Origin of the sequence: Pseudomonas cichorii, from assembly GCF_015471405.1 — a bacterium.
In the GTDB taxonomy this organism is placed as follows: domain Bacteria; phylum Pseudomonadota; class Gammaproteobacteria; order Pseudomonadales; family Pseudomonadaceae; genus Aquipseudomonas; species Aquipseudomonas serbiensis.
In genome coordinates, this window is record NZ_BLVZ01000017.1 from 1 (window position 1) to 57,671 (window position 57,671).

A 57,671-nucleotide genomic window follows, 5' to 3' on the forward strand; every position below is an offset into this window, starting at 1 on the left:
GGTCCCAACCCTTTGTCTGCGGGCTTGCCACATCAAATGTGGTGGATTGCTTATGGCAATCCCGGTCGCTTGCCCTTATGGTTTGGCCTCAGGTTTTACTCGTTCGAGTCAAGGAAGCATACATGTCCGTCACAACCTCTCTGAGCGCCGGCTTCATGGTGGTTCATGGCAACCGCCCGGATGAACTGCGCAGTCTGGTTGTCTCCTGGATGCGACGCTATCCCCTGGCACCTCTGGAGAACGAGATTGCCCTGGTGCAAAGCAACGGCATCGCCCAGTGGCTCAAGCTGGCCCTGGCCGAAGACGCCCAGGATGAAGATCAAGGTGGCTGCGGTATCGCGGCCGCTATAGATGTTCAACTCCCCGGCAGTTTCATGTGGCAGTTGTATCGCTCTGTATTGGGCCGCAACGAAATTCCGGAAATCTCGCTGCTCGATAAGGCACCGCTGACATGGCGTCTGATGCGCCTCCTGCCACAGTTGATCAACCAGCCCCATTTCGAGCCGTTGCAGCGTTTCCTTACCGCCGATACTGATCTGCGCAAGCGCTATCAACTATCTGAACGGCTGGCTGACCTGTTCGACCAATATCAGGTGTATCGGGCTGACTGGCTGGAAGACTGGGCAGCAGGTCGTCATCAGTTGCGCAATGTCCGAGGGGGAGCCAAGCCGCTGAGTGCCGCCAACTGCTGGCAGGCCGAGTTATGGCGTGCCTTGCTTGAGGATGTCGGGGCCGAAGGCATGGCGCAGAGCCGGGCAGGTGTTCACCAGCGTTTTCTGGAACGCATCGGCAACCTCGATGAATCACCGCAAGGCCTGCCTGCACGGGTTATCGTTTTCGGAATCTCGTCCCTGCCCGCACAGGCGTTGGAAGCCTTGGCCGGGTTATCGAAATTCAGCCAGGTGCTGCTCTGTGTGCATAACCCTTGCCGCCATCACTGGGCCGATATCGTCGCCGACAAGGACCTGCTCCGCCATCAATACAAACGTCAGGCGCGCAAGAGCGGCATGCCCGTGGCTCTTGATCCGCAGACCCTGCACCAGCATGCCCATCCTTTGCTCGCCGCATGGGGCAAGCAAGGGCGTGACTACATCAATCTGCTCGACACCCATGACGAACCCAATAGCTACCGCTCTTCTTTCAAGGATGAGCGTATCGATCTGTTCAGTGAGAGCGAGCCAACAACCATCCTCAATCAATTGCAGGATGACATCCTCGAACTGCGCCCTCTCGATGAGACTCGCGAACACTGGCCGGCAATCGACGCCTTGAAGGATCGCTCCATTCGCTTCCACGTCACGCATAGCGCTCAGCGGGAAGTGGAAGTGCTGCACGATCAGCTACTGGCGCGTTTCAGCCGGGACCCGGCCTTGCGGCCGCGAGACGTGATCGTCATGGTTCCGGACATCGACAGCTATGCCCCGCATATCCGGGCGGTATTCGGGCAGATAGACTCCCATGACCAGCGCTTCATCCCTTTCACCCTGGCCGATCAGGGGCAACGTGGTCGCGAGCCCTTGCTGATTGCGGTCGAGCATCTGTTGAAGCTCCCCGACAGCCGTTTCCCGGTCAGTGAAATCCTCGATCTGCTCGACGTTCCGGCCTTGCGGGCACGCTTCAAGATTCAGGAGCACGACTTGCCGACCCTGCATCGCTGGATCGAAGGTGCAGGAGTGCGCTGGGGCTTGAATGCACGCCAGCGTGCCGGGTTGGGTTTGCCCGACGAGCTTGAACAGAACAGTTGGTACTTCGGGCTGCGTCGAATGCTGCTGGGCTATGCCGTCGGGGCAGGTGAAGCTTATGAAGGCATCGAACCTTATGACGAGATTGGCGGCCTGGATGCGGCACTGATCGGCCCTCTGGTCGCCTTGATCGATGCATTGCAGGTTACCCATGCCGAATTGTCCCTGCCTGCGACACCCCAGGAGTGGGGAGCACGTTTGCAGACGCTCTTGCAGGTGTTCTTCCAGGCCGATAGCGAGCATGACGATTACTTGCTGGGCCAGCTTGAGACTCTGCGCGAAACCTGGCTGAAAACCTGTGAGACGGTCGATTTGCTCGATGAGCTGCCGCTGACCGTCGTGCGCGAAGCCTGGTTGGCCGGTCTGGACCAAGGCCGCCTGTCCCAGCGCTTTCTGGCAGGCTCGGTCAACTTCTGCACCCTGATGCCCATGCGGGCGATTCCTTTCAAGATTGTCTGTCTGTTGGGCATGAACGATGGCGATTACCCCCGTGCTCAGCCGCCACTGGATTTCGATCTGATGGGCAGCGATTACCGCCCCGGCGACCGTTCCCGGCGTGAAGATGATCGCTACCTGCTGCTTGAAGCCGTGCTCTCGGCCCGCGATCAGCTCTATATCAGTTGGGTCGGCCGCAGTATTCGCGACAACAGCGACCGCCCGGCTTCGGTGTTGATCGGTCAGTTGCGTGATCATCTGGCCAGCGGCTGGAAACTCGCCACCGCCGAGGAGCCTGACAGCAAGCAAGACCCGGGCGAACGCCTGCTCGATGCCTTGACCCTGCATCACCCGCTACAGCCTTTCAGTGCCAGCTATTTCCATGCAGGCACCGGCTATTTCAGTTTTGCTCAGGAATGGCGGCTGTTGCATGAAGACAAACCGGCACCGATCAGCGCTGCTGCGTTGCCGCCTCACGAGCAGGATGAACCTCTGACGATCGCGCAATTGCAGGACTTCCTGAGAAACCCGGTAAAGCACTTCTTCAGTCAGCGTCTGAAGATCTACTTCGAGACTGCCGAAGCGCCGGTGCCCGACGAAGAACCTTTTGTGCTCAACGCCCTTGAGCGTTACAGCCTGAGTGAAAGCCTGCTGGCCGCCGCCATGGCCAACCTGGGCGATATCGAAGCGGCGCTGCAGGCTCAGGCACTCAAGCTGCAAAGTAGCGGCCTGCTGCCTATGGCCGGATTCGGCACCCGTCTGCAAGCTGAACTGATCGAGCCGTTGCCCGATGTACTGATGCGCTATCAGGCATTGTTGACCCTGTGGCCTGAGGCGCTGAGCAGCGCATTGCCGGTGAGTTTCACCCATAACGGCGTGAGTATCGAAAGCTGGCTCGGTGCTCTGCATGGCAATGCGCAAGACCAGTTGCTGAGCGTAACAGTCATTTCCAACAGCATTGGCTCGAAAAGAACCCGTAAATGGCACCGGCTGATTCGTCCCTGGGTCACGCATCTGGTCGCCAGCGCATGCGGCTTGCCGCTCAATACGGCGTTGGTGGCCACCGATGAAACACTGCTGCTGGCCCCGCTGGAAAAGGACGCAGCCAGTGCAACGCTGAACGATCTGCTGACAGCCTGGGTCTGCGGCATGCAGCAACCTCTGCCGGTCGCGGTCAAGACCGCTTTCGCCTGGCTGGGGCAGCCTCTGGACAAGGCCGAAGCCGCTGCACGCAAAGCCTATGAAGGCGATGGGGTGACGAGTAACGGCGAACTCGGCGAAAGCACTGCGCTGGCCCGACAGTTCCCGGACTTCAATGCACTGATGGAAAGCGAGGAGTTTGTCGGCTGGTGCGAAGCGCTCTATAAACCCATTTACGAAGCACCCTGGCAGTCTCTGTCCGGCGGGGAGGCCAGCGCATGAGTACCTTGCAAGAACACGCTGTTCCCCTGGCCCTGCGTTTTCCACTGCGCGGCAGTCAGTTGATCGAAGCCAGTGCCGGTACCGGCAAGACTTTCACCATCTCGGCGCTGTACCTGCGTCTTGTGCTTGGCCACGGAGATGAAACCTCAGGTTTTGGCCGCGAGCTATTGCCACCGCAGATCCTGGTGGTGACCTTTACCGATGCCGCGACCAAGGAACTGCGCGACCGGATTCGTACCCGTCTGGCCGAAGCGGCCCGTTTCTTTCGTGACGAAATCGCCGCGCCCGACGACCTGATCGCCGACTTGCGTGCCCAGTTCAGTACAGAACAATGGCCAGGCTGCGCCAACCGTCTCGATATCGCGGCGCAGTGGATGGACGAGGCGGCGGTTTCGACCATTCACAGCTGGTGTCAGCGCATGTTGCGCGAGCACGCTTTCGACAGTGGCAGCCTGTTCACTCAGAGCCTGGAAACCGATCACAGCGATCTGCTGGGTGAAGTGCTGCGTGATTACTGGCGACGCTTCTGTTACCCCATGACTGGCGATGCTCTGGACTGGGTGCGGGATAAATGGGGTGGCCCGGCTGCCTTGCTGCCGCGCATCCGGGGTTTGTTCGGTCGTGAACGCAGCCAGGTGACCCAAGAGCCTGCCGAGCTGATCCAGGCTTCCCTGCAACAGCGCCGCGAAGCACTGCAAACGCTGAAAGCGCCGTGGACCGAGTGGGCCAACGAGCTGCATGCGATTTGTCAGGACGGCGTCAAACGCAAAGTCGTCGATGGCCGCAAAATGCAGGAGCGTTACTTTGCGCCCTGGTTTGAAAAGCTCAAGGCGTGGGCCGCAGACGAAACCCAGGAAACGCTGGAACTGGGCACCGGTTTCACCCGCCTGACCCCGGATGGCATGGCTGAAGCCTGGAAGAGCGACCCGCCGTCGCACCCGGCCCTGGAGGCCATGCTCGAACTGAAAGCGGCCCTCGATACTCTTCCCACACCCGATGCCATGGTGCTGCAACATGCCGCGCAATGGGTCAGTGCCCGCTTTGAAGAAGAGAAGCGTCGCCGCGCCGAAATGGGTTTCGACGACATGCTGCTCAGGCTCGATGCTGCCCTGCAAGGTGCAGGGGGTGAGCGTCTGGCGAGCCTGATTCGTGAACAGTTCCCCGTCGCGCTCATCGATGAGTTCCAGGACACCGACCCGGTGCAGTACCGGATCTTCGAGAGCATTTATCGCCTTGAAGATAACGATGAACAAACCGGCCTGTTCCTGATCGGTGACCCCAAACAGGCGATCTACGCCTTCCGTGGCGCGGATATCTACACCTACCTGCGCGCCCGTACTGCTACGGCGGGGCGCTGGCACACACTGGACACCAACTACCGCTCCAGCCATGCGATGGTCGAATCTGCCAACCACATCTTCGACCAGGCCGAGCAGCGTGCCGAAGGGCGGGGCGCGTTTCTGTTTCGCGATGGCGACAATAACCCGGTCCCATTTACCAAGGCGCTTGCCCAGGGCCGCAAGGAAACATTGCATGTCGATGGCGCGCCGCTTGCGGCATTGACGGTCTGGCATCTGCAAAGCGATCAGCCGGTGTCTGGCACTGTTTATCGTCAGCAACTGGCTGCCAGTTGCGCCAGTGAAATCGTGCGTCTGCTCAAGGGCGGGCAACAAGGCCATACCGGTTTTGCAACTCCCGACAAGGAACTGCGCGGGTTGCTGCCCGCCGACATCGCGATTCTGGTGCGTGATGGCAAGGAAGCTCAGGCCGTGCGCAATGAGCTGTCTGCCCGAGGCGTGCGTAGCGTCTACCTCTCCGATAAGGATTCGGTGTTCGCCGCACAGGAAGCCCATGATTTGTTGGCCTGGCTCAAGGCCTGTGCCGAACCCGACGCCGAACGCATCCTGCGCGCCGCTCTGGCCTGCATCACGCTCAACCTGCCGCTGGCTGAACTGGAACGCTTGAACCAGGACGAACTGGCATGGGAACAGCGCGTCATGCAGTTCCGCGGCTATCGCAACCTGTGGCGTCATCAGGGCGTGCTGCCGATGCTGCGTCGTCTGCTGCACGACTTTGCCTTGCCCCAGACACTGATCGCCCGCAACGATGGCGAGCGGGTACTGACCAACCTGCTGCACCTGTCCGAGCTGCTGCAACAGGCCGCCGCCGAGCTGGATGGCGAGCAAGCCCTGATCCGGCATCTGAGCGAGCAACTGGCGCTGTCCGGTCAGGCTGCCGAAGAGCAGATTCTGCGACTGGAAAGCGATGAGCAACTGGTCAAGGTCGTGACGATCCACAAGTCCAAGGGCTTGCAGTATCCGCTGGTGTTTCTGCCGTTCATTTGCTCAACCAAACCGGTGGATGGCAGCCGCTTGCCCTTGCAGTTTCACGATGCCGAGGGCAATGCCCAGATCAGCCTGCAACCCACAGACGAACTGATCGAACTGTCTGACAACGAGCGTCTGGCCGAAGACCTGCGCTTGCTTTATGTCGCCCTGACCCGTTCCGAACACGCTTGCTGGCTGGGTGTCGCAGACCTCAAGCGCGGCAACCTCAACAGCTCCATGCTGCATCGCTCGGCGCTGGGTTACTTGCTGGGCGGCGGTGTGGCGTTGGGCGAGTCGGCCGACCTGCAACTGTGGTTGCGGGACCTGAGCAAAGGCTGTGAAAGCATCGCCTTGCAACCTGTTCCCGAACCCGACGCCGATATCTTCAGCCCGCCACGCAACGAAGCCAGCCTCGTCAAGGCACTGGTGCCCAAACGCCGTGCAACCGAGAACTGGTGGATTGCGTCATACAGTGCGCTGCGCATTGGTGACACCGTGACCACGAGCGGCGATGCGTCGCCTGACAGTCCGCAGGCGCAGAAGCTGTTCGACGACGAACGCCTCGACCCACAGGCTCCTCGTGAGGTACTGGCCGCTGGCGACGATATCCACCGTTTCCCTCGTGGCCCCAACCCCGGCACCTTTCTGCATGGTCTGCTGGAGTGGGCGGGTAACGAAGGTTTTGCTGCGGCGGCCCATGATTCAGAGCTGTTGAGCGATGCGATTGCCCGTCGCTGCAACCGACGTGGCTGGGAAGGCTGGATCAACACCCTGACGGGATGGCTGACACACCTGCTCAACATGCCTTTGCCTCTAGGCAAAGACGTGACGCCGGTCGCTCTGGGGGAATTGGACCAACCCAACCAGTACCGGGTTGAAATGGAATTCTGGTTTGCCAGCAGTCAGGTCAATGTGGCGCAGATGGATGACCTCGTGCGTCGTTACACCCATGGTAATGCGCCGCGCCTGGTCGCTCAGACCACCTCGCTCAATGGCATGTTCAAAGGCTTTATCGACCTGACGTTCGAGCATGAAGGGCGCTATTACGTGGCCGATTACAAATCCAACTGGCTGGGGGGTGACGAGACGTTCTACACCGAGCAGTCCATGGAAGCGGCCATTCTCGAAAACCGCTACGACCTGCAATATGTTCTCTACCTGCTGGCCTTGCATCGCCAACTCAAGGCGCGGCTGGCTGACTACGATTACGACCTGCACATGGGCGGCGCGGTGTACCTGTTCCTGCGTGGCAGCCGCTCATCCACCCAGGGCGTGTACTTCACCCGACCGCCGCGTGAACTGATCGAGAGCCTGGACCTGCTGTTCCAGGGCAAACTCCTCCCAACCGCCCAGCCAGGAGCGTTCGCATGAGCCGTTCGTTTGTCGAACTGTTACCTACGCCACTGGATGAAAATAGCCTGGCCAGCCTGAGCCCGCTGACCCGTGTCGACGATCTGCTGCTATTGCTTGAGCGCTGGGTGGAGCGAGGCTGGTTGCGTGCTCTGGACCGAGCCTTTGTGGCCTTTCTCGGTGAGCTTGATCCGCAAGCCGATTCACGGGTGTTGCTGGCGGCGGCCTTGAGCAGTCATCAACTGGGTCACGGGCATGTGTGCCTGGATCTGTATGAAACCCTCAAGGAACCTGACTTCGCCCTGTCGCTGCCACCGGAAGGCGATATCCAAATCGTGCCCGTGCTGTTGCCGTCGCAACTGTTGGTCGGCCTGGATGGTGCGACATGGTGTCGAGCGCTGGCCGACAGTCCCTTGGTCGCATTGGCCGAAGACGCGAGCCCGGAGGCTCGGCAAAAACCGCTGGTGTTGTCTGATCGACGTCTGTATCTGCGTCGTTACTGGACCTATGAGCGCCGCATCGCAGCGGCATTGCGTCAACGACTGGCCGAACCGGAAAGCGCGCCACAGGATCTGGCCCAGCGTCTGGACGTTCTGTTCGGCCCGGCCAGCACTGCACCGGACGCGGTGATCGACTGGCAGAAACTGGCCTGCGCTCTGGCCACTCGTCGTGGTTTCAGCATCATCACCGGCGGGCCGGGCACCGGCAAGACCACGACCGTCGTGCGGTTATTGGCTTTGCTGCAAGCGCCTGCTGTGCAAAGCGGTCAGCCACTGCGTATTCGTCTGGCTGCGCCCACCGGCAAGGCGGCGGCCCGTTTGACCGAGTCCATCAGCCAGCAGGTGCAAAGCCTGGACGTCAGCGCTGACGTGCGGCAAAAGATCCCCAGCGAAGTCACAACGGTGCATCGTCTGCTGGGCAGTCGTCCGGGGACGCGGCACTTCCGGCATCACGCAGGTAATCCACTGCCGCTGGATGTTCTGGTGGTCGATGAAGCTTCGATGATCGACCTGGAAATGATGGCCAACCTCCTGGACGCACTGCCACCCGATGCCCGCATGGTGCTGCTGGGCGACAAGGATCAATTGGCGTCTGTCGAGGCGGGCGCGGTGCTTGGGGATCTGTGTCGTGACGCTGAAAACGGTTTCTACAGCCCGCAGACCCAAGCCTGGCTGGAGTCGATCAGCGGCGAAGACTTGAGCAAGAGTGCGTTGCAACAAGGCGACGCCCGGCAGCATCCTCTCGCGCAGCAAGTGGTGATGTTGCGTCACTCGCGGCGCTTCGGACAGGGCAGCGGTATTGGCCAGTTATCGCGACTGGTCAACCAGCAACAGGACCACGAGGCCCGTGCGCTGCTGGCTGCTCGCAGTCACAAGGATTTGTTCAGCCTGGCCCTCAAGGGCGAGCAGGATCAGCGGCTTGAGCGCCTGCTGCTCGATGGCCATGGTGACGGGCCGCAGGGGTATCGCCATTATCTGGGCGTGCTGGCCGAGCAACGTCCTGCCGATGGCTCGGCGCTGGAGGACGAATGCTGGACGCGCTGGGCGCGTGCGGTCTTGCAGGCCTTCGATGCGTTCCAGTTGCTGTGTGCCGTACGCAAGGGGCCGTGGGGCGTCGAGGGTTTGAACCAGCGCATCACCCAAGCCCTGTCCAGCGCAGGCCTGATCGAAAAGGACCAGCAATGGTACGAAGGCCGCCCGGTTCTGATGACCCACAACGACTATGGTCTGGGCCTCATGAACGGCGACATTGGCATTACCTTGTACCTGCCTGAACGCGACGGCTCAGGGAAGAAAGTCTTGCGCGTCGCCTTCCCGCGCAACGACGGCAGCGACGGTGTGCGCTTCGTGCTGCCCAGTCGGCTGAACGATGTAGAAACCGTCTATGCCATGACCGTCCACAAATCCCAGGGCTCGGAGTTCGCACACACCGCCTTGATCCTGCCCGAAGCCTTGAATCCGGTGCTGACCAAAGAGCTCATCTACACCGGCATCACCCGCGCCAAACACTGGTTCAGCCTGATCGAACCGCGCCAGGGCGTGTTTGAAGAGGCGCTGCGTCGCAAGGTCAAGCGCTTGAGCGGGTTGATGCTGGGGCTTTAGCGATTTGTGTAGCGGGATTGCCCGCTACTGGCCAGCGGGCAGGCCGTCATGTGCATCAGCACCATTAATGCCCAAAAGGCACAAAATGTTGCAGCGCTGCTTTCTCTTCAGGGCAAGGAAATGTTCTGAAATGCATAATTGTGGGAAAGGTCGAGCGCTCATACCATCACTTCAAGGTCGACACACCGCCATTCAAGGCCGGGCAGTAGACCCATCCTTTTATCTGTCGGAGATCCTTGAATGACAACAGCGCATATGACTTCGGAGTCCGCACCGGTCCGGTCGATGTCCAAAGGCAAGTTATACAAGCTGGTCATTGCGTCCTCCATTGGCAACGCTCTGGAATGGTTCGACCTGATCGTCTACGGCTTCTTTGCCATGACCATTTCCAAACTGTTTTTCCCCAGTGCCGATGAAACCGTTTCCTTGCTGATGGCGCTGGGGACTTTTGCGGTGTCCTATCTGATTCGCCCGCTCGGTGCGGCGGTGTTGGGCTCTTATGCAGACCGTGTGGGGCGCAAGTCTGCAATGCTGGCTTCGATCTGGCTGATGATGCTTGGCACCTTGCTGATCGCCATCATGCCGACCTACGCAAGCATCGGTATCTGGGCACCCATCGGTATTTTCCTGGCCCGGCTGATTCAGGGTTTCTCTGCGGGTGGCGAGTTCGGTAGCGCCACGGCCCTGCTTGTGGAGCATGCCCCCAAGCGCAAAGGCCTGATGTCCAGTTTCATGTTTGCCAGCCAGGGGCTTAGCGCATTGCTGGCTTCGGGGTTTGGCCTGCTGCTGACCTCGACGCTGACGATCGAGCAACTGGAGTCGTGGGGCTGGCGGATTCCGTTCCTGTTCGGTCTGTTGATCGGTCCTATCGGCTTGTACATCCGTCGTCATATCGACGAGGCGGGCGAGTTCAAGGAAAGCGAGCGCAGCCATGCGCCTGTCGGCGAACTGTTCAAGGCTCACAAGTACCGCATGCTGCTGGCAGTGGGTGCGCTGGTGCTGTCTACCTCGGTCAGCTACGTCATCATCTACATGCCGACCTACGCAGTGAAACAGCTGGGCCTGACTGCTTCCATCGGTTTCGCCGGGACCTTGCTCAGTGGTGTGGTGCTGACGTTGCTCACGCCTTTCATCGGTCATCTGTCAGACATTTTCGGGCGTACCCGGATCATGCTGGGTGCCTCGGTCATCTTCATTCTCAGCATCTACCCGGCGTTTTCCTGGCTGGCGGCTCAGCCGACCCTGATGGCTCTGCTGGCGGTGCTGTTCTGGATGAGTGTGCTCAAGGCGATCTACTTCGGTGGCCTGCCTGCACTCATGGCTGAGTTGTTCCCGACCCAGGTTCGCGCCACCGGCATGGCCTTGAGTTACAACATCGGTACAACGATTTTCGGCAGCTTCACGCCATTCATCGTGGCCTGGCTGATTGGCGCTAGTGGCAACAAGCTTGCACCGAGCTTCTACCTGCTGATGACAGGCATGCTCAGCCTCGTGACCCTGTTGGCTATCCGTCGACAGATGAAAAAGCCCTGACCGGGCGAGCGGTCGATGCTTCAAGGCTCGACCGCCTCTTTATTTCCTCTTCCTAGAAACATGCTCGACATGTTCGTACGGCGCACTTGCTCCGACGATCTGGCGCTTGACGCTGCCAGATCCCTTGACTGCCCAGACAGGTCCTGACGACCGCCAACCAAGACGTTTCTGGAGTGGGTTATGTTCGATTTGCGATTCAAGTGCGCAGTGGCGGCAGCCGTAGGTGTGTGCGCAACAGGCACGGCCCAGGCTGATTTCTTCGACGACAGCCACCTGACACTGGGCTTGCGCAACTTTTATGTGGATCGTGATTTCAAGCAGGAGAATGCTCCCAAGTCCCGCACCGGCAGTTGGTCGCAGGGTTTCGATCTGCAATTCAAATCCGGCTACACCGAGGGGCCGCTGCAATTCGGTCTGGACCTGGGCAGCGACTTTGCCTATCGCCTTGACGGTGAGAGGGTGCGGGCGCCCGATGGTGCGTTGCCTGTGCAAACCGATGGCAGCCCGGTACATGACTACAGTCGAGCCAACGCAACCGCCAGGGTTCGTTACTCGAAAACCGAGTTGCGCATCGGCAATCAGCGCCCGAACCTGCCGATTGCTTCGTATGATCCGACACGCCAGTTGGTGACCAGCTACGAAGGCGCGATACTGGAGTCCCGTGAGGTCAAGGACCTGACCCTCACAGCCGGACGCTTCTGGAGCATTACCGGTCGTGAGTCCTCAAACCGCGAAGACCTTTATCTATGGGGTGATTCACCGACCCAGTCCAGCGACGGGCTGAACTTCGCGGGTGTGAGTTATGCCTTTACGCCGAGCCTGTCGGGTACCTATTTCTACGCCCTGCTCGAAGATATCTATCGTCAGCACTACCTCGGTGTCGCGCACAAGATGCCTTTGGGCGCGGGCTTCGCGTTGAAGACCGATGTCCGTTATTACAACACCGAAGAAGAAGGCCAGGCGCTTTCCGGGAGGGTCGATAACCGGACTTATGGCCTGATGTTCAGCCTGCTCAAGGGCAATCACACGTTCGGCGCAGGTTATCAACGCATGCTCGGGCAGGACACGTTCCCGACCTTCAACAGCTATGCGCCCGCGCCTTACCTGATCAACTGGTCGGCGCTGGGTTTCGTCAAACCGGGCGAGCGTTCCTGGCAAGTGCGCTACGACTATGACTTTGCGGGAGTGGGTGTTCCAGGCTTGAAATGGATGGCCCGCTGGATGGAGGGCAATGACATCAACCTCGGTCAGCAAAGCCACGAAACAGAGCGAACTTCCATCCTCAGTTACGTGCAGCAGGACGGTCCGCTCAAAGGGTTCGGCGCCACCTGGATGAACATCGGCGTGAACGTGCGTGACACTTCACAGTACGAAGAGAACCGTTTGATCCTGACTTACACCGTCAGCCTCTGGTAGCCGCTGGCTTGCTCACAGTCAGCAACTGCTCTTCCAGAAAACTGAGGAAGTAACGCTGCAGCACCGGCAGCTTGCGGCCGGCCATGATCTGGACCTGCAGGCTGCGCTGACGCAACTGTGGGTCGCTCATGGGGATCAGTACCAGATTGTCACGGCCTGTCGCGCCACTGACCGTTGCCGTGCCGCACAGCGCAATGACATCTCGCGAGTAACGGACAATCGTATAGATCGCCCCCAGCGACTGGCTGGTATAAGTCGGAACCACATTGATCCCATGCAGATTGCAGGCGATGTCGAACAGATAGCGAATGGTCGAACCGGGCTGGGACAGGGCCAGCGGATACTCGCGCAGGTCCTGCACGGTCAATGATTCGCGCGTGGCCAGTGGATGGCTGGCGGGCATCAGGGCGCTGATCGGCGATTCACAGCTCAGGGCGATTTCGACGCCCATGGTGGGGGTCAGGCTGAAGGTCAGGGCGATATCCACTGCACCGTCCTTGACCAGTTGCGAGGCACGCGCCGAGTCCACGACCTGCATGTCAAAGCTTGCACCCGGATGAAAGTTGCGAAACTCCGCCGTCACTCTGGGCAGAAACTCCCACGCCATACCTTCCGGACATGCCAGCGCGATCTTGTGTTGCTGCAAGGTGTTCACGCCGCGCATTTCAGCGATCACGTTCTTGACTTCCAGCACATTGCGGGTGGCATAAGCGAGCAGCAGTTCGCCGGGCTCCGTCAACTGCATGCCTCTGGGTTTACGCTCGAACAGTTGCAGCCCCAGCGTATCTTCCAGATTGCTGATCTGCCGACTGACCGCCGAGACCGCAACATGCAGTTCTTCAGCGGCTGCGGAAAGCGAACCGGTCTTGGCCACGCTATGGAAGTAGCGCAAGGGCAGATCGTGCATGCGGGGCTCCGTTTCTGCCTCAGTAATGTGCAGGTCTGGTTTGTCCTGAAAGCAATGATGCTTTGAGAACTTGATAATTGTTGCAAGTCAGGTGGCAACGTTACCCTGCATTTCATCGTCGGTCGAGCGCCCTTTTTCGACTCCCGACGCCGAATGCCTGGTCAAAGGAACCTCAATGCCTAGCCCCGATTTGAATACCCGAGCACACGCCATCGCCCTTGCCGCCCAGAACCTGAGCAGCGGTGTCTTTCTTGAAGATCTGAACCGCCGGGTCGCCCGGCGCACCGAAAGCCAGAACCCTGAATGTGCTGCGCAATTGCGCGATTACCTGCTTGGCGAGGTGCAACCGCTGCTGACCGAACTGGGGTTCGCATGCCGTCTTGTCGAGAATCCTCAACCCGGCAAGCCGCCGCTGCTGTTCGCCCGACGTATCGAAGACCCGGCCTTGCTCACGCTGCTGACCTACGGGCATGGCGACGTCACCAGCGGCCAGGACGAACTTTGGCAGGAAGGCACCGCGCCCTGGCAAATCAGCGTCAAGGACGGGCGCATCTATGGCCGTGGCACTGCCGATAACAAAGGTCAGCACAGCATCAACCTGGCGGCGCTGGAAGCGGTCCTGAAAGCGCGCAATGGACGCTTGGGTTTCAATCTGAAAATCATTTTCGAGATGAGCGAAGAGGTGGGCTCTCCCGGTCTTGAACAGGCATGCCGTGAAAACGCCGAAGAATTGAGCGCCGACCTGTTTCTGGCTTCCGATGGGCCGCGGGTACGCCATGACCTGCCGACACTGTTTCTCGGCTCTCGGGGTGTCTGCCAGTTCCGGCTGAGCCTGGACACCGGCAATGGCAGCCGACACTCTGGCAATTGGGGCGGCATCATCACCAACCCGGCGATTGTGCTGGGGCATGCGCTGGCCAGTCTGGTGTCCGCCAAAGGGCAGTTGCAGGTCGACTTTCTGCGACCTGCGCCGATGCCCGAGCATGTCTCTGCGTTGATTCGCGACTTGCCGGTGGGCGGGGAAAGTTTCGACCCGACGCTTAACCCTGAGTGGGGCGAACCGGGACTGACAACCGGCGAGAAACTGTTCGGCTGCAATGCGCTGGAAGTGGTCGGTCTGTCATCGGGCAACACGGTCAAGGTGATCGGCGCGATTCCGGGGCGGGCTGAAGCGGTCTGCCAATTACGTTTTGTCGAAGGGACCGACTGGCAATCGCTGGCGGGCAACCTGCGTCAGCATCTGGATAGCCTTGGCTTTCAGGATGTTCAGGTGCAGATCGACGGCGGCTATGCCGCGACCCGCCTGGACCCGCGTCACCCGTGGGTGGGCTTTGTGCAGCAATCGGTCAGCAAGAGCCTGGGTGAGCCGGTGAGCATTTTGCCGAACCTCGGGGGGACCATTCCCAACCATTGCTTTGCCGATGTATTGGGGCTGCCGACGGTCTGGCTGCCGCATTCCTATCCTTCCTGCAAACAGCACGCGCCCGATGAGCACTTGCTCGAAAGCATCGTCGAACAAGGCCTCAAGGCTGCTGCCGGATTGTTCTGGGACCTTGGCGAAAACCCGGATTTGTTGCGCCAGTAACGGATCGAAACCGTCTGCAATGTGAGCGCGTTAATCCCCTGGCAGGCCTCTTCTATACTCGATGTATTTCGAGCTGACGACCTGCCAAGGAGAACAACAATGAAAATCGCATTTATCGGCCTGGGCAACATGGGAGCACCCATGGCGCGCAACCTGATTCAGGCCGGTCATCAGTTGCATGTGTGTGACCTGAACAAGACCGTACTGGCCGAGCTTGCCGCCCTGGGCGCAAGTATTCGTGAAACCCCGAAACATGCCGCTCAGGGCAGCGAGCTGGTCATCACCATGCTGCCCGCCGCAGTCCACGTGCGCAGCGTTTATCTGGGGGAAGATGGCGTGCTGGCGGGTATTGCTGCCGGTGTGCCGGCCGTTGATTGCAGCACCATCGATCCACAGACCATACGTGAAATCTCCAGCATTGCAGGCAAGCAAGGCGTGGTGGTGGGCGATGCGCCGGTTTCCGGTGGAACCGCTGGCGCTCAGGCCGGGACGCTGACGTTCATGGTCGGCGGGACTGCCGCACACTTTGCCGTGCTCAAGCCGGTGCTGTCACAGATGGGCCGCAACATCGTGCATTGCGGGGATGTCGGTACCGGACAGATCGCCAAGATCTGCAACAACATGCTGTTGGCCATTTCCATGATCGGCATTTCCGAAGCCATGGCACTGGGCAATTCGCTGGGGATCGATACTCAGGTGCTTGCCGGGATCATCAACAGTTCGACCGGGCGTTGCTGGAGTTCGGAGTTCTATAACCCCTGGCCCGGGATCGTGGAAACCGCACCGGCTTCGCGAGGGTACACCGGCGGTTTTGGCGCAGAGCTGATGCTCAAGGACCTGGGCCTGGCAACCGAAGCCGCCAAGGCAGCGCATCAGCCGGTGATCCTTGGTGCCCTTGCCCAGCAGCTTTATCAGGCGATGAGTCTGCGGGGTGATGGCAACAAGGATTTTTCAGCGATAGTCGAGGGGTATCTGAGGAAGGAGTAAAGCGCAGCCCGCAGGGCTCAAGCCACCATCGAATCCAGTGAGCGGTCGACCATGGCCTTGGCCATTTGCGCCAGATGCATGATCGAGATTGTCAGGTCATGGTTATGACTTTCACTGGCTTCATTGGCGGTGGCAATGATGCAACGCAGCAGATCGGAAGCGAGGTTGAGTACATCCTGCTGGCTGAGGGCTTCGTTGACGATGAACGGTTTTATGTCGGGCATGGGCAACTCGAAGGTGAATGAAGCAGGTCGCAAGAGCCTAGAGAGGCCGATTCCGTGGCGCAATAGGGCGTGACCTTCTCGGAAACTTCACTCAGCAGAGGAAGAGCCATCCCGCCAGCGAGACAGGGAATCTCTGGCAAGCAGAGAGTGGTTCTCCTCATTTGTCACATCTTGTCCAACCTTTGTGAATGTAGATGCATACGATTCTCTTTTACTTCTTTGAATCGTAAGGACGTTCCATGCATTCTCCTCTCCGTCTACGGCCTTCAGCTGTAATGATCAAACTTGCGCTGGCGTGTCTGGCTTCGGGTCAGGTGCATGCACAAGAGCAGGCCACAACCGAAGAGTCGGCCAATGTGCTGTCGATTGCAGACGTGGTGGTAACGGCTGCCGGTTATGAGCAGAACCTGGAGGATGCACCCGCCTCGATGACCGTCATTTCCGGTGACGATCTGCGCAAGAAATCCTTTCGTGATCTGACCGATGCGGTGCGTGATGTCGAAGGTGTCACGGTCAACGGTGGGGCCAACGAGACGGATATTTCCATTCGTGGCATGCCTGCCGATTACACGCTGATCCTGGTGGACGGCAAGCGCCAGAGCGCTCGCGAATCCCGGGTCAACGGCAACAGCGGCTACGAACAGAGTTTCATTCCGCCTGCCGAAGCCATCGAGCGAATCGAAGTGGTACGCGGCCCGATGTCTTCGCTGTACGGCTCCGATGCCATCGGTGGCGTCATCAATATCATCACCCGCAAGGTGACGCCGGAGTGGGGCGGTTCGATCACCTACGATTACTCGGCCCGTCAGCACAGCGATCAGGGCAATGCTCGCCAGACCCAGTTCTACCTCAGCGGCCCGATCAAGGAAGACCTGCTGGGCTTGCAGGTCTGGGGACGTTATCTGGATCGTCAGGCTGACGACGATATCGAACAAACCAACGGCTTCAGCAAGGCAGACCACCGTGACCTCACGGCGCGTCTGGCGATTACCCCGAACGCCGACCACGAGATCCAGCTGGAAGCCGGTGCAACCCGCCTGAAAAACGGCGATGGCCTGAGTGCGAATTGGGCGACCCGCGAGCAGGAAAACAACCGCGATCACTGGTCTATTTCCCACCAGGGCCGCTGGGGCTGGGCGACTTCCGATGTGTCGCTGGCCTACGAGAAATCCAGCCGTGAAGGTCTGGCCGACTCGACCCAGACCGATGTGCTGGGCCGCAAGCCTGAGGTCGAGAACACCGTATTCGACGCCAAGCTGGTGATGCCGACCGAGCACAACATCACCACGGTTGGTATGCAGTGGAACGACACCACCGTCACCGACTGGAACCAGGGCCTGGGTGATCGCAGGAACTACGAGTTCTCCGTTGTGCAGAGGGCGCTGTTCGCCGAAAACGAATGGTCGATGACCGATACGTTCTCTTTGACCACTGGCCTGCGCATGGACGACCACGAACAGTACGGCGTGCATTTCAGCCCGCGGGTCTATGGTGTGTGGCGTGCGACGGATGACTGGACATTCAAGGGCGGTGTCGCCCGTGGCTTCAAGGCACCTGAAGTGCGTGCCGTGGTTCCGGGATACTCCTACCTGCGACGCAACCGTTTCGTGATGTTCGGCAACCCGGACCTCAAGCCGGAAACCAGCACCAACTACGAACTGTCGGCGCTGTGGTCCAACCGCAATAACCTGTCGGCTGGTGCGACCGTTTTCTACAACGACTTCCAGGACAAACTGTCGACTGTGACCACCACAGAGGTCTGGAACGGTTTCACCGTAATGGACCGGGTCAACGTCGATAAAGCGGTCATCCAGGGCGTCGAGCTGAATGGTCGCTGGGATGTGACATCGGCCGTCGCGATCAAGGGTAACTTCACCTACACCGACTCAGAGCAGAAGAGCGGCGCCAACGCTGGCGCGCCACTGGCCCTGACGCCGGAGCGCAAGGCCAACCTGCGTGCCGAATGGCAATTGAACGACCGCACTCAACTGTGGGCGGCGACCAATTACTACGGCAAGGAATACGGCAACACCATCACCGACGAAGCGTCACCGGCTTACACCACGGCTGACTTTGGCGGGTCTTATGAACTGACCAAAAATGTCTCGCTCAATGGCGCGCTGTATAACGTGACCGACCGACGTCTGGATGACGAAACCTATGGCACCGTCAACTATGGCCGTACGTTGTGGGCGAGTACGACAGTGCGGTTCTGATTGAGCTTTTCGCGAATGAATTCGCTCCCACGGCGAGCGGGGTAGGAGCGAATTTATTCGCGAACAGAGGGCAACCTTACAACCGCACACAACCCCGCAGGCGGGCGGTTTTCCAGGGTGAGTTCGCCGCCATGGGCCTGGATGCAGGAGCGTGCGATGGCCAGGCCAAGGCCCAGCCCGCCCTGGGTGTTATCCGCGCCGCTCTGGCTCAATTGCACGAAGGGCTCGAACACCTGGGTCAGCCAGTCCTGTTCGATCCCCGGCCCGTGGTCGAGGATTTCCAGGCGGATTTCCGACTCGTCGACAGCAAGGCTCACAGTGGCATCCCCCGCATGGCGCAAGGCATTGTCGATCAGGTTGGTCAGTGCTCGTTTGAGCGCCAGTGGACGACAGTGGCAATAAACCTCTTGCCCGCGCTCCCAGCCTATCGGCTGTCCCATGCTCTGATAACGGCGGGTGAGGTCGTCGAGCAGGGCGGTCAGCGATATTCTGACCGTCGCTTCCTGCACCGCATCACCGCGTACGAAGTTCAACGTTTCGCGCACCATGGCGCGTAGTTCATCGAGGCTTTCGAGCATGTCGTCGCGCTCGGGGCTGTCTTCCATCAACTCCATTTGCAGGCGCAGTTCGGTGATGGGTGTATTGAGGTCATGACTGATGGCGGCCAGCATTCGCGTCCTGCCTTCGACATGCCGGGCGATGCGTTCCTGCATCACATTGAAAGCTCTTGTCAGGTCGCGAGCCTCTTGCGGGCCTGAAAGCGGCAAGGGTGATATCCATTCTCCGCGACTGACCCGCTCGGTCGCCTGCGCCAGTGTCTTGACCGGCTGCACCACGCGCCGCATGAAAAAGATCACGATCAACAACACTGGAATGGTGGTGACCGGCAAGGTATAGGCCAGCATGCGGCCCCATTCGTAACCCCCTGCCGGATGCTGGATGGCGTTCAACTGCTTGCCTTCAGGCAGCCCGATGCTGGTACGCAACCTCAGCGGTGCCCAACCGGCCGCCACGAAAACATGCTCGCGTGCCGGGCCTCCGCTGATGCGCTCCAGTTGCATGCCGATGAGAGCATCGGCGGGCAGGGTCAGGCGTTTCTTCAGGTCGCTGACCATGCGATGTTCTTCCGGGCGCATATCACTGGCATCGGCGATGGCGCTGCTGGCGACCCAGAAGTGCGAGTCAGGTGTCTGCATTGAAGCCAGCAGATGTGATGCATCTTCGGCGGATAAACCCTGTGCCGCATGATAGGCGGTGATCAGCCGTTCAATGGCCAGTGTGCGTGACAACGGGTGAATCAGGGCGCCGGTGCGTTGCAGATAAAGCATGGCGATGGCATTGGAAGCCAGCAGTGCGAGCAGCAGCAAGACGCCCAGTTGATGGGCCATGCGCCTGGGCCATAACCGTCGCAGCAGCTTCATGCGTCGGGCAAGGTGACAGTGGCGACCAGCATGTAGCCGTCGCCCCAGATGGTGCGTAGCAAGTCCGGTTCCAGCGGGTTGTCATCGAGTTTGCGGCGCAGGCGGCTGATCTGTCGGTCGATGGCGCGGTCGAACACTTCAGTGCCGGGGCGTGCTGTCAGATCGATCAGGCGCTGGCGGCTCAGAATGGTATTGGGGTTGGCGAGCAGTACCTGCAGCAGCCGGCTTTCTACCGTGCTGAGCCTGACAGCCGAGCCATCGAGACGTATCAGCGTGCTGTTGCTGGCGGTGAAACTCAGGCCGGCGAACTCATAACGTTGCTTCAGATCCGATGTGTCGGCGGGTGGCAGCGCGCTGCTCGCTCTGCTCTGGCCTGTGCCGCGCCGACGTAACAGGCTGTTGATCCGCGCGACGAGTTCGCGAGGCTCGAACGGTTTGGTCACGTAATCGTCAGCACCGATATCCAGGCCGTGAACCCGGTCGGCGGAGGTGTCGCGAGCGGTCAGCAGAATCACCGGAATGTTCTCGCGTCGATGCAGTTTGCTGCACAGCTCGAAGCCATCGCCATCGGGCAGCATGACATCCAGCACGATGACATCGAATGCCTGATGCTTGAGCAACTGCCACATGCCAGCGGCATCTTCTGCCGTACGCACCTCGAACTGATGGCGGCGCAAATAGACGGCCAGCGGGTCGCGGATCTTGCGATGGTCGTCGACGACCAGAATGCGCGGGGCTGCGACAGTGGACGTCATCGTATTTCCCGGGAAGAAAACTGGCGCATGAAGATATGGATGATTCTCATTTTAAAACGCGATCTTATCCCATAAACGCAGTGATCGCTGATTCGCACGTTGGACCGGTTGTTGGCAGGGGCGGCAGGAACCGCTACTTTGGACGGCGTTTGGCCCGCGCAAGAGTGCCGGGTACGGCCTTGAGGCGTTTTGCATGACGCTTGCCAAACGTCCCCCGACTCAGAAAAAGAAGGAACGACATGAAGTTTGAACCCCTCTCCAGGTCGCTGATCGCGACAGCACTCATTCTGGCTTACGCCCCTGTTCACGCCGCCTCTCAGGCACCGGTCGCCGCCGAAAACGGCATGGTGGTCAGCGCCCAGCATCTGGCGACCCACGTGGGTGTCGATGTTCTCAAGGACGGGGGAAATGCGATCGATGCCGCCGTGGCGGTCGGTTATGCACTGGCAGTGGTTTACCCCGCAGCAGGCAACCTGGGCGGCGGTGGTTTCATGACGATTCAACTGGCCGACGGGCGCAAGACGTTCCTGGATTTCCGCGAAAAGGCTCCGCTGGCGGCCACTGCCGACATGTATCTGGACAAGCAGGGCAATGTCATTCCTGATCTCAGCTCCAAAGGTCACTTGTCTGTGGCCGTGCCGGGAACAGTCGCGGGCATGGAGCTGGCGTTGAGCAAATACGGGACCCGCAAGCGTGAGGACGTGATTGCTCCGGCCATCAAGCTCGCCGAGGACGGCTTTGTCCTGAAGCAGGGCGATGTCGATCTGCTGTCGACGGCCACTGATGTGTTCAGGGCGGATATGGCCGACTCGGGGTCGATCTTCCTGGACAAGGGCGAGCCGCTGAAAGTCGGTCAGAAACTGGTGCAGAAGGATCTGGCCAAGACCCTGCAGGAAATCTCCAACAAGGGTAACGACGGATTCTACAAAGGTCGGGTCGCCAAGGCGTTGGTGGATTCCAGCCAGGCCGGCAAGGGCATCATTACCCAGGCTGACCTCGATCACTACAAGCCCCGCGAGCTTGCGCCCATCGAGTGTGACTACCGTGGCTATCACGTGGTTTCGGCACCACCACCCAGCTCGGGCGGCGTGGTCATCTGCCAGATGCTGAATATCCTTGAAGGCTACCCGATGAAAGAGCTGGGCTATCGCTCGGCCCAGGGCACGCACTATCAGATAGAAGCCATGCGTCATGCCTATGTCGACCGCAACAGCTATCTGGGCGACCCGGATTTCGTCAAGAATCCCATCGAGCACCTGCTGGACAAGAACTACGCGACCAAACTGCGTGAGGCCATCGATCCGCAAAAGGCCGGTGACTCCAACAAGATCAAACCGGGTGTCGCGCCCCATGAAGGCAATAACACCACTCATTACTCCATCATCGATAAATGGGGCAATGCGGTTTCGGTGACCTACACCCTCAACAACTGGTTCGGTGCCGGGGTCATGGCCAGCAAGACCGGCGTCATTCTCAATGACGAGATGGACGACTTCACCACCAAGGTGGGCGTGCCCAACATGTTCGGTCTGGTGCAGGGCGAAGCCAACGCCATCGCACCGGGCAAGACGCCGCTTTCATCCATGAGCCCGACCATCGTCACCAAGGATGGCAAGGTTGTCATGGTGGTCGGCACGCCGGGCGGCAGCCGGATCATTACCGCAACCTGGCTGACCATGCTCAACGTGATCGACTACGGCATGAACATTCAGGAAGCCGTCGATGCACCACGCTTCCATCAGCAATGGCAGCCGGAAACCACCAACCTTGAGGCGTTCGCCGTCAGCCCGGATACGCTCAAGATCCTCGAAAGCTGGGGGCACAAGTTTGCAGGGCCTCAGCCGCTCAACCACGTTGCTGCAATCCTGGTCGGCGCACCTTCGCTGGAAGGCAAACCGGTGGGCAATAACCGTTTCTACGGGGCCAACGACCCTCGCCGCAACACCGGGTTATCGTTGGGGTACTGAGTAAAAATGCCCAGGGTCCAGAAACGTCAACAATGCCTTGGCATAGCCTGGCAGTGAGTCGAAGTCCGTTGCGCACAGCAGCAGTTTTCGATCAGCCCAGGCATCGCTCAACGGCAACGCCTTGAATGTTTCTGGACCTTGCCAGCGATTCACGGCGGCCTGCGGCACGATCCCCAGCCCGGCGCCATGGGCGACCATGCGGATGACGCCGTCGAAGCCTTCGGCACGAACCCGGATGCGCAAGCGCTTGCCGGCGTGCAGCGCCTGTTCTTCGAGATAGATACCCAAGGCGCTGCTGGCCGACAGGGCGACGAATTCGTTATCCAGAGTTTGTGTGAAACGCACCGTGGAGAGGGTGGCGAGTGGATGATCCACCGGCATGATGAGTGTCAGAGGATCATCGCGAAATGGTCGGGTCTGCAGGTCGCTGGCGTCCATCGCATCGGAAATGATGCCGATATCGGCCGTACCATGGCGCACGGCATGCAGGATGCGCAGGCTGGGTTGCTCCTCCAGGTCGAGATCGATATTGGGGTGAGTGACCAGGAAACTGGCCAGCAATTCCGGCAGGTGTTCGCTGAGCGTCGAGGTGTTGCACAGTAGCCGGACCTGCCCTTTGAAACCCTTGGCGTAGTCCGCCAGATCGAACTGCATGCGTTCGACCTGTTGCAGGATCAACCGCGCATGCTGCCCAAGGGCTTTGCCTGCCGGAGTCGGGGTGACACCACGTCTGCCGCGTTCGAGCAAAGGCGTATCGAGTGAAGCTTCCAGCGCCCTGATCCGCGCACTGGCCGATGCCAGTGACAAATGGCTGTGTGCCGCGCCAGCAGTGATGTTGCCGGCTTCAAGGACATTCAGGAACAGCCGCAAGTCAATGAAATCGAAGTGCATGGTGAGCCTCGCGCTTGCGATCGATAGGTTCAGCCTCTGTCTTTGCTTGAGGCAGGCTTGGTGCAAGACAGATATTCAAAACGATTCGGCTGGCTCAGGATAGGGCCATGAATACATTCCTGGATTTTTATCAAACTGCCGGTTGGGGCCTTACCGCTCTGGTGATCGGTACCTTTCTCCTGGCCGGAACGGTCAAGGGTGTGATCGGGCTCGGCTTGCCGACAGTGGCCATGGGGCTTTTGGGGCTGGCTATGTTGCCGGCACAGGCTGCGGCTCTGCTGATCATTCCTTCTACCTTCACCAACATCTGGCAACTGGCGACAGGTGGCCACTTGAAGCCGTTGCTCAGGCGCTTGTGGCCAATGCTCAGCCTGATCGTCATCGGCACATTTCTGGGTTCGTTCTGGCTGGGCATGAGCGGCGGACATTCGATGACTCGCGCACTGGGCGGGGCGTTGCTGCTCTATGCGCTGAGCGGGCTGTTTCTGCCGACGTTCAAGGTGTCAGCCAGGACCGAGCGCTGGCTTGGGCCAGTATGCGGTTTCATCACCGGGATCATCACTTCGGCCACCGGCGTGTTCGTGATTCCAGCTGTGCCTTACCTGCAAGCGTTGTCGCTGGAGCGTAATGAACTGGTGCAGGCGCTAGGGTTGTCGTTCACCGTTTCGACACTGGCGCTGGCGGCAGGCTTGCTGTGGAACGGGGCACTGGGTGGCGGTGAAATGGGGGCGTCACTGCTGGCGCTGATCCCAGCCTTGCTGGGGATGTTGTTGGGCCAATGGCTTCGCCAGCGAATCAGCGCCCTGGTTTTCAAGCGAGTGTTCTTTATCGGGATGGGAGCGCTTGGGCTGCATTTGCTGATAGCAGGCTGACCCTTTTTAAATCAATAATTGATGATTGATTCGTGCCTTTCAGGCAAAAGTATTTTGCCTGACGGGTCATTACTCACTTGCACGTGTTTCTTTATCCTGCGGCCCATTGTTTTTGACTTTCAATCCGGCTTCGGCGGGTCGGGTTTTCAAGCATTTATCCATGAGGCTGACATGAAAAAGATCCTGTTCCTGAACGGCGGCAAACAATTCGCGCATTCTGAAGGCCGCTATAACGCAACCTTGCATGAAGCCGGTGTGGCTTTCATGGACCGTGCCGGTTTCGACGTGAAGGAAACCTTTATCGACGGCGGCTACGACCTGGCCGAAGAAGTGCAGAAGTTTCTCTGGGCCGACGTCGTGGTCTGGCAAATGCCTGGCTGGTGGATGGGCGCGCCATGGACTGTGAAAAAGTACATCGATGAAGTCTTCACCGAGGGGCATGGCAGCCTGTACGCCAACGACGGTCGTACCCGTTCCGACGCTTCGCAGAAATACGGCAGTGGCGGCTTGCTGCAAGGCAAGCAGTACATGATCTCCGCGACCTGGAATGCGCCGCAGCAGGCCTTCGACGACCCGACCGATTTCTTTGAAGCCAGGGGCGTGGACGCGGTGTACTTCCCGTTTCACAAGGCCAACCAGTTTCTGGGCATGACCGGCCTGCCGACTTTCCTGGCGGTGGATGTGATGAAGCGCCCGGATATCGACAGCGATGTGAAGCGCTATGAGGCGCATCTGGCTCAAGTGTTTGGGGTTTGATTTATTTCGCGGATGAATCCGCTCCCACGGCAGCGAACGAACGGCGCTAATATCCAGTCTGTTTTGAGCTGGAGGCAACAATGAAAGCCAGGTCCGATGAATTGCAGGTCTTTGTTTCGGTGATCGAAAGCGGGTCGATTTCTGCCGCCGCCGAGCACATGGGGCAAACACCTTCCGGTGTCAGCCGGACCCTGGCGCGCCTTGAGGCCAAGCTGGAAACCACACTGATCAACCGCACCACGCGGCGCATGGATCTGACGGAGGAGGGCAAGTTCTTTCTGGCGCGAGCCCGACAGATTCTTGAGCAGATGGAGGATCTGGAAGAGCATCTGTCCCTGTCCCGACAAAGACCGTCCGGACGTTTGCGCGTCAATGCCGCTTCGCCGTTCATGCTGCACTCGGTCGTGCCTTACGTGGCCGAGTTTCGCCAGCTGTACCCGGACATCCAGCTTGAACTCAACAGCAATGATCTGGTTATCGATCTGCTTGAGCAGAACACCGATATCGCCATCCGCATCGGGACTCTGGCCGATTCAACCCTGCATGCCCGCTCTCTGGGATGTACCCCGCTCAATATCCTGGCCAGCCCGGATTATTTGAAGCGACATGGTGTACCGACCTCGGTCGAGGAACTGGCGAACCATACGTTGCTGGGGTTCTCCCACAGCGAAACCCTGAATAACTGGCCGCTGCGTCATGCGGGTGGAGATCGCTGGCCGATTCAGCCGGCATTGTCAGCATCCAGTGGCGACACATTGCGTCACCTTGCACTGGCGGGAGAGGGGATCGTGTGCCTGTCGCACTTCATGACCCACGAAGATATTCGTGAGGGGCGTCTTCAGGTTGTGCTGGCCGATGCCCACAGCGGGTATCGACAGCCCATCCATGCGGTGTACTACCGCAACTCGAAGCTGGCGCTGAGAATTCAGTGCTTTCTGGATTTCATGCAGGAAAAGCTGGCGCAGTATGCCTGCAAGTAATTTTTGGGCTCGTGCATTCGCGACTGAAGTCGCTACGCACTAATGCCGATCAGTTAAGGTGCAAGCAAAACTTGTGGGAGGCAGCTTGCTGGCGAAAAGGCGTGAAAACCGGCAGATATTCTGCGTCTGTACGCTGAAGTCGCCAGCAAGCTGCCTCCCACAAAGTGATTTATGGCCTTAACTGATCTGCATTACTCCTACGCACTGTGACTGAGGCAGGCGAATTCAGATCAATGGTGTTCGCGGGTTGCGCGGAATTTCACGTCCGGCCAGCGCTCTTCCATCAGGACCAGGTTGACGCGGGTCGGGGCCAGGTAGGTCAGGTGACCGCCGCCGTCCAGAGCCAGGTTTTCCACAGCCTTGTTTTCAAACTCTTCGAGTTTCTTCTTGTCACCGCTGTCGATCCAGCGGGCTGACCAGACGGTGATCGGCTCGTAGGCGCATTCGACCTTGTACTCTTCCTTCAGACGGCTGGCGACCACATCGAACTGCAGCACGCCGACGGCGCCCAGGATGATGTCGTTGCTGCGCAGCGGGAAGAACACCTGCGTTGCGCCTTCTTCGGCCAGCTGTTGCAGGCCCTGGCGCAGTTGCTTGGATTTGAGCGGATCCTTCAGGCGTACGCGGCGGAACAGTTCCGGCGCGAAGTGCGGGATACCGGTGAAGCCCAGGCTTTCGCCTTCGGTGAAGGTGTCACCGATCTGGATCGTGCCGTGGTTGTGCAGGCCGATGATGTCACCGGCATACGCCTCTTCCAGTTGCTCGCGCTCGGAAGAGAAGAATGTCAGTGCGTCGCCGATCCGTACATCCTTGCCCAGACGTACATGGCGCATTTTCATGCCCTTGTCGTAGCGGCCCGAACAGATGCGCATGAAGGCGATACGGTCGCGGTGTTTAGGGTCCATGTTCGCCTGGATCTTGAACACGAAACCGCTGAACTTCTCTTCGACCGGCTCTACGCTGCGCTCGTTGGCAACCCGCGCCAGAGGTTTGGGAGCCCAGTCCACCACGGCATCGAGCACGTGATCGACACCGAAGTTACCCAATGCAGTCCCGAAGAACACCGGGGTCAGTTGCCCGTTGATGAACTCTTCCTGATTGAACTCGTGGCAGGCACCCTGCACCAGTTCCAGTTGCTCGACGAAACGGTCGTACTCGTCGCCCAGGTGAGCACGGGCTTCGTCCGAGTCCAGTTTCTGGATGATCTTGGTTTCAGTGCGCTCATGACCGTGACCGGCGGTGTAGACGATGATGTAGTCGTCGGCCAGGTGGTAGACACCCTTGAAGTCGCGGTAGCAGCCAATCGGCCAGGTGATCGGTGCGGCCTTGATCTTCAGGACCGCTTCGATCTCGTCCAGCAACTCGATAGGGTCGCGGATGTCGCGGTCGAGTTTGTTGATGAAGCTGACGATGGGTGTGTCGCGCAGGCGGCAGACGTCCATCAGGGCGATGGTGCGAGGCTCTACACCTTTACCGCCGTCCAGCACCATCAGCGCCGAGTCGACTGCCGTCAGGGTGCGATAGGTGTCTTCGGAGAAGTCTTCGTGACCCGGGGTATCGAGCAGGTTGATCATGTGATCGCGATACGGGAACTGCATGACCGAAGTGGTGATGGAGATGCCGCGCTGTTTCTCCATTTCCATCCAGTCGGATGTGGCATGACGATCTGATTTACGGGATTTGACCGTACCGGCGACGGAAATGGCCTTGCCCATCAGGAGCAGTTTTTCCGTGATGGTGGTTTTACCGGCGTCCGGGTGGGAAATAATGGCGAAAGTGCGGCGTTTCGCGACTTCGGCGGCCTGTTGGGTCATGGGAAATCGCCTGAAAGAGAGTCAAAAAAAGGGCGCAGATTATAGCTCAACTCAAGCCAATAACCGAACCGTTCAGTCGATTCAGGGTGGCCAAATAGCATCTCCCGTGGGAACCTTTCAGACCGTGGAGACGTCCACTCTCTTGTAACAGGCTATGTAAGGCCGGCATCAAGAGCTGATAAATCAGCAAGTTAGCTTGACGAAGTTGCGCTCATGGCCTGTGTATTCGCCGAGGAAAAATCCTCGCTGGCGATCCACCTGCTGCTCTTCGCGAACGTTATTGCAGGCGCTCATTACCGGGCGTCACAGGCAGCGCGTTCGCCGACTGAAATAAGGAGTCCGCCCGTGGCTAATCGCTATGGCAAGGGGCTATTGGGAGGTACGGTTGGCATCGTACTCCTGGCCCTGCTGGTCCACTGGATCGGCATCGATACGTTTATGAAGTACAAGGATGATCTGCTGTTTTACCTGCAGGCCCATCTGGTTCTGGTTCTGGTTTCAATGTTGGCGGCTGTCGTGGTCGGTATCCCTGCCGGCATTGCGCTCAGCCGACCGAACATGGTCGGCCGAGCCGAACGCTTCATGCAGATCTTCAACATTGGCAACACCGTTCCACCCCTCGCGGTTCTGGCCATCGCTCTCGGGATTCTCGGGATCGGCAGTGGTCCAGCCATCTTCGCCTTGTTCCTCGCCTCGTTGCTGCCCATCGTGCGCAACACCTACGAAGGCCTGAAAAACGTTCAGGGTTCACTCAAGGAAGCCGCTACCGGCATCGGCATGACACCGCGTCAGGTGTTGCTGCGTGTCGAGCTGCCCAATGCCGTGCCGATCATTGTCGGCGGTGTTCGCGTGGCGCTGGCGATCAATGTGGGAACCGCGCCGCTGGCGTTCCTGATTGGTGCCAACAGCCTTGGCAGCCTGATTTTCCCCGGTATTGCCCTGAACAATCAGCCGCAATTGCTGCTGGGTGCTGCGTGTACGGCGTTGCTCGCTCTGGTACTTGATGGCCTGGTCTCTCTGTTGAGTCGCATCTGGCTGGAGCGCGGCCTGAGCCGCTGAGAGAAAGGAACTTCCATGAAAAAGCTAGCTTTGTTACTGGGCCTCGGGCTGCTGTTCAGCAGTTTTGCCCAGGCAGCAGAAAAACCCTTGCTGCGCATCGGCGCACGGGTATTTACCGAGCAGACCATGCTCGCCGAACTGACCGCGCAATACCTGCGCACCAAGAACTACAACGTGCAGATTACCGGTGGCCTGGGCAGCAACCTGGCCCGCAGCGCACAGGAAAGCGGTCAACTCGATCTGTTATGGGAGTACACCGGTGTGTCGCTGGTGGCCTACAACCATATCGACGAAAAGCTCGACAGCGAGCAGACCTACGCACGGGTCAAGGAAGTGGATGCAAAGAAAGGCCTGGTCTGGCTTTCACCGTCCCGCTTCAACAACACCTATGCCTTGGCACTGCCGCAGAAAATTGCCGATCAGTATCCACAGGTCAACACCATGAGCGACCTGACCAAGGTGCTCAAGGACGAAGCCAGAGAGGGTCATGTCGTAGCGCTGGACACCGAGTTTGCCAATCGTTCCGATGGGCTGATCGGCATGGTCAAGCATTACGACATGAATCTCGGTCGCGAGAATACCCGGCAGATGGACGCCGGACTGGTCTACACCGCCTTGCGTAACGGGCAGGTGTTCGCCGGGCTGGTGTACACCACTGACGGACGCCTGAACGCCTTCAAGCTCAAGGTGCTGGAAGACGACAAGCATTACTTCCCGGATTACACCGCCGCGCCGGTGATTCGTCAGGAGTACCTGGATGCCCATCCTGAAATCGCCACGCTGCTCAAGCCGCTGGCTGACCTTCTGGATAACCAGACCATGATCGAGCTCAACGCCCGCGTCGATGTCGGTCATGAAAGCCCCGCCAAAGTCGCCGCAGATTTCCTGCGCCAGCATCCACTCAAATAAGGAAGGAGACGATATGAGTTTCTTTAGCGCCTTCTCCCATCTGGACTGGGCTCAGGTCATGCAGTTGACCTGGCAGCACATCACCCTGGTCGGTATCGCCGTGAGCCTGGCGATTGTGGTGGGTGTTCCCCTCGGTGTGTTGATGACACGCTTTCCGACGCTGGCCGGGCCGCTGCAAGCCAGTGCCACGGTGCTGCTGACGGTGCCGTCCATTGCCCTGTTCGGTCTGCTGCTGCCGTTCTATTCCAAATTCGGCCAGGGCCTTGGCCCGTTGCCAGCGATCACGGCGGTGTTTCTCTATTCACTGTTGCCGATCATGCGCAACACCTACCTGGCCCTGACGGGTGTGGATGCGGGTATCCGCGAAGCTGCCAAAGGTATCGGCATGACCTTCGGCCAGCGCCTGCGCATGGTTGAACTGCCGATTGCCGTGCCTGTGATCCTCGCCGGTGTGCGCACCGCCGTGGTGATGAATATCGGTGTCATGACCATCGCCGCCACGATCGGTGCCGGTGGCCTGGGCGTACTCATTCTCGCGTCAATCAGCCGCAGCGACATGTCGATGCTGATCGTCGGCGCAGTGCTGGTCAGCATTCTGGCCATCTTCGCCGACCTGCTCCTGCAATGGCTGCAACGCACCCTGACTCCAAAAGGATTGCTCAAATGATCGAACTTCAGAATCTGACCAAAACCTTCACCTCCAACGGCAAAGACGTCAAAGCCGTGGACTCGGTAAGCCTGACCGTCAATGAAGGTGAGATCTGCGTCTTTCTCGGGCCTTCGGGTTGCGGCAAGAGCACCACGCTGAAAATGATCAACCGCCTGATCGTGCCGACCTCCGGCAAGGTGCTGATCAACGGTGAAGACACCACCGACCTGGACGAAGTGACCCTGCGCCGCAACATCGGTTACGTGATCCAGCAGATCGGCCTGTTCCCGAACATGACCATCGAAGAAAACATCGTGGTCGTGCCCAAGCTGCTCGGCTGGGACAAGCAACGCTGCCACGACCGTGCCCGCGAACTGATGAGCATGATCAAGCTTGAGCCCAAGCAGTATCTGCATCGCTATCCCCGTGAGCTGTCCGGTGGTCAGCAACAGCGCATCGGCGTGATTCGTGCCCTGGCGGCCGAAGCGCCGCTGCTGCTGATGGACGAGCCGTTCGGCGCTGTCGACCCGATCAACCGCGAGATGATCCAGAACGAGTTCTTCGAGATGCAGCGTGCGTTGAACAAGACCGTGATCATGGTCAGCCACGACATCGACGAAGCCCTCAAGCTGGGTGACAAGATTGCGATCTTCCGGGCGGGCAAGCTGTTGCAGATCGACCACCCGGACACTTTGCTGGCGCACCCGGCGGACGAGTTCGTCAGCAACTTCGTCGGCCAGGACAGCACACTCAAGCGCCTGCTGCTGGTCAAGGCCGAAGACGCCGCCGACAACGCACCGTCGGTGAGCCCGGAAACTCCGGTGGCCGATGCGCTGGAAGTGATGGACGAAAACGACCGTCGCTACATTGTCGTCACCGATGCCGAGAACAAGGCACTGGGGTACGTGCGTCGTCGCGACTTGCATCGCCAGCAGGGCACCTGCGCCCAGTTCCTGAGCGAGTTCAACGCCACGGCCGCCTACGACGAACACTTGCGCATCCTGCTGTCGCGCATGTACGAGTTCAATCGCGCCTGGTTGCCGGTTCTGGATGCCGAGCGTGTGTTCCTTGGTGAGGTGACGCAAGAGTCGATTGCGGCTTATCTGAGTTCCGGGCGTTCACGGGGCATGAAGACCAGTATTGTTTCGCCGGCTGAGGTTGCGGCTGAAGCGCTGAGCTAATGCGGGGTAGGGGCGAATTCATTCGCGAAGGACGGTGTTCGCGACTGAAGTCGCTCCTACGGCGACTTACGAGAAAATGGCCTTGCAGGCTGTCACCCAAATCGCCCTGAAAATGAACATCAGCCTGTCATCAGGGTCGGTTATAACGGCGGTCAACTCGGTTATCTGCCGAACGTGTGTCAAAACGCGACATTTTTTGTTGATCTCAAGCCTCTCAGGTCCTAAAGTTCGCGCCGAACGTCCATGCTGGAAACGATCCATCCGGCTCAAGTACTGACGACGAGACAGCAAGGCCAAGGGGCATGATCCCCATGGCCTTTTTGCTTTCGGCGACATGCCTTGGGAAGTAGGCGAACCAAAGTGGGGATACGGAGGGCGTTCATTTACACCCATTTATATTCATCTGTTTGCCAAGTGGAGTTCCCAAGCATGCCGATCAAGGTCGAAGACTATTTCTCTGACGCTTCTTTCAAGAAGATCAAGTCGTTCGCTGACAAGCAAGAAACCCCGTTTGTCGTCATCGACACCCAGGTGATCAGCCAGGCCTACGATGACCTGCGCGCCGGTTTTGAGTTCGCCCAGGTGTACTACGCGGTGAAGGCCAACCCTGCGGTCGAGATCATTGACCTGCTCAAGGAAAAGGGTTCGAGTTTCGACATCGCTTCGATCTATGAGCTGGACAAGGTGCTGAGCCGTGGCGTAGGCGCTGATCGCATCAGCTATGGCAACACCATCAAGAAGTCCAAGGACATTCGTTACTTCTACGACAAGGGCGTGCGTCTGTACGCGACCGACTCGGAAGCGGACCTGCGCAACATCGCCAAGGCCGCGCCGGGCTCGAAAGTCTACGTGCGTATCCTGACCGAAGGCTCGACTACGGCCGACTGGCCTCTGTCGCGCAAGTTCGGCTGCCAGACCGACATGGCCATGGACCTGCTGATCCTGGCTCGTGACCTGGGTCTGGTGCCTTACGGCATCTCCTTCCACGTGGGTTCGCAGCAGCGCGACATCAGCGTCTGGGACGCAGCCATCGCCAAGGTGAAGGTGATTTTTGAACGTCTGAAAGAAGAAGACGGCATCGAGCTCAAGCTGATCAACATGGGTGGCGGCTTCCCGGCCAACTACATCACCCGTACCAACAGCCTGGAAACCTACGCAGAGGAAATCATCCGCTTCCTGAAGGAAGACTTCGGTGATGACCTGCCGGAAATCATTCTGGAGCCGGGCCGTTCCCTGATTGCCAACGCCGGTATCCTGGTCAGCGAAGTCGTGCTGGTTGCGCGCAAGTCGCGTACCGCCGTCGAGCGTTGGGTGTACACGGATGTGGGCAAGTTCTCCGGCCTGATCGAAACCATGGACGAAGCCATCAAGTTCCCGATCTGGACCGAGAAGAAAGGCGAGATGGAAGAAGTGGTCATCGCGGGTCCTACCTGCGACAGCGCCGACATCATGTACGAGAACTACAAGTACGGCCTGCCGTTGAACCTGGCTATCGGTGACCGCCTGTACTGGCTGTCTACCGGCGCCTACACCACCAGCTACAGCGCTGTTGAATTCAACGGCTTCCCGCCGCTGAAATCGTATTACGTGTAAGCGTCCAGCCTGTCCGAGAGCCCGCAAGCGATTGCGGGCTTTTTTATTTGGGCTTCCCTGTCGGCAACCGTTCAGGCGGGGCTGGCGGTCAGGCTGTTGAACCATTGTGTGAAACGCTTGATTTCCTTCAGGCTGACCAGCAGCAGGCGTGCCTCCAGATAGGGGCGTGAAGGGGTGTCGCTTTTACGCATTCGCAGAGTGTGGGCGAAAGCGATCCCCAACAAGTCGCACATCCTTGTCATGTAGGCATTCATATTGGCTGCTGCGCAATAGGCCTCTGCATATTGCCGTTGGGTAATGAGTACGTAGTTTCGTGCTCCGTTGAGTCGCGCTTCGGGAGAAAGCGCCGGGCCTTTTCGATTCGAAGGGATTGAGGCGGTGAGTTTTTGCAGCGCAACACTCTGCTCTCTGCTTGTTTCGATCAGGTTGTATTCATTGGCGTGTCGATAGATGTTGCTGTTCATGAAGTCGATGAGGCGAGGAAGAAAGGTATAGATGCCTTTTGTCAGGGATTGCAGCGTTTCAATGTGATCATCGAGTTCCTCCAGGAACATGCCCAGTCGTTTTCTGCTTTGTTCAACCAATTGCGCAGAGACGTCCTTGCTGCTCCTGATGTTCTCTAAGGACTGCATGATTTTCTCTAGAAATGCCTCGAGTTCACTATGCAGGGCATTAATGGCTGGCAGGATTTTCGACCAGATGGACAAGTGCTGGCTTGCCTTGGCCAGCAGTTCTGCAATTTCCGGTATCCGGTAGGCTCCGTACTCTCGTACCGGGACCAGATCAAGGTTGACCTTGAATGAGCGGGTGAACTCGGGGAGTCTGCGCAAGACCTGCATATAGTTGTCGAGCCCCGTGAGGTCGCTTTGATGGATCAGATTCCCTGCCATTATTGAGCCCCTGATGAGTTGTGTAGTGAGGCAAGGGAAATGGAACAGGCCATTTCCCTTGAATTCAGCGTGTGGAGTGATTAGCGGATGGGGCGCAGATAGCTGGCCAGTTGCAGCCCGTAGCTGATGAAGCGCCTGCGGAACGCATTTTCATCCTGCGCGGCTGCCTGATTGGCTGCGAGGAAACTGTCTATTGTTTGAGCAATCTTCTGGTATTGCTCTACATAAAGCGTGCGCTGATCGTCCATGGTGTTGAAACACTCGATCAGCTCGATACGTTGAGTCAGCGCCAGCTTTTCCTTCTCCCTCTGGGTCAATTGCTCAAACAGCTTGTCGATTCGTTCACGCAGGCTGTCGCGACGTTTGATCATGGCTATGAAGTTGATCCCCTCGTTGCCATAGTCCAGGGTCGCTTTCATCTGCTCTATCGCCAGGGTGATAACCGCGATCTGCGGAGGTTGTACACCGAGAGCAATCACTTTTTCAGCCGTGAGAAGGGTGTCCTTGGCAATGCTGGCGAACCCTTTGCTTTCAATGGCATCGATGGCTTCGCTCAGTACCCGGCGTTCCTCGCGAACGCTGGCCAGTGTGGTATTGGCTTCGTTGATCCCGGTTGTTGCCCGGAGGACGTCTTGTTCAAGGCTTGCCTGAAACTCCCGGGTCTGCTGACGATTGCTGGCTTCCGTCATCCCGCTCAAGGCATTGGCCAGCTTGACCGATTCGGCACTTGCCAGGGCCATGGCGTTTTTCAGGGCCAGGGTACGTTCGGCCTGAATGTCTTTGATCTCGCCTTGATCCATGGTTTCGCCGAGTTCCTGATCGTACTTTCTCAATTGGGCGATTCGGGACTCGATATCGAGCATCAGCCGCATACAAGCCGCGCCAAGGCGTTGGTGCTCGATGACAATTGCGTTATTGATACGCTTGAAGCGTTCATAAATAGCGGGCAGGTAATAGGTCTTGGCGTACAGGACATCGGCAGTGACCAGTTTGCTGCTCAGGGCACTTTGGCTATTGATCATTATCAGCAGGTCAGGTGTCTTGATATTCAGGGGGGTATCAAGGGTAGTCATAGTATTCGTCATGTTCATTTTCCATAAATCCGTTTAAATTCCTCGTCAGCTTCTTTGAATACGTCAAGTAACGCATCAGAGTCCTGTTCGATGGTTTTCCAGGGTTGTACGACTTGTCTGAAGCGATTCATGAATACCCGGAGTGACAAGGCATCGTTGATTTCCAATGACGACTTTGCCGACCCGTCAATGAAAATGAATAGTTTGTTCCAGACCGTAATCAGGTTTTTGGTTGCGATGTCAGCGTCAATAACAACGGTGACGAGATTTTGCAGGTCAAACTTGACCCTGCTCAATGAACCAAGGATCTTGTTTTTAAGTTGCAGCTCATCGATTTCTTTGGTTTGTTGCGAGATCAGTTCGTTTCTTGCTTTACGAACCCCTTCGGCTTCAACGCCAAAATAGATGCCCAGCGCAAGGCCGACAATATTCAGTTTACTGACCGAGCCCAGAGAGCGTTCAACGGCCGCCTTGTATTCCTTGTTCTTTTCATCGATATCTTTTGCCCTGCGCTCGATACTGTTATTCAGCCTGGTGACATCCGTGGGCAATGAGCTGTTATCGATTGCGGTGACCTTGCGCTGAATTTCCGGTGTGACGTAAAGCGCAAGGTCCAGACCGAATTTTTCCAGTTCTTCCTTGATGTCCTGTGCGTCTGCCTGGCTTTCCTTGACCTTGCGCAGGATTTCAGCCAGATAGAAACCGATGTCCTTTGCGGTTTCCTTGTCGCTTTCGCTCAGATCGATCCCCGGAAATTTGTCACCCAGTTCACGGGACAGGCGTTTGACGTCTTCCAGTGTCTTGATGTCGAACTGTTCAATGATCTTGCCGGCCTTGATGTCGCTGTAGATGTCCTCCATGCTCTTGTCGTAGACCAGCATCTGGCCTGCGAACACTTTAAGTTTGCTGCCAACCGCCAGTAACTGACTGCGCAGAGGGCTCCAGCGCCTTGCATGGGCATGCACTATCTTATAGCTTTTCAGAAAGTCCTCAGGTTCCAGCCCGACACCCGCTCCGCTGCTGTAACCCAGGTAGGAAATGACGGCGTCAATCTCTGTGGGCAGTGCCAGGCCGACCAGTTCATATTGTTTGAGGTTGACGATCTGTTGCTTGGTCAGTATCAAGCCAGGTGTGCGTTGAACTTCTGTGTCATTGCCGGAAGATACATTGAAGAATACATCGGCTGACTGTATTGCTTCGTCGGTTACAGGGTCGCCGGTCGTGTTGGTGTCGGTAGCTAATCTTTCAAGTAGTGCAGTCATTGGACATGTCCTTATTTTCCAGTGGGACCATTATTGGATCCGGTTTTATGTGTTTCAGTTATTGCTTGAGATGAAGATTAGGGGGGCGGGATCATGAGTGTCAAAGGCGAAAGATAGTCGTGTCTTGTAGGATAAATGTTTTGGGTTGGTAAGTAGTCGTGTGAAAGTTTTGTGACGGTTCGTGAACTAGTGGTCAGGAGGTTAGTTGATGTTTTTATAACTAAGAGGTCGGGCAATTATGCGAATGCTTCTTTGTCGTAGGGCTTTTGATATACCGCAGAGGGGTTTGCATCATGGTTCACCCTGATGAGCTTCAAGGCTCAATGCTGTACGAGGCTGAGCGCTGTCTCCGTAAAGATGAGAATAAATAACATTTAGCGCATAATACGCACCGCAAAATGCCGGCGAGGTAGTGGGTGTGTTGAAGAAAGTCCTGTTTCAGGTTCATTGGTTCTTCGGAATCACGGCGGGGCTGGTTCTGGCCTTGATGGGCATTACCGGTGCGCTGTATTCGTTCGAGGATGAGATTCTCGACGCGCTCAATCCTGATGTGCTGCTCGTTCAGGAGCGTGGCGCAACCTTGCCGCCGCCCGAACTGGTCCGCAAGCTGGAGGCCGCCACGGGCCTGACAGTGGCGATCCTGCGTGTCCAGACGGTGGGGAATCGCGTTGCCCAGGTCTATTTCACACCTGATCCGGGCCAACGACGCGGTCCCAAGCGCAATTTCGACCCCTATACCGGGGAGCTTCGGGGCAACGGTGTAGGTGAGGGTTTCTTCGATTTTGTCCTGAACGTGCATCGCTATCTTGCGGCAGGTGAAGTCGGCAAGCAGATCACCGCGGCGTGTACCCTGATTCTGGTGTTCTTCTGTCTGTCCGGGCTCTATCTGCGCTGGCCGCGCAAGGCACTGGACTGGCGCGTCTGGCTGACCATGGATTGGGCGAAGAAAGGCCGCAGTTTCAACTGGGACCTGCACTCGATATTCGGGACCTGGTGCCTGCTGTTTTATCTGTTGTTCGCCGTGACCGGCCTGAACTGGTCCTATGACTGGTTCAGCAATGGCATGAACAAACTGATGGGCGATCCTCCACCTGTCGAGCAAGGCAAAGGCGATAAGCCTGTGCAGCCTCCGGGCCCGCTGGTTGTGGATTACGATGCCGTCTGGGCCAGCATTCAGGAAGCGGCCGGGCCTGAACTGAGCTCCTATAACCTGAGACTGCCTGCGAGCGGCGGTCAGCCTGCTACCGTGTTCTACCTGCTCAAGAGTTCGCCGCATCCGCGTGCCTTCGGCACCCTCAATCTGGACCCGGCCACCGGCAAGATCAATTTTGTCGTGCGGTATGAGGACAAGAGCCTGAGCGCACAATTGCTGAGCAGTAATTACGCGCTGCACGTGGGCAGTTATTTCGGCATTGTCGGGCGTATCGTAATGACCGTTGCGTCATTGATGATGCCGCTGTTCTTCATCACCGGCTGGCTGCTGTATCTGGATCGGCGTCGCAAGAAGCGCGAGATCAAAGAGGCCCGTGGCGGTCTGGTAGCCAATAATGATGCGTCATCGTGGCTGATCGGTTTTGCCAGCCAGAGTGGCTTTGCCGAGCAACTGGCCTGGCAGACCGCCGGGCAGTTGCAGGCGGCGGGTTTGCCGGTGCGGGTGCAGCGCCTGGGCGAGCTGACCGGGCAGGACCTGAGCCAGAGCAGCAATGCCTTGTTTGTGGTCAGCACCTTTGGCGATGGCGAAGCGCCGGACAGCGCTCGTGGTTTCGAGCGTAAATTGCTGGGCAGCCCGTTATCGCTGCAGAACCTGAACTACGCCGTCCTGGCCTTGGGGGATCGGCAGTATCAGCATTTCTGCGGTTTCGCTCACCGTTTGCATGACTGGCTGAGCGAGCGTGGCGGCCGCACCCTGTTTGCGCCAGTGGAAGTCGACAGCGCCGACCCAGCCGCCTTGCAGCACTGGCAACAACAGCTTGGGCAACTGACGGGCAGCAAACCCTCCACCACCTGGCAGGCTCCGGTTTTCGAGAACTGGACGCTGGTTCGCCGTGAACTGCTGAACCCCGGCAGCAGTGGTTCAAAAGTCTTTCTGGTCGATCTGGCAGCGCCAGGTCCGGCGACCTGGCTGGCCGGTGATCTGATCGAGGTCTTGCCACGCAACAGTGCAGCAGCCATTGAGCATTTCCTTAACGGGTTGGGCATTGCTCAGGATATGCCGGTCAGTGTGGACGGTTTGCAGGAAACCCTGGCTCAGGCCCTGGCTACCCGCCAATTGCCGCAGCACCGGGCGCATCTTGTCGGTCTGCACGCTCAGGCATTGCTCAATGCACTGGTGCCGTTGTCCGCCCGCGAATATTCCATCGCCTCGATTCCGGCAGATGGCGTACTGCAACTGATCGTGCGTCAGGAACTGCATCCCGATGGCAGCCTGGGGCTGGGCTCTGGCTGGCTGACCGAGCATGCCGCGCTGGACGGCGCAGTCAGCCTGCGTCTGCGCCGCAACAGCAGCTTCCATCTGCCGGCCGAGCCGATCCCGATGATCCTGCTGGGTAACGGCACCGGTCTTGCGGGCTTGCGCAGCCTGCTCAAGGCGCGCATCGCCCAGGGGCAATCGCGTAACTGGCTGCTGTTTGGCGAGCGGAATGTGGCTCATGATTTTTATTGTTCCGGCGAGCTGAAAGGCTGGCTGGCCAGCGGTGATCTGTTGCGGCTGGACCTGGCGTTTTCTCGCGATCAGGCGCAAAAGATCTACGTGCAGGATCGCTTGCGCGAAGCCGCCAATGAGTTGCGGGCCTGGCTGGATCAAGGCGCAGCGATTTATATCTGCGGCAGTCTGGAAGGGATGGCGGCGGGTGTGGATCAGGTCTTGAAGGATGTGCTGGGCGAACAGGCGGTGACCGAGCTGGTCGAGCAGGGGCGTTACAGAAGGGATGTCTATTGATTGAGATCGCGAATGAATTCGCTCCTACGGTAGGAGCGAATTCATTCGCGAAGGATTACGCAGCCACAAACTGCTCCGCGTAATGACAGGCTACCTGACGGTTATCCACCGTCCGTAGCTCGGGTACTTCCGTTGAGCAGCGCTCGGTCGCGTAGGGGCAGCGCTTGTGGAAGGCGCAGCCGCTTGGCGGGTCGAGAGGGTTGGGAAGTTCGCCGACGATCTTTATCTTCGGCTTCAGCGGGTCCGGGTGAATGGTCGGGGTCGCCGAGAGCAGCGCCTGGGTGTAAGGGTGCAGAGGACGGTTGTAGATTTCCTCTTTCGGCCCCATTTCCGCAGGTCGTCCCAGATACATCACCAATACCGTGTCGGCCACATGGCGCACCACCGACAGGTTGTGGGAGATGAACACGTAGGCTGTGTTGAACTCCTGCTGCAGATCCATGAACAGGTTCAGTACCTGCGCCTGGATCGACACATCCAGCGCCGAGGTCGGTTCATCGGCCACCAGCACCTTGGGTTGCAGCATCATGGCGCGGGCCAGGGCGATACGCTGACGCTGACCACCGGAGAACATGTGCGGGTAGCGATGGTAATGCTCTGGACGCAGGCCCACCTGGCTCATCATCGCCTGAACCTTTTCCCGGCGTTCGGCACGGCTGAGGTTGGTATTGATGAGTAGCGGCTCGCCCAGTTGATCACCGATCTTCTGCCGAGGATTGAGCGAGGCATACGGGCTCTGGAACACCATCTGCACGTCTTTGCGCAATTGCTTGCGCTCGGCCTTGCTGGCTCCCGCGACTTCTTGCCCGGCGATTTTCAGGGAGCCGGAAGAGGGCTCTTCGATCAGGGTCAGGGCGCGAGCCAGCGTGGACTTCCCGCAGCCGGATTCACCGACCACGGCCAGGGTCTTGCCTGCTTCCAGCTCAAAGGACACGCCATTGAGGGCACGCACCAGTGCATTGCCCTTGAACAGGCCGCGAGAGACTTCGTAGTGACGGGTAAGGTCGCGGGCGGTAAGTACGACGCTCATTACGCCACCTCCTGATTCAAGGGATAGAAGCAGCGTGCATGGCTGTGGGCTTTAGGGTCCAGGGACGGGCGCTGGGTGCGGCAGTTCTCCTGGGCGTAAGGGCAGCGTGGCGACAGCAGGCAGCCGATTGGGCGGTCATAACGGCCAGGTACCATGCCGGGCAATGTTGCCAGGCGCGCTGCACCCATGCTGTGTTCCGGGATCGCGGCCAGCAATGCTTCGCTGTACGGATGAGCCGGAATGTCGAACAGGCCGGGCACCTGACCGACTTCCACGGCTTGCCCTGCGTACATCACACAGACACGCTGCGCGGTTTCGGCAACCACGGCCAGGTCGTGAGTGATCAGTACCAGCGCCATGTCCTGATCCTTTTGCAGGCTCAGCAGCAGATCCATGATCTGTGCCTGGATGGTGACGTCCAGTGCGGTGGTCGGCTCGTCGGCGATCAGCAGCTTGGGTTCACCGGCGATGGCCATGGCAATTGCCACGCGCTGGCTCATGCCGCCGGACAGTTGGTGCGGGTAGGCATTCAGGCGTGCGGCAGCGCCGGGGATTTCCACTTTTTCGAGCAGTTCCAGGGCGCGTTGGCGTGCGGCCTTGCCGGACAGTTTCAAGTGTTGGCGCAGGACTTCCTCGATCTGAAAACCCACGGTGTAGCTGGGGTTCAGCGCGGTCATCGGGTCCTGAAATACCATCGCCAGGTCCTTGCCGATGATACGGCGACGTTGGCGTGCGTTGAGCTTGAGCAGGTCGTTGCCATCGAAACTGAGCGAGTCGGCGGTGATGATGCCGGGAGCGTCGATCAGCCCCATCAGCGCCATCATGGTCACGGACTTGCCGGACCCCGATTCGCCGACGATGGCCATGACTTCGCCTCTTTCGACACTCAGCGACAGGCCATCCACAACGGGGACGGCCTTGCTGTCGCCGAAGCGGACGTTGAGATTCTGGATTTGCAGAAGTGACATACGAATCTCCTCAGGCGGCATTCTTGAGTTTCGGGTCCAGCGCATCGCGCAGGCCGTCGCCCATCAGGTTGATTGCCAGCACGCTGAGCAAAATGGTCAGACCGGGCAGGCTCACGACCCACCAGGCGCGTTCGATGTAGTCGCGGGCCGAAGCGAGCATGGTGCCCCACTCAGGCGTCGGCGGTTGTACGCCAAGCCCCAGGAAACCCAGTGCCGCGGCATCGAGAATGGCGGAGGAGAAACTCAGGGTCGCCTGTACGATCAGCGGCGCCATGCAATTGGGCAGCACGGTGACGAACATCAGGCGTGGCAGAGTGGCTCCGGCCAGACGGGCAGCGGTCACGTAGTCGCGATTCAGTTCGCCCATCACCGCAGCACGGGTCAGGCGCACATAGGACGGCAGCGACACGATGGCAATGGCAATCACGGTGTTGATCAGGCCAGGGCCGAGGATTGCGACGATAGCCACAGCCAGCAGCAGCGAGGGCAGGGCGAGCATGATGTCCATCAGACGCATGACCGCAGGGCCGAGGAAGCGTGGGAAGAACCCGGCCAGCAGACCCAGCAGGATGCCGGGGATCAGCGACATGACTACGGAAGACAGGCCGATCAGCAGCGACAGTTGCGAGCCCTGAATCAACCGGGACAACAGGTCGCGGCCCAGTTCATCGGTGCCGAGAAGGAATTGCCATTGACCGCCTTCAAGCCAGACCGGAGGGGTCAGCAGGAAGTCGCGGTATTGCTCGCTCGGATCGTGGGGCGCAACCCAAGGGGCGAACAGCGCACAGAACACGATCAGGATCATGAACATCAGGCCGGCAACGGCACCTTTGTTCCGGGAAAAGGCTTGCCAGAATTCTTTGTAAGGCGATGGGTAAAGCAGGCTTTGATCGACTGCTACCTCAGGAGTAGGTGTGCTCATTGGTCAGGATCTCAGCGCTGGTGACGGATGCGTGGGTTGGCAAAGCCGTAGAGGATATCCACCACGAAGTTGACCAGGATCACCAGACAGGCGATCAGCAGAATACCGTTCTGTACGACCGGGTAGTCCCGTGCGCCAATGGCCTCGATCAGCCATTTGCCGATGCCGGGCCAGGAGAAGATCGTTTCGGTCAGTACGGCACCCGCCAGCAGTGCGCCGACTTGCAGGCCGAATACGGTCAGAACCGGAATCAACGCATTGCGCAGGCCATGGACGAATACCACGCGAGCAGGCGACAGGCCCTTGGCCCGTGCGGTACGCACGTAATCTTCACGCAAGACTTCCAGCATCGAGGAGCGGGTCATCCGGGCAATCACCGCCAGCGGGATGGTGCCCAGCACGATGGCAGGAAGAATCAGGTGATGCAGGGCATCGAGGAATGCGCCTTCTTCATCGCTGAGCAGGGTGTCGATCAGCATGAAACCGGTGACGGGCTGAATGTCATACAGCAGGTCGATGCGTCCCGATACCGGGGTCCAGCCCAGGGATACCGAGAAGAACATGATGAGGATCAGACCCCACCAGAAGATCGGCATCGAGTACCCCGCCAGGGAAACCCCCATGACCCCGTGATCGAACAGCGAGCCGCGCTTGAGTGCCGCAATCACTCCGGCCAGAAGCCCGAAAATGCCTGCGAAGATCAATGCCGCAATCGACAGTTCAAGCGTGGCGGGGAACAGCGAGGTGAACTCGGTCCATACGCTTTCGCGAGTACGCAGGGATTCGCCGAGGTCGCCCTGGGCGAGCTTGCTGACGTAATCGATGTACTGCGCATAAAGCGGTTTGTTCAGACCAAGGCGTTCCATGGCCTGGGCATGCATTTCCGGGTCGACCCGGCGTTCGCCCATCATGACTTCGACCGGGTCACCGGGGATCAGGCGAATCAGGGCGAACGTCAGCAAGGTGATGCCGAAGAAGGTAGGGATCAGCAACCCCACCCGGCGGGCAATAAAACTAAACATCTTGTGGTGTACCTCATCAGCCTTTCAGGCATGCCGCCCTTGATCTTGTGGACGCGGGCGGCTGTTTTTCTTACTTCACCCGTGCAGTGGTGAAGTTGTTATTGGTCAGCGGGCTGATATGAAAGCCTTCGACGTTCTTACGCATTGCAACGAACAGTTTTGGATACGCCAGGCTTATCCATGGTTGCTCCTGGTTGAACACTTGCTGGGCTTGCCTGTAGAGCGCGGCACGTTCGGCGGGGTCGGTTTTTTCCCTGGCCTGGGTGATCACGTCTTCAAAGACCTTGTTGCACCAGCGAGCGTAGTTTTCGCCATTTTTTGCGGCGTCGCAGCCGAGGTTCGGCGTCAGGAAGTTATCCGGGTCGCCGTTGTCGCCTGCCCAGCCCGCAAAAACCATGTCATGTTCGCCATTCTTGGCGCGCTTAAGCATTTCACCCCATTCCATGACGCGAATGTCGAGCTTGATGCCTACCTTGGCCAGATCGCTCTGAAGCATCTGAGCCCCCACCAACGGATTGGGGTTGGTCACGGCACCCCCATTGCGAGTGAACAGGGTAAACACCTGTCCCTCTGGAACACCGGCCTCTTTGAGTAAGGTACGGGCCTTGGCCGGATCGTACGGCGGGCTTTGGCTATCGTTGTCGTAGCCGATCATGGTCGGTGGGTACGGGCCGACGCCCTCGGTGGCCTTGCCTTCGCCAAACAGAGCCTTGATGTAGGACTTCTTGTCGAAAGCCAGGTTGATCGCCTGTCGCACACGCACATCGTCAAGGTATTTGTGCGATGTATTGATGGCGACATAGCTGGTCATCATGGCTTCCATCTCGTCGATCTGGAGATTCGGGTCAGCCTTGATGCTGGCAATATCGTCAGGTTTTGGATAAAGCGCAACCTGACATTCATTTGCTTTGAGTTTTTGTAAACGAGTGTTGTTATCCAGAGTGATCGCAAAGATCAGCGCTTCACTGGGGACCTTCAGCTTCCAGTAGTCCGGGTTGGCTTTATAGCGGACCTGAGCATCCTTGGCATAGCGGGTCAGGATGAACGGGCCGGTGCCAATCGGCTTGCTGTTCAGGTCGGCGGTCTTGTCACTCTTGAGCAACTGATCGGCGTATTCGGCCGAGTAGATCGAGGTGAAAGGCATCGCCAGGTTACGCAGGAAAGGCGACTCGGCTTTCGAGAGGGTGAACCTTACGGTGTAGTCGTCGATTTTTTCAACATTCTTGAGCAGGTCCTTGAAGCCCATGCTCTCGAAATAGGGGTAACCCACCAGTGAGAGCGCATGCCAGGGATGGTTGCTGTCCATCTGCCGCTGGAAGCTCCAGAGCACATCGTCGGCGTTCATGTCGCGGGTGGGTTTGAAGTAATCGGTGGTCTGGAACTTGACCCCGCGTCGGAGCTTGAAGGTGTAGACCAGGCCGTCGGGGCTGATTTCCCAGCTTTCGGCAAGACCGGGAACGGTGTCTGTGGTGCCGGGCGTGAACGCGATCAGGCGCTCAAGGATGGTTTCTGCCGAGGCGTCTGCCGTCACGGCGGTGGTGTATTGAACGATGTCGAAGCCTTCCGGGCTGGCTTCGGTACAGACCACCAGCGGTTTGGCGCAGACACTGGCGGCGACGCCGAATAGCGCGATGGCGATCGAGGCGCGTAGTGTGAGCAGTTTCAATAGAAACCTCCTTTAGCAATGCAAAGGTTATGGCTCGGGCCTTTGTCATGTTGGAACACGACCCAGGCCCGAGCGGCATGACCGCTTACAGAATCTTGAATGGGATCGTGGTCACAAGACGAAATTCATTGATGTCGCCATCAATCTGGGCCCCAGTGGAGCGGTGTGTGGTGTAAGTGGCGCGTACGGTTGTGGCCTTGAGCGGGCCGGACTGCAAGGCGTAGCTGGTGCCGATGCCATATTCGTAATGACTTTCGCCGCGCAGATCGGTGACGTCAGAGTAGCCTGTGCCTCTGTAATGGGTCCCGTCGATGCCCCAGCCACGTGCCTGATAGGCATTGAATTTCAGGCCTGGTACGCCGTAGTCGGTCATGTTGATGACATAGCTGAGTTGCAGGGATTTCTCGTTCGGGCCGTTGAAGTCCGACAGCAGGGAGTTGGCCAGAAAGATGGCGTTGGTTTCCCGGGCATAGTCGAAGTATTCGTTGCCCATGACTTCCTGGTACGCGATGCCGAAGCTATGCGCCTGGTGAGTCGCGGTGAACGACAGGCTGTAGGTATCGTTATCGATAGCGCCGAGCTTGCTCTGGCCCGAGTCCTTGGTCTTGTAGTAGTTCAGGTTGCTGCTCAGGGCCAGCGCCTTGCTGTCACCGATCTCGTGGGTAAAGCCGAAGTAGTACTGTTTCCAGAAGTCTTCCAGATCCGAGGCGTAGAGGCTGGCGGTCACGTTGCTAAAAGGTTTGTAGTCGGCACCCACCATGCTCATGCGGTCTGAGGTGGCATTGATGTTGGTATAGGTGGAGCGGAACTTCGTCAGACTTTGCTCGCTACGAGGTGAAATCCGGTCAAAGGTGGCAGCCTGAATGGACAGGTTGTTCAACTCGTCGCTCTGCAGGGCAAAACCCTGGAAGCTGGAAGGCAAGGCCCGGTTGCCGAGATAGGCAACGACCGGTGTGTTGATCGACTGGCGACCGGCGGTCAGGGTGGTGTTGGAGATGCGTGCCTTGACGTTGCCCAGGCCCAGTTTGCTCCATTGACCGACCGCGTCGCCGTTGTTTTCGGCCTGTGTGCGGTTACCGCCACCAGCAATGTCCTTGCGATCCCTGTCCAGAGCGATGGCGTTGTACACCGCCACTTCTGTACTGAAGCCGACAGTGCCTTGGGTGAAGCCCGAACTGTAGTTGACGATGGTGCCTTGCACCCAGTTGATTCGGCGCGGAGTCGGAGTCGCCACACCGTTCTTCCGGTAGCTGAAGCGGTCGTCCCCACGTAGTAGCTCATTGGAGTACCAGTTGCGGGTGGTGCCCGTCAGGTGCTGGTCTTCAAAGAAGCCTTTTGCCTCGTCTTGTGCGTTGGAGGTGCTCAGTTGAGTCGGGACGAATGTATGGCTGCTTTCTTCTGCCTGGGCTACCGCGCCGAAGGACGTCAGAGATAATGCAAGCAATGCCGTGCTGGTTGTTTTCAAGGGTTACAGCTCCTTTGTTTTCATTGTTATAACGCCAGTTTTTCTGTCCGGCTTGGGTGATATCAGGCTTCAGGCCTGGTTTTGTTTTATGTGCCCGGCCACCCGCTTTCATCACGCGCTGCCTGGCAACGGGTGATGAAAGCGGAGGGTGTATGGATCAGTCTTTGACGCTGACGCCCGAGAAGCTGTTGCGACCGAAGGGGCTTACGTAGAAACCCTCGACTTCAGCGCGCAGTGGCTGGTTGACCGTGGAGTGCGCAACAGGCGTGATGGGCACCTGTTCTTTGAGATAGCGCTGTGCCTGTTTGTACAGGTCGATACGTTGTTCCCGGTCGGTGGTGGAGATAGCCGACTTGATCAGCGCGTCGTATTTCTCGTCGCACCACATCGAGTAGTTGTTGCCGCCAATCGCCGCACAGCTGTAAAGCGTGCCGAGCCAGTTGTCCGGGTCACCGTTGTCACCGGTCCAGCCGATCAGGGACATGTCGTGCTCGCCGTTCTTGGTGCGCTTGAGGTATTCACCCCATTCGTAGCTGACGATCTTGACCTTGATCCCGACCTTGGCCCAGTCGGACTGGAGCATTTCGGCCATCAGCTTGGCGTTGGGGTTGTAGGGGCGCTGGACCGGCATGGCCCAGAGTGTCAGCTCAGTGCCTTCCTTGACGCCTGCTGCCCGCAACAGCTCCTTGGCTTTTTCCGGGTTGAAAGGCGCGTCCTTGATGCTGTCGTCATAAGACCACTGGGTCGGTGGCATGGCGTTGACCGCCAGTTGCCCGGAGCCCTGATAGACGGCGTTGATGATGGCCTGCTTGTTGACCGCCATGTCCAGCGCCTGACGCACTTGCAGATTGCCCAGCGGTTCATGACGCACGTTGTAAGAGATGTAACCCAGGTTGAAGCCAGGACGTTGCAGTACCTGCAATTGCTTGTCGGCTCTCAGGGCGTCGAGATCGGCGGGCCGTGGGTTGAGTGAAACCTGGCATTCGTTCTTGCGCAGCTTCTGCATGCGCACCGAGGCGTCGGTATTGATGGCGAAAATCAGCTGGTCGACCTTTACGCGGCTCGGGTCCCAGTATTCCTTGTTGGCCTTGTAGCGAATCTGCGAGTCCTTCTGATAACGCTGAAACACAAAAGGGCCAGTGCCGATAGGCTGTTGGTTGATATCCCGTGGATCGCCCTTGGCCAGGAGTTGGTCGGCGTATTCGGCGGAGAGAATCGCGGCGAAGCTCATCGCGATGTTCTGGATGAAAGCGGCGTCGACAGTATTGAGGGTAAATACGACGGTCAGTGGCCCGGTTTTTTCAATGGACTTGATCTTCTTGTTCAGGCCCATGCCGTTGAAGTAGGGGAACTCGGTCGGATAAGCCACGCGAAACGGGTGGTCGGTCTTGAGCATGCGATTGAAGGTGAAAACCACATCGTCTGCATTGAAGCCACGGCTGGGCTTGAAGTCTTTGTTGCTATGGAATTTGACGCCTTCACGCAAGTGGAAGGTGTAGGTCAGGCCGTCTGGCGAGACATCCCAACTGGTGGCCAGTGCCGGTAAGACGCTGGTATCGCCGGGCTTGAATTCAGTCAGACGGTTGTAGATCGGCTCGGCTGCATCGTTGTCTGTCGCTGCGGTGTATTGGGCTGTATCGAAGCCTGCCGGGCTGGCTTCGGAGCAGAACACCAGGCTGCTGGCAGCCTGTGCTGTAGTGGCTGCGTTGAGTAGTCCAAGGCCCACTAATGATGTTATCGCGATTGTTTTACGCATAAGGATTCCTGTCCTCCAAAGGACGAGTGATAGCACTCATATGTAACGACACGTCCGAAAACAATATCTGAAGTAAGTAAAACTGCCACGACGGTATGTCGGCCGGAGCTTGTGGTAAATAGGTTCGCAGGCTCTAGTTGTTGTAGGAAAAAAACTTCAATCAAGTAGGTAATTGCTTTTAGCTGCAATTACGCTACTTGGCGAGTTTATTTTTCCACGCATATATTCAGCGCCTGCGCTGCAAGAGCAGTGCAGGCAAACTGCTATTACTTGACGCCGACTCCATAAAAGGAATTCAAGCCAAACGGGCTGATCTTGAAGTCCTCAACGGTATTGCGCATCGGTTGATAGACAGTCGAGTGCGCGATAGGCGTCATCGGCACAGCGTCCTTGAGCAGGTGTTGCGCCTGCTTGTACAACTCGGTGCGTTTGGCCTGGTCAGGTGTTGCCTTGGCCTGTTTGATAACTGCGTCGTAAGGCTGGTCGCACCACTTGGAGAAGTTGTTGCCATTGATGGCATCGCAGCCGAACAGCGTGCCCAGCCAGTTGTCCGGGTCACCGTTGTCACCGCTCCAGCCAATCAGCATGGCGCCGTTTTCACCACCTTTGGAGCGTTTGATGTACTCGCCCCACTCGTAGCTGACGATCCTGGCGTTGATGCCGATCTTCTTCCAGTCAGCCTGAAGCATCTCGGCCATCAACTTGGCATTGGGGTTGTAAGGACGCTGAACCGGCATGGCCCACAAGGTAATCTCGGTGCCTTCCTTGATGCCGGCTTCCTTGAGCAGGGCCTTGGCTTTCTCAGGGTCGTACTTCGTGTCCTTGATGGTGTCGTCATAAGACCATTGGGTCGGAGGCATGGCGTTGACGGCCAGTTGGCCCGCGCCCTGGTAAACCGAGTCGATGATCTGCTGCTTGTTGACGGACATGTCCAGTGCCTGACGGACCTTCAGTTGCGCCATCGGGTTTGGCGTGTCGCTGCCTTTGATCTTGTCCATCACGTTGTAAGCGATGTAACCCAGGTTGAAACCTGCCTGATCGGGCATCTTCAGGTTCTTGTCGGCCTTGAGCGTCTCAAGGTCGGCAGGCCGCGGATAGGCGGTAATCTGGCATTCATTCTTCTTGAGCTTCTGCATGCGCACCGATGGATCGGTGGTGATGGCGAAGATCAGGTTATCGATCTTGACGTCCTCGGGCTTCCAGTAATCCTTGTTACCGGTGTAACGGATATTGGAGTCTTTCTGATAGCTCTTGAATACGAACGGGCCTGTGCCGACAGGTTTGCTGTTGATATCCGCAGCCTTGCCTTCCTTGAGAAGCTGGTCGGCGTATTCGGCAGACTGGATCGAGGCAAAGGACATGGCCATGTTCTGGATGAACGCAGCATCAACCGTGTTGAGGACGAACTTCACGGTGTAGTCGTCGACTTTCTCAACCTTGGCGATGTTGCTGTCCATGCCCATGTCGGTGAAATACGGGAACTCGGTGGGAGCCGCTTTGCGGAACGGCTGGTCCTTGTCGATCATGCGGTTGAACGTGAACAGCACGTCATCGGCATTGAAGTCGCGGCTTGGCTTGAAGTACGGCGTGGTATGGAACTTGACGCCCTTGCGCAGATGGAAGGTGTAGGTCAGCACGTCCGCGGAAACGTCCCAACTGGTCGCCAGACCAGGCTCAACAGCAGTGCCACCGCGCTCGAACTGGGCCAGCCGGTTGAACATGGTTTCTGCCGATGCGTCGAAATCGGTACCGGTCGTGTATTGGGCCGGGTCGAAGCCCGCCGGGCTGCCTTCTGAGCAGAACACAAGGTTGGATGCCGCCTGGGCAAAGGGTGCGCTGGCGAGCAGGCTTGCGCCGACGATGAACGGAATGACTGCGTGTTTGAGCATGGAGGCCTCAGTTATTGTCATTTGGAGGGAACGACCTCGTGAGCCGATCCATCCGATACTTATGCAGGGGTCATACCCGAAGCAAGGTGCTGACGACAAAGAGGTGGCAAAAAGTGGAACGACCGTACATGAATGTCGCGTGAATGTAATTTCTGCGCAGTTGATCGTTTGCGCAAAGGAATTCTGCTGTTTATCGCACCATAAACGCGCAACCGGGCGTGTGAAATGCACCCGGTTGGCGTGTGATTGTTACCGGATCTGTATTACTTGCTCAGGCTGACACCATAGAAAGGCGTCAGGCCGAACGGGCTGATCTTGAAGTCCTGAACTTCCTGGCGCATGGGCTGGAAGACCTTGGAGTTGGCAATCGGCGTGATCGGTACCTGTGTCTTGAGCACTTGTTGAGCCTGTTGATACAGCTTGATGCGCTCATCGCGATTGGTGGTCACCTTGGCCTGTTGCACCAGCTTGTCGTAGGCCGGATCGCACCATTTGGCAAAGTTGCTGCCTTTGACCGCTGCGCAGCTGTACAGCACGCCGAGCCAGTTGTCCGGGTCACCGTTGTCGCCGGTCCAGCCGTAGATCATTACATCGTGCTCGCCTGCACGGGAGCGCTTCATGTACTCGCCCCATTCATAGGTAACGATGTTGGCCTTGATGCCGATCTTCTCCCAGTCGGACTGGATCATCTGTGCCGACATCCGCGCGTTGGGGTTGGAGGCGCGCTGCACCGTCATGGCCCACAGATTGATTTGCGTGCCCGGCGCGATCCCCGCTTCCTTGAGCAGTTGTCTGGCCTTGGCCGGATCGTGAGGTGCGTCCTTGATGGCTGGATCGAAGCTCCACTGACCTGGTGGCAGCGCGTTCTCGGCCAGTTGCCCGGCGCTCTGGTAGACGGCTTTGATGATGGCCGGTTTATCGATGGCCATGTCCAGCGCCTGACGAACCTTGAGTTGATCCAGCGGTGGATGGGTGACGTTATAGGCCAGGAAGCCGAGGTTGAAGCCAGGCTGGCTCAGAACCTTGATCTTCGGGTCCTTCTTGAATTCTTCGATGTCTTGCGGGCGAGGGTAGCCGCTGACCTGACATTCACCCGCCTTGAGCTTTTGCAGGCGCACGGCCGCATCGCTGTTGATCGAGAAGATCAGGTTATCGATCTTCACATCTTCAGGCTTCCAGTACTCCTTGTTGCCCACATAACGGATCTGCGAGTCTTTCTGATAGCGCTTGAACACGAAGGGACCAGTACCGATGGGCTTCTGGTTCAGTTCGTCGGCCTTGCCTTCCTTGAGCAACTTGTCGGCATATTCGGCGGACTGGATCGAGGCGAAACTCATGGCCAGGTTCTGCACGAATGCGGCATCGATATTGTTCAGATTGAACCTGACGGTGTGGGCATCGACCTTTTCGATGTTCTTGATGGTCGTGTTCAGGCCCATGTCGGTGAAGTAGGGCGATTCCGAGGGGTAGGCTTTGCGAAACGGCTGGTTGGGATCAAGCAGACGATTGAAGGTGAACAGCACATCGTCTGCATTGAACGCCCGGCCTGGCTTGAAGTAGTCGGTGGTGTGGAACTTCACGCCTTCGCGCAGGTGAAAGGTGTAGGTCAGGCCGTCGTCAGAGACTTCCCAGCGAGTCGCCAGCCCTGGCTCCACTTCTGTTCCACCGCGCTTGAACTGAGTCAGCCGGTTGAAAACCGTTTCGGCCGATGCGTCAAAGTCGGTACCGCTGGTGTACTGGCTAGGGTCGAAACCGGCCGGGCTGGCTTCGGAGCAGTACACCAGAGTGCTGGCGGCCTGTGCCAGCGGGGCGCAGGCCAGCAGCGCGGTAGTCAACAGCAGCGGTTTGAAGATCGTATGTCCCATGAAACCCCTCGCAAAGTGCGGCAATAACCGTTCTGAATATCAACGTGCAGATAGACAGCGGATAGTGCCGTATTTGCCGGGAATCGGACAACGCTCTTACTTGCCCGTGATTTTATTCCACAGGTCTGACAGCGAATTACTCTCGTAAAAGGTTTGCAGGAAACTGGAGCTTTCCCTGTTGAAGGTCAGCAGGGCTTTTTCTGTGCTGATTCGCAACTGCTCCTGGGTGCGGTCCAGATCGCTTTTGAGCGTTGCATGTTTTACCAGCCCAGGGTTCCTGTTTGCCCAGTCGCGAACCAGTGCGTCCTGCCAGTCGCTGTCCATCGGGTGTACGAAGAATTTCGCAGCCACTTGTGCAGGATGCTCTGCCACGCCCTTGTTGGACCATTGACCCAGTATCGTCTGGCCCACTTGCAGTACCGCTTTTTCCGCCAGGAGCGCAGCCAGAGAATGCAGCGGGTGCTCGGCATGGTCCTTGGCGAGCTGTGAGTGCGACGGGTTCGTAGAGCCGCTGGTGTTCGGGTCTTCACCCAGGACCGTCTGGAAGTCGTCGATGCTGTTGCCAAGCCAGGTAGTCAGGCCTTGTATGGCTGTGCCGATTGCATTGCTGACGATTCTTCCCGGTGCGCCAATGAATGCATAGAACCGTTCGACCTGTTCCGAGAAAGGCAGGCTGGCCCATTGGTCGCGGGTGGTCAGGAATGTTTCATAACTCTGCAACAGTTGGTCGTTCGGGTGTTCGCTGAGCAGGATCTGGATGATCTGGTCGCGTTCGTAACGTTCACCGGCCTTGATGGCTTCAAACGGTTTGTTCTCTGTCGAGAACAGGATCTTGCCGAGCGGTGCGGCAAGGCTGGCAATGATATCGCTGCCGCCAAACATGCCGGTTACCAGAGGCAGCCGATGCCGGCAGTCGGCTTCGGAGGTCCATGGCAGCACGCTCGTGTGGCCGAGCTTTATCAGGCTCAGCTCGACGAAGTTGGAGTGGGAGAAAAAGTCTTCGAGGATATGCAGACCCGAACCGAGCGCCCGCAGGCCATCGAAGGATTGCGGGCCTGCCTGTGTTGCCATATCCAGCTCGCTGCTCATGGTCTCTACAGAGCGCTGGATATAGCGTTTCATTGAAGTCTGGAAGTCGACCTGCAAGGCCGGGTCGTCGGGTTTTACCCAGTCCTCGAAGTCGGCGTCACGCTCTTTGGGGTTGGCCGGTTTCGGGTTGACGGCCCTGGGGTTGTCGATGTGTTCGCCGGGGCGGTAAACACCGAGCCTTTGCGGCGTCACTGTGAAGCTCGACCGGTCGAGCTGCATCAGATCGGTGAACTCCTTTACGGCCAGTACATCCACGATTCTGGTCAGGGCCTCGCGGGACAGCAGGTCCGGGAAGCTTTTGGGCATGGTGGTGGCGCGGACGATCTTCGGGTCGAGCAACTGCGAGTAATCGCGCAGCCAGTTGCCGAAGTAAATGGCCCGTATTTCATTCTTCGTGAAGCCAGCCGTTTCAAGGATTGCTTCTATCGAGCCGTGAGTGGCTCTGGTCTTTTCGCCCTGACCCGCTTCAAAACGGGCAGCAACGGGCAGAGGTTCGTAGACCTCACCGGTAGTGTTTTCAGTCTGCTGATAGTTGCCGGACGTGCTGGTGCCAGGATTCATCCTTGATTCCTTTATTGAAAGGTTATTGAAGTTACAGGTGAGTTTACGAGTTGTACGGGGAGGAAGAATCAGGCGAGGCGTTGAGTGTTGTAGGGCAAGTAGACAAGGGGTGTCGGGGTTTCGCGAATGAATTTGCTCAGTGGGAGCTAATTCATTCGCGAAGAAAGGTCAGGGAATCTGCACTTCGATCACGCCATCGGCCGCGACACTGACCTGACTGGTGCCTGCTTCGACATCTGGTGTCGGGGCTGCATCGGCGCGTTCGGCTTTCATCATCATGACCGGAGCTCGCAGGTACGGCTGTGGATAACCTGAAGTATTGAGGTTCAGGCTGACCAGCTTGTAGCCCGTGCCACCCAGCGCCTCGGTGACCAGTTGGGCGCGGGCCTTGAATGCGGTAACGGCATCCTTGAGCAGGGCATCTTCACTGGCCTTGCGGGTTGGTGTCGAGATGGAGAAGTCCATGCCGCCCATTTTCAGGTCGGTCAGCAATTCGCCCGTCAGCCTGGACAGTGCGGCGAAGTCGGCACTTTCCAGGCGCAGTTCGGCACGCTCGCGCCAGCCGGTGATCGACTGGCCTTTCTCGTCATAGATGGGGTAACTGTTGCGGCTGCCCTGGCGGATTGTCACGTCCTTGACCTGACGCGCCTGACCCAGCGCCTTGTTCAGGGTTTCGGTGATCTGCGCGGCGAGCTTGGCCGGGTCGCTGTTCTGGGCTTCGGTGTAGAGCGTGACGAGCATCAGGTCGCGCTGGACCTCTTGATTGACCTCGGCGCGCAATGAAATCTGGTTGTAGCGGGGTTCCTCGGCAATGGCCTGGGCACAGGCCAGGATCGTGATCCCCAATGTGATGACCAGGGCGACAGGGCGAAGATTGAACATGGGTAACTCCTTGTTATAAAAGCGTCATCCGGCGGTTGTCGGACTGATGCAAATCCATATGACTGTAGCCAACAGTTCCGGTTCCGGACAGTCCACCTCTGTGGCGCTTTGACGCACTTTTCCAGTTTTGCCTCCCGCTTGGTTATACTCGCTTCGATCCGCCTGGAGCGCTCATCAGGAGAGCTCATGCTCGCCCCCGTTCAAATGCTTTCAGCCTCGCGCCAGAACCTGTGGCGCCTGACCTTCATTCGCACCCTTGTGCTGGCTGCGCAGGCAGGCTCGGTCGGGATTGCCTGGCTGTTCAATGTGCTGCCGCTGCCCTGGTTGCCGCTGTCGATTACTCTCGGCTGCTCGGTGGCGCTTTGCGTACTGACGGCCATTCGGTTGCGTACATCGTGGCCGGTGACTGAGCTGGAATATGCGCTGCAACTGGCGCTGGACCTGATTATCCACAGCGCCCTGCTGTATTTCTCCGGCGGCTCGACCAACCCGTTCGTCTCTTATTACCTGGTGCCGCTGACCATTGCCGCCGTGACCTTGCCATGGCGCTATTCCCTGATCCTGTCCGGCATCGCACTGACGCTCTATACGCTCCTGCTGTACAGGTCCTATCCGCTGGAAACCTACCCGATCTCCAGAGAAAACATGCAGATCTATGGCATGTGGCTCAGCTTTGCCCTGGCGGCCTCGGTGATTACGTTCTTTGCGGCGAAGATGGCTGAAGAGCTGCGTCGTCAGGAACAGTTGCGCGCGGTGCGCCGCGAGGAAGGCCTGCGTGACGAGCAATTGCTGGCAGTCGCGACTCAGGCCGCAGGCGCGGCCCATGAACTGGGTACGCCTCTGGCGACCATGAGCGTGTTGCTCAAGGAGATGCGTCAGGATCACAGTAATCCTGAGTTGCAGGACGATCTGTCGGTCCTTCAGGAGCAGGTCAAGCAATGCAAGCATACGCTTCAGCAACTGGTGCGTGCCGCCGAGGCCAACCGGCGTATGGCAGTGGAATACAAGACGGTGATTCAGTGGATGGATGAGTCGCTGAACCGCTGGCACTTGATGCGTCCTGAAGTCAGTTATCGTTTTTTCCAGCTGGGCAAGGACAACGTGCCAGTGCTGGCACCGCCGCCTGACCTGACCCAGGCGCTGCTCAACCTCTTGAACAATGCCGCCGATGCCTGCCCCGACGGGCTGGAAGTCAACCTGAACTGGGACAGCGCGGAAATCTGCATCAATATTCGTGACCACGGCCCGGGTGTGCCGCTGGCCATTGCCGAGCAGATCGGCAAACCATTCTTTACCACCAAGGGCAAAGGCTTTGGCCTGGGCCTGTTTTTGAGCAAGGCCAGCGTCACCCGCGCCGGGGGCTCGGTAAAACTCTACCGTCATGAAGAGGGCGGCACGCTCACCGAGCTGCGTTTGCCTCGTGACACTCAAGGAGATGAAGCATGAGTGATGATGACATCCAGGTTGAAGGCGAAGAGCTTCCGCATTTGCTGTTGGTCGACGACGACGCAACCTTTACCCGTGTAATGGCGCGGGCCATGAGCCGCCGCGGATTCCGGGTCAGCACCGCAGGTTCTGCCGAAGAAGGGCTGGTGATTGCCCAGAACGATATCCCTGAATACGCCGCGCTTGATCTGAAAATGGACGGCGACTCGGGCTTGGTGCTGCTGCCCAAGCTGCTGGAGCTGGACCCGGAAATGCGCGTGGTGATTCTCACCGGCTATTCGAGCATCGCGACTGCGGTCGAGGCGATCAAGCGTGGCGCCTGCAATTACCTGTGCAAGCCGGCCGATGCCGACGACGTGCTGGCGGCCCTGCTGTCTGAACATGCCAACCTGGACACCCTGGTTCCAGAAAACCCCATGTCGGTGGACCGTCTGCAGTGGGAGCACATCCAGCGTGTGCTGACCGAGCATGAAGGCAATATCTCGGCAACGGCCCGTGCGCTGGGCATGCATCGCCGCACCTTGCAGCGCAAATTGCAGAAGCGCCCCGTGCGCCGTTGATGAAGTTTTATTCATGAGGTCAGAGGGCGTTTTTGCTTCATTGTGATCGGGCATTGTTCTTCTTTCAGATAGAGAAGCCGGGCCTGAATCATGAATCGCAACCCTGAAGTCAACGACGCCCCGCGTGGCACGTTCCTCCCCAGAGTCTGGAAGCTGATCACGCCGTACTGGCGTAGCGAAGAAAAGGGCATGGCCTGGTTGCTGCTGGCTGCGGTTATTGCCCTGTCGCTGTTCAGTGTTGAAATTTCGGTCCAGATCAACAGCTGGTACCGGGATTTCTACAACGCGCTGGAAAAGAAAGACCTGGCGTCTTTCACCCATCTGATTCTGTATTTCTGTGGCATCGCTGCCGTGGCGATTCTGGGGGCGGTCTATCGTCTCTACCTGACGCAGATGCTCACCATTCGCTGGCGCCGCTGGCTGACCGAGCAGCATTTCGCCAAGTGGCTCAGCCACAAGAATTACTACCAGCTGGAGCAGGCCGGTCATACGGATAACCCTGACCAGCGTCTGTCCGAAGACCTCGATCAGTTCACGACCCGAACCCTGTCACTGGGTATCGGGCTGCTGAGTACGGTGGTCAGTCTGGTGTCGTTCTCAGTCATTCTGTGGGGCGTATCGGGCAGCATCGAAGTGTTGGGCGTCACGATTCCCGGCTACATGTTCTGGGCTGCACTGGTGTATGCCGTGGTCGGTAGCTGGTTGACGCACTTGATCGGGCGGCGGCTGATTGTCCTGAGCAATCAACAGGAGCGTTTTGAGGCCGATCTGCGTTTTGCCCTGGTGCGCGTACGGGAGAACGCCGAGAGCATTGCGCTGTGTGATGGCGAACCCAATGAGAAACAGCGTCTGGGCAGTCGCTTCGGGATGATCTGGAGCAACTTTCGCTCGATCATGAAGGTTCAGAAAGGCCTGACCTTTTTCACGGCCGGCTATTCGCAGATTGCGCTTATCTTCCCGTTCATTGTCGGCGCGCCCCGGTATTTTGCCGGGAAGATCGAGCTGGGCGACCTCATGCAGATCAACTCGGCCTTTGGCAGCGTGCAGGAAAACTTCAGTTGGTTCATCGAGGCCTATGCTTCGCTGGCCTCGTGGCGCGCTACCTGTGATCGCTTGCTCAGCTTCCGTCAGGGCATGGACGACAATGAGGCGCATCGCCCGGCCATTGCGCTCAGTCGTGACAGTGAAGTCTTGCAACTGAGCGCCCTGGGGTTGGGCCTGACCGGTGGTCGCGAACTGCTGCGCGATGCCAGCCTGTCCATCGCTGCTGGCGAGCGGGTCATGCTCAGTGGCC

Annotated in this window: 41 protein-coding genes (1 of these 41 running past the window's edge); 21 read left to right on the top strand and 20 right to left on the bottom strand. The window is 58.3% G+C overall.

The annotated features are described in order from the left end of the window. Positions 1 to 122 precede the first annotated feature (122 nt). From recC to JL015_RS23200, 5 genes are all read left to right on the top strand, one after another. Positions 123 to 3,599: an exodeoxyribonuclease V subunit gamma gene (gene recC / locus JL015_RS23180; protein ID WP_201020096.1), complete on the top strand. Its 3,477-nt coding sequence runs from the start codon at positions 123 to 125 to the stop codon at positions 3,597 to 3,599. Beyond that, positions 3,596 to 7,297, top strand: coding sequence for an exodeoxyribonuclease V subunit beta (recB, locus tag JL015_RS23185; protein ID WP_374063465.1), 3,702 nt, complete (start codon positions 3,596 to 3,598; stop codon positions 7,295 to 7,297). Before recC ends, recB begins: the two co-directional genes overlap by 4 nt. After that, on the top strand, positions 7,294 to 9,378 hold the full coding sequence (recD, locus tag JL015_RS23190) for an exodeoxyribonuclease V subunit alpha (RefSeq protein WP_201020097.1): 2,085 nt from the start codon (positions 7,294 to 7,296) through the stop codon (positions 9,376 to 9,378). The genes recB and recD overlap by 4 nt, the downstream gene beginning before the upstream one ends. 240 nt (positions 9,379 to 9,618) lie before the next feature. Further along, the gene (locus JL015_RS23195) at positions 9,619 to 10,911 is read left to right on the top strand and encodes an MFS transporter (RefSeq protein WP_236250264.1); all 1,293 of its coding nucleotides are present in this window, start codon (positions 9,619 to 9,621) and stop codon (positions 10,909 to 10,911) included. Between the two features lie 180 nt (positions 10,912 to 11,091). Continuing rightward, a complete protein-coding gene (locus JL015_RS23200) occupies positions 11,092 to 12,327 on the top strand; it encodes an OprD family porin (RefSeq protein ID WP_201020098.1) in 1,236 nt (411 codons plus the stop codon). On the opposite strand, the gene JL015_RS23205 is transcribed toward JL015_RS23200, so the two are convergent. Next, positions 12,314 to 13,234 carry a LysR family transcriptional regulator gene (locus tag JL015_RS23205; RefSeq protein ID WP_201020099.1) on the bottom strand — a complete coding sequence of 307 codons (921 nt, stop codon included), beginning with the start codon at positions 13,232 to 13,234 and terminating at the stop codon, positions 12,314 to 12,316. The genes JL015_RS23200 and JL015_RS23205 overlap by 14 nt on opposite strands. A gap of 190 nt (positions 13,235 to 13,424) precedes the next feature. Here JL015_RS23205 and JL015_RS23210 point away from each other — a divergent pair, with 190 nt between their 5' ends. After that, positions 13,425 to 14,819 (top strand): M20 family metallopeptidase, encoded by a 1,395-nt coding sequence (locus tag JL015_RS23210; protein ID WP_374063468.1) that lies wholly within the window; start codon positions 13,425 to 13,427, stop codon positions 14,817 to 14,819. Between the two features lie 99 nt (positions 14,820 to 14,918). Next, positions 14,919 to 15,806 carry a 3-hydroxyisobutyrate dehydrogenase gene (mmsB, locus tag JL015_RS23215; protein ID WP_201020101.1) on the top strand — a complete coding sequence of 296 codons (888 nt, stop codon included), beginning with the start codon at positions 14,919 to 14,921 and terminating at the stop codon, positions 15,804 to 15,806. Positions 15,807 to 15,823: 17 nt separating this feature from the next. Here mmsB and JL015_RS23220 read toward each other — a convergent pair whose 3' ends face one another. Continuing rightward, positions 15,824 to 16,030 (bottom strand): DUF6124 family protein, encoded by a 207-nt coding sequence (locus tag JL015_RS23220; protein WP_201005647.1) that lies wholly within the window; start codon positions 16,028 to 16,030, stop codon positions 15,824 to 15,826. 239 nt (positions 16,031 to 16,269) lie between these two features. On the opposite strand from JL015_RS23220, the gene JL015_RS23225 reads away from it, so the two are divergent. After that, entirely contained in the window at positions 16,270 to 18,246 is a 1,977-nt protein-coding gene (locus JL015_RS23225; protein WP_201020102.1) for a TonB-dependent receptor domain-containing protein, read from the top strand. Positions 18,247 to 18,299: 53 nt separating this feature from the next. Here JL015_RS23225 and JL015_RS23230 read toward each other — a convergent pair whose 3' ends face one another. Both JL015_RS23230 and JL015_RS23235 read right to left on the bottom strand, forming a co-directional pair. Continuing rightward, complete coding sequence (locus tag JL015_RS23230; RefSeq protein ID WP_201020103.1) at positions 18,300 to 19,634, bottom strand: ATP-binding protein; 1,335 nt, start codon at positions 19,632 to 19,634, stop codon at positions 18,300 to 18,302. A 29-nt stretch (positions 19,635 to 19,663) separates the two neighbouring features. Next, on the bottom strand, positions 19,664 to 20,422 hold the full coding sequence (locus JL015_RS23235) for a response regulator transcription factor (RefSeq protein WP_201020104.1): 759 nt from the start codon (positions 20,420 to 20,422) through the stop codon (positions 19,664 to 19,666). A gap of 239 nt (positions 20,423 to 20,661) precedes the next feature. On the opposite strand from JL015_RS23235, the gene ggt reads away from it, so the two are divergent. After that, the gene (ggt, locus tag JL015_RS23240; protein WP_201020105.1) at positions 20,662 to 22,389 is read left to right on the top strand and encodes a gamma-glutamyltransferase; all 1,728 of its coding nucleotides are present in this window, start codon (positions 20,662 to 20,664) and stop codon (positions 22,387 to 22,389) included. Here ggt and JL015_RS23245 read toward each other — a convergent pair. Continuing rightward, a complete protein-coding gene (locus tag JL015_RS23245) occupies positions 22,372 to 23,280 on the bottom strand; it encodes a LysR substrate-binding domain-containing protein (RefSeq protein ID WP_201020106.1) in 909 nt (302 codons plus the stop codon). The genes ggt and JL015_RS23245 overlap by 18 nt on opposite strands. 107 nt (positions 23,281 to 23,387) lie before the next feature. Here JL015_RS23245 and JL015_RS23250 point away from each other — a divergent pair, with 107 nt between their 5' ends. The 3 genes from JL015_RS23250 (at position 23,388) to JL015_RS23260 (ending at position 25,888) form a co-directional block, all read left to right on the top strand. Continuing rightward, on the top strand, positions 23,388 to 24,152 hold the full coding sequence (locus JL015_RS23250) for a sulfite exporter TauE/SafE family protein (RefSeq protein WP_201020107.1): 765 nt from the start codon (positions 23,388 to 23,390) through the stop codon (positions 24,150 to 24,152). A gap of 171 nt (positions 24,153 to 24,323) precedes the next feature. Then, entirely contained in the window at positions 24,324 to 24,908 is a 585-nt protein-coding gene (locus tag JL015_RS23255) for an NAD(P)H-dependent oxidoreductase (RefSeq protein ID WP_201020108.1), read from the top strand. An 80-nt stretch (positions 24,909 to 24,988) separates the two neighbouring features. Then, complete coding sequence (locus JL015_RS23260; protein ID WP_201020109.1) at positions 24,989 to 25,888, top strand: LysR family transcriptional regulator; 900 nt, start codon at positions 24,989 to 24,991, stop codon at positions 25,886 to 25,888. 230 nt (positions 25,889 to 26,118) lie between these two features. Here JL015_RS23260 and JL015_RS23265 read toward each other — a convergent pair whose 3' ends face one another. Beyond that, positions 26,119 to 27,702, bottom strand: a complete 1,584-nt coding sequence (locus JL015_RS23265; protein ID WP_201020110.1) for a peptide chain release factor 3 — start codon at positions 27,700 to 27,702, stop codon at positions 26,119 to 26,121. A gap of 345 nt (positions 27,703 to 28,047) precedes the next feature. On the opposite strand from JL015_RS23265, the gene JL015_RS23270 reads away from it, so the two are divergent. The 5 genes from JL015_RS23270 to JL015_RS23290 all read left to right on the top strand — a co-directional run bounded on the left by JL015_RS23270 (position 28,048) and on the right by JL015_RS23290 (position 33,093). Beyond that, positions 28,048 to 28,761 (top strand): ABC transporter permease, encoded by a 714-nt coding sequence (locus JL015_RS23270; RefSeq protein WP_201005628.1) that lies wholly within the window; start codon positions 28,048 to 28,050, stop codon positions 28,759 to 28,761. Between the two features lie 15 nt (positions 28,762 to 28,776). Next, positions 28,777 to 29,670, top strand: a complete 894-nt coding sequence (locus tag JL015_RS23275) for a glycine betaine ABC transporter substrate-binding protein (protein WP_201005627.1) — start codon at positions 28,777 to 28,779, stop codon at positions 29,668 to 29,670. Between the two features lie 13 nt (positions 29,671 to 29,683). Beyond that, positions 29,684 to 30,337: an ABC transporter permease gene (locus JL015_RS23280; RefSeq protein ID WP_201005626.1), complete on the top strand. Its 654-nt coding sequence runs from the start codon at positions 29,684 to 29,686 to the stop codon at positions 30,335 to 30,337. Next, the gene (locus JL015_RS23285) at positions 30,334 to 31,500 is read left to right on the top strand and encodes an osmoprotectant ABC transporter ATP-binding protein OsmV (RefSeq protein WP_201020111.1); all 1,167 of its coding nucleotides are present in this window, start codon (positions 30,334 to 30,336) and stop codon (positions 31,498 to 31,500) included. Before JL015_RS23280 ends, JL015_RS23285 begins: the two co-directional genes overlap by 4 nt. Before the next feature lie 429 nt (positions 31,501 to 31,929). Further along, on the top strand, positions 31,930 to 33,093 hold the full coding sequence (locus JL015_RS23290) for a type III PLP-dependent enzyme (protein WP_025258414.1): 1,164 nt from the start codon (positions 31,930 to 31,932) through the stop codon (positions 33,091 to 33,093). Between the two features lie 71 nt (positions 33,094 to 33,164). On the opposite strand, the gene JL015_RS23295 is transcribed toward JL015_RS23290, so the two are convergent. The 3 genes from JL015_RS23295 to JL015_RS23305 form a co-directional block, all read right to left on the bottom strand. Beyond that, positions 33,165 to 33,983 (bottom strand): hypothetical protein, encoded by an 819-nt coding sequence (locus JL015_RS23295; protein WP_201020112.1) that lies wholly within the window; start codon positions 33,981 to 33,983, stop codon positions 33,165 to 33,167. An 80-nt stretch (positions 33,984 to 34,063) separates the two neighbouring features. Further along, on the bottom strand, positions 34,064 to 35,068 hold the full coding sequence (locus JL015_RS23300; protein WP_201020113.1) for an alpha-xenorhabdolysin family binary toxin subunit B: 1,005 nt from the start codon (positions 35,066 to 35,068) through the stop codon (positions 34,064 to 34,066). A gap of 2 nt (positions 35,069 to 35,070) precedes the next feature. Then, positions 35,071 to 36,318 (bottom strand): alpha-xenorhabdolysin family binary toxin subunit A, encoded by a 1,248-nt coding sequence (locus JL015_RS23305; RefSeq protein WP_201020114.1) that lies wholly within the window; start codon positions 36,316 to 36,318, stop codon positions 35,071 to 35,073. A gap of 421 nt (positions 36,319 to 36,739) precedes the next feature. Between JL015_RS23305 and JL015_RS23310 the strand changes: the two genes are divergently transcribed. Continuing rightward, entirely contained in the window at positions 36,740 to 39,256 is a 2,517-nt protein-coding gene (locus tag JL015_RS23310; protein ID WP_201020187.1) for a PepSY domain-containing protein, read from the top strand. Between the two features lie 55 nt (positions 39,257 to 39,311). Here the strand turns inward: JL015_RS23310 and JL015_RS23315 are convergent, their stop codons facing one another. The 11 genes from JL015_RS23315 to JL015_RS23365 form a co-directional block, all read right to left on the bottom strand. Beyond that, positions 39,312 to 40,286, bottom strand: coding sequence for a peptide ABC transporter ATP-binding protein (locus tag JL015_RS23315; protein ID WP_201020115.1), 975 nt, complete (start codon positions 40,284 to 40,286; stop codon positions 39,312 to 39,314). Further along, entirely contained in the window at positions 40,286 to 41,254 is a 969-nt protein-coding gene (locus JL015_RS23320; RefSeq protein ID WP_201020116.1) for an ABC transporter ATP-binding protein, read from the bottom strand. The genes JL015_RS23315 and JL015_RS23320 overlap by 1 nt, the downstream gene beginning before the upstream one ends. 10 nt (positions 41,255 to 41,264) lie before the next feature. After that, the gene (locus JL015_RS23325) at positions 41,265 to 42,176 is read right to left on the bottom strand and encodes an ABC transporter permease subunit (protein WP_201005616.1); all 912 of its coding nucleotides are present in this window, start codon (positions 42,174 to 42,176) and stop codon (positions 41,265 to 41,267) included. Positions 42,177 to 42,187: 11 nt separating this feature from the next. Next, positions 42,188 to 43,198, bottom strand: coding sequence for an ABC transporter permease subunit (locus tag JL015_RS23330; protein ID WP_201005615.1), 1,011 nt, complete (start codon positions 43,196 to 43,198; stop codon positions 42,188 to 42,190). Positions 43,199 to 43,268: 70 nt separating this feature from the next. Further along, positions 43,269 to 44,864 (bottom strand): ABC transporter substrate-binding protein, encoded by a 1,596-nt coding sequence (locus JL015_RS23335; protein WP_201020117.1) that lies wholly within the window; start codon positions 44,862 to 44,864, stop codon positions 43,269 to 43,271. An 85-nt stretch (positions 44,865 to 44,949) separates the two neighbouring features. Further along, positions 44,950 to 46,329: an OprD family porin gene (locus tag JL015_RS23340; protein ID WP_201020118.1), complete on the bottom strand. Its 1,380-nt coding sequence runs from the start codon at positions 46,327 to 46,329 to the stop codon at positions 44,950 to 44,952. Between the two features lie 157 nt (positions 46,330 to 46,486). Next, complete coding sequence (locus JL015_RS23345) at positions 46,487 to 48,085, bottom strand: ABC transporter substrate-binding protein (protein WP_201020119.1); 1,599 nt, start codon at positions 48,083 to 48,085, stop codon at positions 46,487 to 46,489. Between the two features lie 266 nt (positions 48,086 to 48,351). Further along, the gene (locus JL015_RS23350) at positions 48,352 to 49,974 is read right to left on the bottom strand and encodes an ABC transporter substrate-binding protein (protein WP_374063466.1); all 1,623 of its coding nucleotides are present in this window, start codon (positions 49,972 to 49,974) and stop codon (positions 48,352 to 48,354) included. 263 nt (positions 49,975 to 50,237) lie between these two features. Beyond that, on the bottom strand, positions 50,238 to 51,839 hold the full coding sequence (locus JL015_RS23355; RefSeq protein ID WP_201020120.1) for an ABC transporter substrate-binding protein: 1,602 nt from the start codon (positions 51,837 to 51,839) through the stop codon (positions 50,238 to 50,240). 96 nt (positions 51,840 to 51,935) lie between these two features. Next, the gene (locus JL015_RS23360) at positions 51,936 to 53,489 is read right to left on the bottom strand and encodes an HET-C-related protein (RefSeq protein WP_201020121.1); all 1,554 of its coding nucleotides are present in this window, start codon (positions 53,487 to 53,489) and stop codon (positions 51,936 to 51,938) included. 168 nt (positions 53,490 to 53,657) lie between these two features. Continuing rightward, positions 53,658 to 54,371 (bottom strand): SIMPL domain-containing protein, encoded by a 714-nt coding sequence (locus tag JL015_RS23365; RefSeq protein ID WP_201020122.1) that lies wholly within the window; start codon positions 54,369 to 54,371, stop codon positions 53,658 to 53,660. 186 nt (positions 54,372 to 54,557) lie between these two features. Between JL015_RS23365 and JL015_RS23370 the strand changes: the two genes are divergently transcribed. The 3 genes from JL015_RS23370 to JL015_RS23380 form a co-directional block, all read left to right on the top strand. Continuing rightward, complete coding sequence (locus JL015_RS23370; protein WP_201020123.1) at positions 54,558 to 55,817, top strand: ATP-binding protein; 1,260 nt, start codon at positions 54,558 to 54,560, stop codon at positions 55,815 to 55,817. Then, a complete protein-coding gene (locus JL015_RS23375) occupies positions 55,814 to 56,377 on the top strand; it encodes a response regulator transcription factor (protein WP_025258431.1) in 564 nt (187 codons plus the stop codon). The genes JL015_RS23370 and JL015_RS23375 overlap by 4 nt, the downstream gene beginning before the upstream one ends. A gap of 90 nt (positions 56,378 to 56,467) precedes the next feature. Then, a protein-coding gene (locus JL015_RS23380; RefSeq protein ID WP_201020124.1) for an ABC transporter ATP-binding protein/permease crosses the window boundary here: on the top strand, positions 56,468 to 57,671 show its 5' portion. 524 nt of this gene lie beyond the right edge of the window; only the first 1,204 of its 1,728 coding nucleotides appear in the window; it begins with the start codon at positions 56,468 to 56,470; its stop codon lies beyond the right edge, outside the window.

Bases quoted from the DNA above. Each gene is read 5' to 3' on its own strand.
- recC (WP_201020096.1), top strand. From the start codon at position 123: ATGTCCGTCACAACCTCTCTGAGCGCCGGCTTCATGGTGGTTCATGGC.
- recB (WP_374063465.1), top strand. From the start codon at position 3,596: ATGAGTACCTTGCAAGAACACGCTGTTCCCCTGGCCCTGCGTTTTCCA.
- recD (WP_201020097.1), top strand. From the start codon at position 7,294: ATGAGCCGTTCGTTTGTCGAACTGTTACCTACGCCACTGGATGAAAAT.
- JL015_RS23195 (WP_236250264.1), top strand. From the start codon at position 9,619: ATGACAACAGCGCATATGACTTCGGAGTCCGCACCGGTCCGGTCGATG.
- JL015_RS23200 (WP_201020098.1), top strand. From the start codon at position 11,092: ATGTTCGATTTGCGATTCAAGTGCGCAGTGGCGGCAGCCGTAGGTGTG.
- JL015_RS23205 (WP_201020099.1), bottom strand. From the start codon at position 13,234: ATGCACGATCTGCCCTTGCGCTACTTCCATAGCGTGGCCAAGACCGGT.
- mmsB (WP_201020101.1), top strand. From the start codon at position 14,919: ATGAAAATCGCATTTATCGGCCTGGGCAACATGGGAGCACCCATGGCG.
- JL015_RS23220 (WP_201005647.1), bottom strand. From the start codon at position 16,030: ATGCCCGACATAAAACCGTTCATCGTCAACGAAGCCCTCAGCCAGCAG.
- JL015_RS23225 (WP_201020102.1), top strand. From the start codon at position 16,270: ATGCATTCTCCTCTCCGTCTACGGCCTTCAGCTGTAATGATCAAACTT.
- JL015_RS23230 (WP_201020103.1), bottom strand. From the start codon at position 19,634: ATGGCCCATCAACTGGGCGTCTTGCTGCTGCTCGCACTGCTGGCTTCC.
- JL015_RS23235 (WP_201020104.1), bottom strand. From the start codon at position 20,422: ATGACGTCCACTGTCGCAGCCCCGCGCATTCTGGTCGTCGACGACCAT.
- ggt (WP_201020105.1), top strand. From the start codon at position 20,662: ATGAAGTTTGAACCCCTCTCCAGGTCGCTGATCGCGACAGCACTCATT.
- JL015_RS23245 (WP_201020106.1), bottom strand. From the start codon at position 23,280: ATGCACTTCGATTTCATTGACTTGCGGCTGTTCCTGAATGTCCTTGAA.
- JL015_RS23250 (WP_201020107.1), top strand. From the start codon at position 23,388: ATGAATACATTCCTGGATTTTTATCAAACTGCCGGTTGGGGCCTTACC.
- JL015_RS23255 (WP_201020108.1), top strand. From the start codon at position 24,324: ATGAAAAAGATCCTGTTCCTGAACGGCGGCAAACAATTCGCGCATTCT.
- JL015_RS23260 (WP_201020109.1), top strand. From the start codon at position 24,989: ATGAAAGCCAGGTCCGATGAATTGCAGGTCTTTGTTTCGGTGATCGAA.
- JL015_RS23265 (WP_201020110.1), bottom strand. From the start codon at position 27,702: ATGACCCAACAGGCCGCCGAAGTCGCGAAACGCCGCACTTTCGCCATT.
- JL015_RS23275 (WP_201005627.1), top strand. From the start codon at position 28,777: ATGAAAAAGCTAGCTTTGTTACTGGGCCTCGGGCTGCTGTTCAGCAGT.
- JL015_RS23280 (WP_201005626.1), top strand. From the start codon at position 29,684: ATGAGTTTCTTTAGCGCCTTCTCCCATCTGGACTGGGCTCAGGTCATG.
- JL015_RS23285 (WP_201020111.1), top strand. From the start codon at position 30,334: ATGATCGAACTTCAGAATCTGACCAAAACCTTCACCTCCAACGGCAAA.
- JL015_RS23290 (WP_025258414.1), top strand. From the start codon at position 31,930: ATGCCGATCAAGGTCGAAGACTATTTCTCTGACGCTTCTTTCAAGAAG.
- JL015_RS23295 (WP_201020112.1), bottom strand. From the start codon at position 33,983: ATGGCAGGGAATCTGATCCATCAAAGCGACCTCACGGGGCTCGACAAC.
- JL015_RS23300 (WP_201020113.1), bottom strand. From the start codon at position 35,068: ATGACGAATACTATGACTACCCTTGATACCCCCCTGAATATCAAGACA.
- JL015_RS23305 (WP_201020114.1), bottom strand. From the start codon at position 36,318: ATGACTGCACTACTTGAAAGATTAGCTACCGACACCAACACGACCGGC.
- JL015_RS23315 (WP_201020115.1), bottom strand. From the start codon at position 40,286: ATGAGCGTCGTACTTACCGCCCGCGACCTTACCCGTCACTACGAAGTC.
- JL015_RS23320 (WP_201020116.1), bottom strand. From the start codon at position 41,254: ATGTCACTTCTGCAAATCCAGAATCTCAACGTCCGCTTCGGCGACAGC.
- JL015_RS23325 (WP_201005616.1), bottom strand. From the start codon at position 42,176: ATGAGCACACCTACTCCTGAGGTAGCAGTCGATCAAAGCCTGCTTTAC.
- JL015_RS23330 (WP_201005615.1), bottom strand. From the start codon at position 43,198: ATGTTTAGTTTTATTGCCCGCCGGGTGGGGTTGCTGATCCCTACCTTC.
- JL015_RS23345 (WP_201020119.1), bottom strand. From the start codon at position 48,085: ATGCGTAAAACAATCGCGATAACATCATTAGTGGGCCTTGGACTACTC.
- JL015_RS23350 (WP_374063466.1), bottom strand. From the start codon at position 49,974: ATGCTCAAACACGCAGTCATTCCGTTCATCGTCGGCGCAAGCCTGCTC.
- JL015_RS23355 (WP_201020120.1), bottom strand. From the start codon at position 51,839: ATGGGACATACGATCTTCAAACCGCTGCTGTTGACTACCGCGCTGCTG.
- JL015_RS23360 (WP_201020121.1), bottom strand. From the start codon at position 53,489: ATGAATCCTGGCACCAGCACGTCCGGCAACTATCAGCAGACTGAAAAC.
- JL015_RS23365 (WP_201020122.1), bottom strand. From the start codon at position 54,371: ATGTTCAATCTTCGCCCTGTCGCCCTGGTCATCACATTGGGGATCACG.
- JL015_RS23370 (WP_201020123.1), top strand. From the start codon at position 54,558: ATGCTCGCCCCCGTTCAAATGCTTTCAGCCTCGCGCCAGAACCTGTGG.
- JL015_RS23375 (WP_025258431.1), top strand. From the start codon at position 55,814: ATGAGTGATGATGACATCCAGGTTGAAGGCGAAGAGCTTCCGCATTTG.